Source organism: Niveispirillum fermenti (assembly GCF_048066175.1).
Lineage (GTDB): Bacteria > Pseudomonadota > Alphaproteobacteria > Azospirillales > Azospirillaceae > Niveispirillum > Niveispirillum fermenti.
In genome coordinates this window covers 114,584-172,254 of sequence record NZ_JBLTXA010000010.1, presented here as the reverse complement: position 1 = coordinate 172,254, position 57,671 = coordinate 114,584, and the positions used below count along the sequence as shown (strand labels likewise).

Here is a 57,671-nt window from a genome sequence, read left to right as displayed (position 1 = left end):
CCATCGCCGAGGAACTGGCTGCACAGGGCGCCAAGGTGGTGATCTCCAGCCGCAAGCAGGATGCCTGTGAAGAGGTGGCGGCGGCGATCAATGCCCGCCACGGTGCGGGCACCGCCATTGCGCTGGCCGCCAGCATCTCGTCCAAATCGGCGCTGGAGGAGATGTTCGTCAGCGCGCGTGAACAGCTTGGCCCCATCGACATCCTGGTCTGCAATGCGGCCAGCAATCCCTATTACGGGTCGATGGACGGCATTTCGGACGAACAGTTCCGGAAGATCCTGGACAATAACGTCCTGGCCAACCATTGGCTGATCCAGTTGGCCCTGCCCGACATGCGCGCAAAGAAGGATGGGGCGATTGTCGTCATCTCCTCCATCGGCGGGCTGAAGGGATCGGACACGATCGGCGGCTACAACATCTCCAAGGCCGCGGATTTCCAGCTGGTGCGCAATTACGCGGTGGAGAATGGCAAGCATAATATCCGCGTCAACGCCATCGCCCCCGGCGTGGTGAAGACCGATTTCGCCCGCGCCCTGTGGGAGGATCAGCGTGTGCATGACGCCACCGCCAGCCGCACGCCGATGCGCCGTCTTGGTGAACCGCGCGACATTGCCGGGGCGGCCGTGTTCCTGTCATCGCCGGCCGCCACATGGATGACCGGGCAGATGGTGATCGTCGATGGCGGGGTGACGATATGAGCGGCCAACTGGACGGCAAGGTCGCCATCGTCACCGGTGCCGCATCCGGCATCGGCCCTGCGTTTCGCTCGCGCCGGGGCGAAGATCGTCGCCTTCGACCGCGCTGACGCCGTGAATGATACCGCGCAGGCCATCCGCACTGAGGGGGGCGAAGCGCTGGCGGTGACGGGGGATGCCGGGTCGGAACCCGACATGCTGGCCCTGCTGGACCGGGCCGAGGGCGCGTTCGGCCGCCTGGACATTTTCCATGCCAATGCCGGCATCACCGGCGGGGCCGCTGGCGGCTTCTTCGACGCCACGCCCGATATCTGGCTGGAGACATTGCGCGTGAACCTGATCGGCCCATTCCTGGCCGTCAAACACGCCGCACCACGCATCGCCCGGACCGGCGGAGGTGCCATTCTTTGCACCGCGTCGGTGGCCGGACTGCGTTCCGGTGCAGGACCGGCGCATTATTCCGCCTCCAAGGCCGGCGTCATCAATCTGGTGCAGACCGCCGCCCAGCAGCTGGCGGGAACCGGCGTGCGGATCAATGCCGTCTGCCCCGGCCTGATCGAAACGGGCATGACCAAGCCCGCCTATGACCGCGCGCGTGCCAGTGGCAAGCTCGACAGGATCGGCCAGTTGAACCCGCTGCTGCGCGGCGGCGAGGCCGGGGAGGTGGCCGAGGCCGCCCTATTCCTGGTGTCCGATGCCGCCAGCTATATCCATGGCCAGGCCATCGCCGTCGATGGCGGCTTGTCGACATCGCACCCCACGGTCAGGCGGCCCGGCGAGAACCGCACTGGGGTCGTCTGGTAACGCATACCGCTGCCGCGCCAGTCGGCGCGGACACCAGCGGTCATTATGCATGACCGCTGGTGTCACTCCGGATCGAACAGCGCGCGCAGCTGCTTTTTCAATATCTTGCCATTGGCATTGCGTGGCAGCGGATCGGCGGCGAAACGGACCTGCACCGGCACCTTAAACGGGGCCAGGCGGGTCCGTACCCAATCCAGGATCTGGACCTCGTCCGCCTCATGGCCGGGCCCCAGATGCACGATGGCAGCCGGTACTTCCCCCAGGGTGCGGTGGGGCACCCCGACCACGGCAGCATCGGTGACGGCGGGATGGGCGAACAGGGCGTTCTCCACCTCGATGCAATAGATATTCTCGCCGCCACGGATGACGATATCCTTGGCCCGGTCCACGATATAGCAGAAGCCCTCATCATCGATGCGGGCCAGATCGCCGGTACGCACCCAGCCATCAATGAAGGTGGCCTGCGTCGCCTGCGGATCGCGCCAATAGCCCTTGGCGATCTGGGGTCCGAAGGCCCACAATTCCCCCACCTCCCCCACCGGCATCTCCATCTGGCCGTCGGGGGCCATGATGCGTATCTCCGACACCGGCAGGGGCGGGCCGCAGCTGTCGGGCCGGTTGACATAGTCCTCCGCCGCATGGGTGGTGACCGTGGCCGAGGTTTCGGTCATGCCCCAGCCGCTGCTGGGCTGGGCGCGCAGATCGCTGTCGATCAGCCGCACCAGTTCCGGTGCCGCCGGCGCCCCGCCATAGGCCATGGATTCGATGGAGGACAGGTCGTATCGGTGCCGGTCGGGATGTTCCAGCAATTGCCAGGCGATGGTCGGCACGCCGCCGGCCACCGACACTTTCTCCCGCTCGATCAGGCGCATGGCCTCCACCGCGTCCCATTTGCGCATCATCACCATCTTCCCGCCGGTCATCAGCATGCTCATCATCGAGGCGTTGCAGGCCGTGACATGGAACAGCGGAATGACAGTCAGGGAGATGCGCGGCCGCGATGGCGGCGGCGTCTCCCCGCGGCGCAGGCTGGACCGGTGGGAGCTGAAAGCATTGGCCAGGCAGCAGGTCAGCGTGCTGCGATGCGTGCCCAGCGCCCCCTTGGGCAGGCCGCTGGTGCCGCTGGTATAGAAGATTGTCGCCTCATCGTCGGGCACCATGGGCACATCTGGCAGATCCCTGTCCGGCAGCAGCGCATAATCGCGCGCCGGCCCGATCAACCCGTCCAGCGCCTCCGCCCCCGCCAGGGGCGCAGACGGCCGTGCCACCCAGACGGTACGAAGGTCCGCAAGCTGGCCACGCAAGGGTTCCACGACACGAAACCGCTGTTCATCGCAGATCAGCAGACAGGCACCGGAATTTTCCAGCCCGTAGCGCAGTTCCTCCCCCTGCCACCAGGCGTTCAGCGGCACGGCAATCGCGCCGATGCTGGTGATGGCGAAGAAGGCGACGGGCCATTCCGGCAGGTTGCGCATGGCAATCGCCACCTGGTCTCCGCGTCCCACCCCGGCCGCCAGCAGCCGCGCCGCCAGCGCCGCCACCGCCCGGAACCAGGCGCCATAGCGGATGCGCTCCTCCTCATAAATGATGAACTCATTATCCGCGAACAGGCTGGCCGCCCGCCGTGCCATGGCGGCCAATGTCGGCGGCTGGTTCTTCCAGGTGCGCATGGGCACGCCCCGCACCTGGATTGTTTCCATCTCAAACAGCATGCCCGGCGCGCACAGACGTTCGGTCGCCGCACGCAGCGACATTGCGGGCCAGGGGCGCGGAGCCTCCCGCTCCGGGCCCGACTGGCCAAAATCCTTCGCATCCATTTATTTTCTTACTTCTGGTTTGTTTTTTGAAGGTCGGCGATGGGAAGCGTATGGCAATTTTTTACGGTTTTCAATCGGATTGTTAGAATTAACTTGATCTCCAATTCCTATTTCTGAAAATAGGGTATGTAAATGGTCGACGACGCGCGCAGGCGCTGTCCGCCGTCCGAACAAAGAGGATGGGAGAGAAAATGGCGCCCGTATCGACAAGGCTTGATGGGAATATCCTGGTCGTGACGGCCGACAATCCACCGGTCAACGCGCTGTCCGCCGCCGTGCGTGGCGGTCTGGCCGATGCCATCGCCCAGGCGCGGGCGGATGCCGGCATCAAGGCGGTGGTGATCCGCGCCGCCGGACGTACCTTCTTCGCCGGTGCCGACATCACCGAATTCGGCAAGCCGCCGGTGGAACCGGGCCTGCCGGAAGTGATCGACCTGATCGAACAATGCGGCAAACCGGTCGTTGCTGCCATCCACGGTACGGCGCTGGGCGGCGGGCTGGAGGTGGCGCTGGGGTGCCACTACCGCATCGCGACCGCAACCGCTTCCATGGGCCTGCCGGAAGTGAAGCTTGGCATCCTGCCCGGAGCCGGTGGCACACAGCGGCTGCCCCGCGTCATCGGTGTGGCCGACGCCTTGCCCATGATCGTCACCGGCGCCCCCATCCCGGCTGGCAAGGCCTTGGCCAAGGGTCTGGTCGATCGACTGACGGAAGACGCCAGTTTGGAAGCCGATGCTATTGCCTTCGCGAACGAGGTGGCAGGCTGCACGGACTATCCAATATCCAGCCGCCGCAGTGACAAGACCGCAGCGACGCCCGCCGGCGTCTTTGAAGATTACCGCGCCGCCAATGCCGCGCGATTGCGCGGCCAGGATGCGCCGCAGGCCTGCATCGAAGCGGTGGAAGCGGCCGTGTCCCTGCCCTTTGCGGAGGGCGCAGCGAAGGAGCGGACCCTGTTCTTGAAGCTGGTTGCGGGGGCCCAGTCCAAGGCCCTGCGCCATGTCTTTTTTGCCGAGCGGGCTGCCGCGAAGATCGATGGCCTGCCGCCGGACCTGAAGCCCCTGGCCATTGCCAAGGTCGGGATCATCGGTGCCGGCACCATGGGCGGCGGCATCGCCATGAATTTCCTGTCCGCCGGTATTCCGGTGGTGATGCTGGAACGTGACCAGCCTGCCCTGGACCGGGGCGTTTCCATCATCCGGAAAAACTATGACGCCACCGCCGCCAAGGGGCGGATGAGTGCTGGGCAGGTAGGCACCGCCATGGGCTTGCTGACCACCAGCCTGGACTATGCCGCCCTTGCCGATTGCGACCTGATCATCGAGGCGGTGTTCGAGACCATGGAGATCAAGCGGGAGGTCTTCGCCCGGCTGGACAAGGTGGCGCGCCCCGGCGCCATCCTGGCCACCAATACCTCCTATCTGAATGTCGATGAGATCGCGGCGGCGACGTCACGGCCCGACTGGGTCATCGGCCTGCATTTCTTCTCCCCCGCCAATGTGATGAAGCTGCTGGAAGTGGTGCGGGGAGCAAAGACGTCACCGCTCGTGCTGGCAACCGGCATGGCGCTCGCCCGCAGGATCGGCAAGATCGCGGTGATGTCCGGCGTCTGCCATGGCTTCATCGGCAACCGCATCCTGGCCGCCCGCACGCGCGAGGCCAATGCCCTGCTGATGGAAGGCGCGCGCCCCGCCGATATCGACCGGGTGCTGACCACATTCGGTCTGCCCATGGGACCGTTCCAGATGGCCGATCTGGCGGGCCTGGACCTGGGCTGGGACCCGGCGAAATCATCGGGCTCCACCATCCGCGAGGTGCTGTGCGAACGCGGCCGGCGCGGACAGAAGACGGGCAAGGGCTTCTATGATTATGACGAAAAGCGCAACCGCACCGCCTCGGCAGAGGTCGATGCCATCATCGCCGAGTTCGCCGCCCGGTCGGGCAAGGAACAGCGGGTGATCGACGATCAGGAAATCCGCGAGCGCCTGCTCTATCCGATGGTCAATGAGGGGGCGTTGATCCTGGAGGAAGGGATCGCGCAGCGCGCATCGGATATCGATATCGTCTGGCTGAACGGCTATGGCTGGCCGGCCTGGCGGGGCGGGCCGATGTTCTGGGCCGACAATATCGGCCTGGATGTGGTCCTGAAGGGGCTGGAAAAGCATGCGCCCCACCTGACCGATTTCCGCCTCTCCGGGCTGTTGCGCGACAAGGCCGCAGCGGGAGGGCGTTTCAATGGTTGATCCACGCACCATCGCCCGGACCAGCCTGGGCTTCTTCAAGCTGGTGGTGCCGGATGCCGAAACGTCGGAGCGGTTCTATGCCGGGACCTTCGGCATGGTGCGGCGCTGGCAGGTGGAGGGGCCGACCTTCCGGGAGATCATGCTGGCCTCGCAGGACAGCGACTTCACCCTGGTCCTGTTCCAATGGCGCGATGGCCGCGCGCTGGAACAGGGCACCGCCCACGGGCCAGTCGGATTCCGCACGCCTGATCTCGACACGCTGCTGCAAGCTGCGCTCGACCATGGTGCCCGATTGAAGCATGGGCCGATCGAAGGCAGCGGCATGAAGGCCGCCTTCCTGATCAGCCCCGACGGGCATGAGATCGAGCTTTTGCAGCGCGTGCAGGCGGAGGCAGCGTGATGTCAGATGATCCGACCGCGTTCCGCGCCGAAACACGCGCCTGGCTGATCGCCAATTGCCCGCCGGAGATGCGCCAGCCGGTGCGGACGGAAGCCGATATCTGCTGGGGCGGGCGCAAGGCAACATTCACCTGCGACGCCCAGAAACAATGGCTGGATGTCATGGGCGCCCGGGGCTGGACCGTACCTGACTGGCCGCGCGCCTATGGCGGCGGTGGCCTTTCCCCGGCGCAGGCGAAAATCCTGCGTCAGGAGATGGCCGGGCTGGGCTGCCGCAACCCGCTGCAATCCTTCGGCATTTCCATGCTGGGCCCGGCCCTGCTTAGATATGGCAGCGAGGACCAGAAGCTGGAGCATCTGCCCCGGATCGCGCGGGGTGAGATCCGCTGGTGCCAGGGCTATTCGGAACCCAATGCCGGGTCCGACCTGGCCAGCCTGGCCACCCGCGCCGAAGATCTGGGCGACCATTTCCTGATCAATGGCCAGAAGGTCTGGACCAGCTATGCCGACAAGGCCGACTGGATCTTCTGTCTGGTCCGCACCGACACGGGTGCCAAGCAGGCCGGCATCTCCTTCCTGCTGTTCGATATGCAGTCCGCGGGGGTGACGACCCGGCCCATTCTGCTGATCTCCGGCTATTCCCCCTTCTGCGAGACCTTCTTCGACAATGTGAAGGTACCCAAGGCCAATCTGGTCGGGCAGCTGAACCGGGGCTGGGACGTCGCCAAGTATCTGCTGGGCCATGAGCGGGAGATGATTTCCGGCATGGGCTCGCGCGGCGGGGAAATCTCCCTGTCGAAGATCGCGCTGGCCGCCCTGGGGGCCGAGGCCGATGGCCGTCTGGCCGATCCCATCCTGCGCGCCCGCATCGCGCAGTTCGACCTGCGGGCTGAGGCGTTCCGCGCCGCGTCCGAACGGTTCATGGATGAGCTGAAGGAAGGCAAGGCCCATCCGGCCCAGCCATCGATGATGAAATATGTCGGCACGGAACTGAACAAGCAGCGCCATGAACTGGCCATGGCGGCCGGCGGATCGCCGTCCCTGGAATGGGAGAGCGACGCCTCCCGCCACGGAGCCGCCGCCCGCGCCTGGCTGCGCACCAAGGCCAATTCGATCGAAGGCGGCACGTCGGAGATCCAGCTCAACATCATCGCCAAGCGCATCCTGGCGCTTCCGGGAGCCTGACAATGCCCCTTTATCTGAGCGACGAGCAGGTGATGCTCGCCGATACCGCGCGCCCGTTCCTGGCCAATCTGGCCCCGGTCGGCCACATGCGCCGGTTGCGCGACAGTGCCGACCCGGCAGGGTATTCCCCCACCTTGTGGAAGCAATTCGCGGAAATGGGCTTCACCGGCATCCTGGCCGATGAAGCCGATGGCGGTCTTGGCCTGGGCCATGTCGAGGCCGGCATCGTGCTGGAGGAAATCGGCCGCAACCTCACGCCTTCGCCCTTCCTGTCGAGCGCCGTGGGCGCCGTCACGGCCCTGAAGGGTGCAACAGCGGAACAGCGCGCCCGCTTTCTGCCCGGCATCCTGGCCGGCGACAGCGTGGCGGCCATCGCCATTGATGAGAGGGCACGTCATAAACCGCAACATATCGCCCTGCGCGCCACCCGCTCCGGCAACGGCTTCCGGCTGGACGGCACCAAGAATTTCGTCCCCTTCGCCCATGTCGCCGACCTGCTGATCATCGCCACGCGCACGAGCGGTAATGATGACGACACGGACGGCATCACCCTGTTCGCGCTGGAGCGGGAACAGGCCGGGATGGCGATGGAGGTGGCGCGGCTTGCCGATGCCAGTTTCGCCTCCCGCCTCAGCTTCCAAGGTGTCCAGGTCGGTGGCGATGCGGTGATCGGCACCGTGGAGGGTGGCCGTCCGCTGCTGGACGCGACACTGTCCGCCTTGCGTACCGGCACTGCCTCGGAAATGCTGGGCGTGGCCGGCGGGGCCACGGACATGACCATGGCTTACCTGCGCGACCGCATGCAGTTCGGGCAGGTCATCGGCAGTTTCCAGGCCCTGCAGCACCGCGCCGCCCATCTCTATTGCGAGTTGGAACTGGCGCGGGCCGCGACCTTGAAGGCGCAGCAATTGCTGGATGAGGGGGCAGACGGCACCGATCGTGCCGCCTGCGTAGCCAAAGGCATGGCCGGCATGGCCAGCCTGCTTGCCGTACAGGAAGGTGTGCAGATGCATGGCGGCATCGGCATGACCGACGAATATGATGTCGGCTTCTTCATGAAGCGCCAGCGTGTGCTGGCCGAACTTTATGGCGACACCGATTTCCACGCCGACCGCATCGCGCGGATGACGGGATATTGAGCGGACCGGTCTCCGAATGAATGGCCCCTCATCATCCCGGCGGCAACCGGGGTGATGAGGGGCCAATGATTGCCCTCAGGCCGCAGCGCTCTCACGCCCCAGCGCGATGAACCGTTCCAGGTGATGATCCTCGTCACCCAGTTGATGGCCGATCATCACCAGCCGCTTGGCATAGTGCGACAGGGGCAGTTCCCAGGTCATGCCGATGCCGCCATGTAGCTGGATGGCCTCCTCTGCCGCCAGGGTGCCGACGCGCCCGATCGTGTATTTGGCGGCGGAGACCGCCTTCTCACGGGTGATCCGCCCCTCCTGGAAGCGCGCTGCGGCATTGATGGCGGCCGAGCGGGCCTGTTCGATCTCCAGCGCAAGGGTGGCCATGCGGTGCTGAAGCGCCTGGAACTTGCCGATGGCGATGCCGAACTGCTTGCGGGTGCGCAGATATTCCAGCGTCTGGTCCTTGACCACATCCATGATGGACACGGCTTCCCAGCACAGCCCCACCAGAGCCACTGCATTCACCGCCTCGATAATCGGCGCTGCCTGACCCGCCTCGCCCAGCAAGGTCGCCGGAACCCCGTCGAGGCGCAGTTCGCCAGCGGCCCCGCCATCGACCAGCGGATAGGATTGGATGGAAAGCCCGCTCGCCCCCTTGTCCACCAGGAACAGGGATGGTCCCTGCGCCGTGGTCGCCGCCACAACGATGTGATCGGCGCTGGCCGCAAAGGGCACAACGGCCTGACTGCCGGACAGCGACCAGCCATCGCCAGCGACAACTGCCCGCAGCGTGGCGGCCTCCAGGGCAGCGGACAGGATCACCTCTCCCGCGATCACCCGTTCAAGCAGGTCGGCCCGTCCCGTGGCGGCCAGGACGCGACCAGCCATCAGCGTACCCAGGAACGGCCCCACCGCCAGTGCCCGCCCCACCTCACCGAACACCACCCCGACATCGAAAGGCGATCCGGCATAGCCGCCGCTTTCCTCGTCAAACAGAGCGCCGATGACACCCAGATCGGCCAGTTGCCGCCAGAGGTCGCGCGACCAGCCCTCGCTTGAGGCGATCACCTGCTCACGGGTTTTCCAGTCGAAATTCCCGGCCAGGAAGCGGCCGAGAGAGTTGACCAGCATCTGCCGGTCTTCGCCCAGTGAGAAATCCATGGCTCACAGCTCCAGAATGGCTTTGCTGATGATTTCGCGCTGCACCTCGTTGGAGCCGCCGAAGATCGAAAGCTTGCGATAGTTGAAATATTGCGACGCGGTCGGGGCGGCGAAATCGGGCCCCACCGGCTGGCCGTTGAACCCTTCCTCCAGTGCCTCACTGACATAGGCCTGGGCATGCACGCCGGCCGCCCGGCGCATCAGGTCGGTGACCTGCTGACGGATCTCCGTACCCCGGATCTTCAGCATGGAGCTTTCCGCCGTCGGCGCATGGCCGGCACCGGCCGCCGCCAGGACGCGCAGATTTGTGGTCTTCATGTTCTCCAGCTCGATCTCCAGCCGCGCCAGGCGGATGGCGAACTGCGGATCATCGGCCAGCTTCCTGCCATTCTTCATCTGCGTGGCCGCCACCTCCTTCAGTCGCTCAAACGCGGCCATGGAGGCGCCGACCCCGGCGATGTTGGTGCGCTCATAGGTCAGCAGGTACTTGGCATAGGTCCAGCCCTTGTCCTGCTCGCCCACCAGATTGGCCACCGGCACGCGGACATCGGTGAAGAAGACCTCATTCACCTCGTAATCGCCGTCCAGCAGCTTGATCGGCCGCACCTCGATCCCCGGCGTCTTCATGTCGATCAGCAGGAAGGAGATGCCCTCCTGCTTGCGCCCGGTATTGGACGTGCGGACCAGACAGAAGATCATGTCGGCATATTGGCCCAGGGTCGTCCAGGTCTTCTGCCCGTTGACGATATAATGGTCGCCGTCGCGCACGGCGCTGGTCTTCAGGCTAGCCAGATCGGACCCCGCCCCCGGTTCCGAATAGCCCTGGCACCACCAGTCGGTGCCGTCCAGGATACGCGGCAGCCAGTATTTCTTCTGCGCCTCGGACCCGTACTTGATCAGCACCGGGGCCAGCATCGACAGGCCGAAGGGCACGATGCGCGGTGCATGGGCCAGTGCAATCTCCGTCTCGAAGATGAAGCGCTGCATGACGTTCCAGCCGGTGCCGCCCCATTCAACCGGCCAGTGATTGGCCAGCCAGCCGCGCCCGTTGAGGATGGCATGCCATTCCTCCATATCGGCCTTGGACAGGCGTTGCCCCTTGCACACCTTGTCGGACAGGCGCGCAGGCAGTTTCTCCTGGAGGAAGGCCCGCACCTCGGCGCGGAAGGCCTCGTCCTCGCTGGTAAAGCTCAGATCCATATCGATAGTCCCCAGGATCAAATGATCTCGAACAGGCCGGCAGCACCCATGCCGCCCGCCACACACATCGACACAACGACATAGCGAACGCCACGGCGCCGTCCCTCGATCAGGGCGTGGCCGACCAGACGGCTGCCGGTCATGCCGAACGGATGGCCGATAGCGATGGCCCCGCCATTGACGTTCAGCCTTTCCGGATCGATGCCCAGCTTGTCACGGCAATAGAGCGCCTGACTGGCAAAGGCCTCGTTGACCTCCCAAAGGCCGATATCCTCCACCTTCAGGCGGGCGCGGGCCAGCAGTTTGGGAATGGCGAAGACCGGGCCGATGCCCATTTCGTCGGGGCCGCAGCCCGCCGTCTGGAATCCCCGGAACACGCCCAGGATGGGTCGTCCCTCGGCTTCCGCCGTGGCCCGGTCCATCAGGATCTGCGCCGACGCCCCGTCGGAAAGCTGGCTGGCATTGCCGGCTGTCACATGCCTTCCTTCCTTGACCTTGATGCCGTCCTTCCAGACAGGCTTCAGCGCTGACAGCCCCTCATAGGTCGTGTCGGCGCGCACGCCCTCGTCATTGGAAAGGGTGACCGTCTCGCGACCAGCCTCGGTCCCATCCTTGTTCCAATTGATCTTCTCTGCCGTCAGCGGCACAGTTTCGGTATCGAAACGGCCTTCGGCAATGCCGGCGGCAGCGCGGCGCTGGCTTTCGGCAGCGAAACGATCCTGATATTCCCGTGACACGCCATAGCGGTCGGCCACGATTTCCGCCGTCTCAATCATCGCCATATAGGCGTCGGGTTCGGCTTCCAGCACGGTTTGCGACCGCCAATCGGGCTTCACCAGGCCTGGCCGCATGGTGAAGGAGACGGACTCCCCACCGCCGGCCAGGGCCACGTCAATGTCGTCGCACATGATCGACCGGGCCGCCAGGGCAACCGTCGTCAGGCCCGACGCGCATTTGCGGTCCAGCGTGAAGCCGGCAACCGATTGCGGCAGCTTGCCCGCAAAGACCGACAGGCGGCCAATGTTGAAGAATTGCTGCCCATACTGGTTGCCGGTGCCATAGAAGATGTCGTCGATACGGGCGGGGTCGATGCCGGCCCGTTCGATGGCGGCATTCATCACATGGGCGGCCAGCACAGCCGGTTCGGTATTGTTGAACGCCCCCCGATTGGCCCGGCCGATTGGCGTGCGGGCGGTGGAGACGATGACGGCTTCACGGCTCATTCTGTTTCCATCCCTTTCTGGCGATCAAGATCAGTGCGCCGCTGCGGGCCGCACTTTCAGATCGGCATATTTGCTGAATTCACTGCGGGCGATGGCGCGGGCATGCACCTCGTCCGGGCCATCGGCAAAGCGCAGGGTGCGGATGCCGGCCCAGGCATGGGCCAGGAAGAAATCCTGCGATACACCGCCGCCGCCATGCGCCTGGATGGCATCATCCAGGATGCGCAGCGCCATGGTCGGTGCCTGCACCTTGATCATGGCGATCTCGGTCTGCGCCGCCTTGTTGCCCGCCTTGTCCATCATGTCGGCGGCCTTCAGGCAAAGCAGGCGGCTCATTTCGATATCGATGCGGGCCTGGGCGACGCGCATCTCCCAGACACTGTGATCGGAAATGCGCTTGCCGAAGGCGACACGGCTGGTCAGCCGGCGCGCCATGGCGGCCAGCGCCTCCTCCGCCACACCGATGGTGCGCATGCAATGATGGATGCGTCCGGGTCCCAGGCGGCCCTGCGCGATCTCGAACCCCCGCCCCTCGCCCAGCAGCATGTTGGAGGCCGGCACCCGGACATTGTCGAGCGAGACCTCGCCATGGCCATGCGGGGAATGATCATAGCCGAACACGGTCAGCATGCGCTCGATCCGCACGCCGGGCGCGTCCAGCGGCACCAGGATCATGCTCTGGCTGCCATGGCGCGAGCCTTCCGGGTCCGACTTGCCCATGACGATGGCCACCTGGCAGCGCGGATCGCCCACGCCCGACGACCACCATTTGCGGCCATTGATCACATAATTATCACCGTCGCGCAGGATCGAACATTCAATGTTGGTCGCGTCGGACGAGGCGACCGTCGGCTCCGTCATCAGGAAGGCCGAGCGGATGTCGCCCGCCATCAGCGGCGCCAGCCAGCGATCCTTCTGTGCCCGCGTGCCATAGCGCAGCTGCACCTCCATATTGCCCGTATCGGGGGCGGAGCAGTTAAAGACCTCGCTGGCCCAGTTGACCCGGCCCATCTCCTCCGCACACAGCGCATACTCAAGGTTCGAAAGCTGCTCACCCTCGAAGGCGAAGCTGTCATCGACATGGGCGCGGCCCGATCGCGGCGGCATGAACAGGTTCCACAGGCCGGCGGCACGCGCCCTGGGCTTCAGCGCCTCTATGACCGGAACCACCTGCCAGCGCTCCGCGCCATGGGCCTGCGCCTCATATTCCGCTGCCCGGGGCCGGATTTCCGCTTCGATGAAATCACGCACCCGGTCGCGGAAATGCCGCTGCCTCTCGCTCAGCTCGAAATCCACGATCCCGCCTCCCGATCTTGTCTGTTGGGCGCCGCACGCGGGCGCCATCCCCTTGTGGCGCCGGCCCGCCCCTTCTTGCAAGTCAAAAACATACGCTATTTTCAAATTTTGTCATCTTGTTGTTTCTTTTTGCGCTTGGAAAGCGTTCCGCATTTAGTAATCTGTGGCGAACAAGCCTGGGAGAGAAACGTGAAAGCTGCCATTCTGCGCGCCGTGGGAAGCCCCCTATCCATCGAGGATGTGGCCATTTCCAAGCCCGGCCCGCGCGAAGTGCTGATCCGCACCGTCGCGACGGGCGTCTGCCATTCGGACCTGCATTTCTATGAAGGCCATTACCCGACGCGCCTGCCCACCATCCTGGGCCATGAAAGTGCGGGCGTGGTGGAGGCGGTGGGCAGCGATGTGCGCACGGTCCGGCCCGGCGACCATGTCGTCACCTGCCTGTCGGCCTTCTGCGCCATTGCGAACATTGCGTCTCCGGCCATATCAGCCGTTGCGTCAGCCCGGAAACCCAGCGCGGCAAGGAGGATGAGCCGCGCCTGGGCGGTGGCGACACCCCCATGGCGCAGTTCCTGCACCTGTCGGCCTTTGCCGAACAGATGCTGATCCATGAGAATGCCTGTGTGCGCATCCGCCCCGACATGCCCATGGACCGGGCGGCCCTGCTGGGCTGTGCCGTGGTCACCGGTTATGGCGCCGTGGCCCATACCGCCAATGTCCGGCCGGGCGAAACGGTGGCGATAATCGGCTGCGGCGGTGTCGGGCTGTGCGCCATCAATGCCGCCGCCATTGCCGGTGCCGGCCGGATCATCGCCATTGACCGCATCGCCGAAAAGGAAGCCCTGGCCCGGCAGTTCGGTGCCACGGATTTCGTGAATGCCGCCGATGGTGAGACGGTGGCCAAGGTGCTGGAAATGACGCGCGGCGGCGTTCATCACGCGATCGAAGCCATCGGCCTGCCCAAGACGGTGGAGGACGCCTTCGCCATGCTGCGCCGGGGCGGCCGGGCCACCGTGGTGGGCATGATCCCGGTCGGGCAGAAGGTCAGCGTCAATGGCTATGAATTCCTGGCAGAAAAGGTGCTGCAGGGTTCCTTCATGGGATCGAACCGCTTTCCGGTGGACATCCCGCGCCTGGTTGATTTCTACATGTCGGGCCGCCTGAAGCTGGACGAACTGATTTCGCGCCGTATCCGGCTGGAACAGATCGACGAGGCTTTCACCGAGATGAAGAGCGGCATGATCGCCCGTTCCATCGTCACCTTCGCCTGACCGCCGGAAAGCCGAGACCATGTCCGACCATAAGCTGCTGATCAACGGCGTGCTGCGCGACGGCGCCCGTCATATCGATGTCGTCAATCCGGCCACCGGGGCGGCCTTCGCCACCTGTCCCGTCGCTGATCTGGCCCTGCTGGACGAGGCGGTGGCCGCGGCGAAGGCCGCCTTCCCCGCCTGGTCCGCCCGTCCGCTGGCCGACCGTGCCGGCCTGCTGACCCGTTTGGCCGATGCGATGCAGGCACGGGCAGCGGAGTTCGGCCGGCTGCTGACCCTGGAACAGGGCAAGCCCCTGGACCAGGCCGGCATGGAGATCATGGGGGCCATCTTCACCCTGCGCGCCTTCGCCGGCATGAAGCTGGACCCCGTGGTGCAGAAGGATGATGCCAAGGGCAAGGTCGTGGAAATCCGCCGGCCGCTGGGCGTGGTGGCCGCCATTACGCCGTGGAACTACCCGGTGATGCTGCTGATGAACAAGCTGGGGCCGGCGCTGCTGGCCGGCAACACGGTGGTGGCCAAGCCTGCGCCGACGACCCCGCTGACCAGTCTGCTGTTCGGGGCGCTCTGCGCGGAAATCCTGCCGCCCGGCGTGGTCAATATCATCTGCGACGAGAATGATCTGGGGCAAGCCCTGACCAGCCATCCCAATGTGGCCAAGGTGTCCTTCACCGGTTCCACGGCCACGGGCCGCAAGGTGATGCAGGCGGCGGCGGCAACGCTGAAGCGCGTGACCCTGGAACTGGGCGGCAATGATGCCGCCATTGTCCTGGACGACGTCGACCCGATCGCCACGGCCCGCAAGATCTTCCAGGGCGCGATGGCCAATGCCGGCCAGGTCTGCGTGGTCATCAAGCGCGCCTATGTCCCGGAAATGATGTACGATATTTTCTGCGACGAGCTGACCCGGCTGGCGCAGGCCGCTGTCGTGGATGATGGCAGCCGACAGGGAACCCAGATCGGGCCCGTGCAGAACCGCGCACAGTTTGAAAAGCTGAAAGCCCTGCTGGCCGACAGCGCCCGCGACGGCAAGATCGCCGCCGGTGGCACCGCTTTGGACCGGGAGGGCTTCTTCATTGCCCCCACCATCGTCCGCGATGTCACCGACGATGCCGCCATCGTGCGCGATGAACAGTTCGGCCCCGTGCTGCCTGTGCTAAAATACACGGATCTGGATGAGGTCGTGGAACGCGCCAACGCATCGGACTATGGGCTGGGCGGGTCAGTCTGGGGAACCGACGAGGAACGGGCGGCGGATGTGGCGGCCCGGCTGCAAAGCGGTACCATCTGGGTCAACCAGCATCTGGCGCTGAGTCCGATGATCGCTTTCCGTGGGGCCAAACAATCAGGCATGGGCGCAGAACTCGGGCTGGATGGGCTTAAGGAGTACACGCAGGCCGCGATCCTCAACATCAAGCGCGGGTGATAGCGCCCTGAACTGCGCGGGGTTTGCCGGGAGGTGTCAATCAGCATTGAAGTTTGACCCTGTATAGGCGTCGAAAGTCTTCATCAAATAGCCCTCCTTCGATCGGAGGACTCTACTTTATCCCGGACACATTTCCAGGGAGCAGGTCATCTTGGTATCATACCAACGTGCGATGAGTAGAACTCATCGCACGTTGGTCCGGCGGCGACTGCCACAGCACCGCTCGTGCGGCGTCGCTCGCGCCAACGAATGTTGGCGCCGGCAATTGAGGGCGGTGACCAGAACCAATAGGTTCTGGTCACCGCAAAATAGTATCAATCCTCTACCGGATAGAAATGTCACCGATGTACCATCAGGTATCCTGGGTGGAAGCGTGATGGTGCCTGGGATGATGAGGGGATGCGGGTTGAGGCTTCGGTGACGGCACGGCCCGAAAGCCCGGGCAATGAGCGTTTCACCGGCAGACGCCGAAGCGACCCATGTCGAGATGGAAATGGTCGCGATGCAGTGCGTTATATTCCGGGCCGAGCGCCGTGCGGAAGATGTCACAGGCCCCCTTATGCGCATCACGCCAGAAAAGAGCGCGGGGACCTGTGCCACCTTTTTCACTCCAATCACGCAGCAGGACGGTTTCCCGTCCATCCGCCAGCGTGATGGCCGCAATGTCGATGGCATTGGCGGTCGCGTGCTGGCTGCGCCGCCCCCCCTCCCCGCGGTCGGTGCGCACAGCCCGGCACGCATAGGTACCGAAATGGCGGACGGAGACGGGTGTTGTGCCCAGATGGCGTTCCGCCGACGGGATCAGCACATGGCGTTCATAAAGGGCCAGTCCGGCCAGCACCGGGCAACTGGCCGTCACACGCCCCTGGTAACGCAAGGCGGATTTCTGCAAGGTGGCAGCTCCGGAAAGGCCACATCCCGGCTCCGGCCCGACCCGGTCGGGTACCGGTGACACCGACACGCCGGCCCGTTCCAGCCAGGCAAGGCAGGCAGGCGTATCCTCCGCCAGTCGCGCCAATTGCCAGCTTGTCAGCCATCCGGGCGGTTCCGCGGGGTCCGGCAGAGCCCATGGATTCCAGCGGGCGGGAATGAGCGAGGTCAAGCCGCCCCCCTGCCGGGCGGCAACCAGTCCCAGCCCGGCCAGCGCCAGCAGGAGAAGGATGAGCAATAGCCGTTTCACAGGCCGGGATATGGGGTTGAAAACGCCATCTGGCCAGCACTGTCACCCGCCCTGCCGCCAATGCGCCCGCCGCTCCCCGCTGGCGGCACCCCGAACGGTCAAGGGTCAGCCGAAACGGAGACGAATGCCCAGCGACGCGGTGCGCCCCACCTCACCTTCCCGCCGATCCAGGTCGATCTGGGCAAAGGCTTCAAGCCAGCCATCCTTGCGCGCGGTCAGGCCGGCGCCTATCACGGCGGCGTCACGGCCCCGTGCGGCACCGGCCTGATGGAAACCTGCGCCGTCCAGCCTGAACAGGCTGCGAGCAGCCACGTCCCTGAAATCATGATCCCAGCGCACATGCAGTTCCGGCTCAACTATAAGGTCCGCCGTGCTGCGATATCGTGCCGCCAGCCGAAGACCCGCCTCGGACCGCAGTGCATGCAGGTCCAGGTTGTCCACTGAAAGGTCCAGCGCACCTGCCCCTGCCTCCCTGAACCCTTCGCCCGACACCTGATCGTAACGCAGCCCCCCGGCCGCTTCGAACAGAAGCCCGGCCACAGTCGCGCGGTAACCGGCCGTAAAGCCGGCCCCGAACTGGCTGCCCTTGCCATCCGACAGCGCCAGCCGGTCGATGCTGCCGAAGCGGATGGGCCGCCGGGCATCATGGTCGCTCATGCCGAAAGCGATATCGGCCGTGCCGAACAGGCGCCCGTGGGTTATGCCACCATAGGCCGCGAGCATGTAGCTGTTCATCGTGCTGTCACCCCCGGCCCCGTCCAGGTCAGTCCGGACATAGCCGATGGCGGCCCCCAGCCGGGAATTGCCGGGCGCCGGCACATCGAACCCCGTGGTCAAGCCCACCTGATCGCGATCCAGGCCACTGCCGTTGCGGGACCCCAGATTGATGCGGGCCCAAAGATTGGCGGCATTCGCCGCGGCGCTGTCGGACAGGCGCACATCATTATCCGTCCCGTCGATCTCTGGCAGCGCCTGCCCCGTGCCGGATACAGCCCCGCGCCGCAACAAGGCCTGCCGGTCAGACAGGATGTCGCTGAACATCCGAGCCGCGTCCAGCCCGCCACGCACCATATCAGGATGAAGTGCGCCGCCCATCGTCGTCAGCGCGGCCGGGATGGCGGCAGGGGCGGTACGGTAGAGCGCTTCGAACAGCACGCCGCGGTCATTCATCTGGCGCGTGCCCGCCGCAGGCCGGAGAGAATCAAGCGACGCCCCAACAGATCGCTGGCCTTCGTCCAACCCACCGATACCGGCATAGGATGAAGGCGTGACCAGTAACGCCACATCCGTCGATCCATACGAGAGATCGAGGCGGGCACCGGCGGGCAGCCCGCCGGCCGGCTGGTTCAATCCTGTAAATCCGCCGGTGATGCCGCCTGCCGCCTGAAGGATCGTGAAGCCCTGGCCCAGGGCTGGCGTGAAAGAGGTGGCATCGGCTTCGGCGAAGCCGCGAAGCACCGCTGTCACTATGCCATCCGCAGCAAAGCCGCCGGACACGACAAGCCGGTCATGTCGCCCTTCGCCTGCGCCCGCCACGGGACCGTCGATCTCGACACGCAGATCCGCTGTGGCAACACTGACCACATCGCCCCGGATGGTCAACACGCCCGGAGAACGACCAGGAGACAGGGTTCCCGCATTCAAGACAGAACCGGTCACGGTTCCTGACCCAGAAAGAGCCGAACCGGTCACAATCGTCAAGGATGTTGTTTCCAGGCTGCCATTGACCTCCAAGGTGCCGGCTGCGACTTGCGTGCCCCCCGTCAGCCGGCTTTCCCCGGACAGGGTCAAGATGCCGACACCTTGCTTCAGCAAGGTGTCGTTGCCCGTCAGGCTGCCTGTGAAATCCAGCGCGTCGCTGCGATCGAACGTCACCACGCCCTTGGGGCCGGGCAGCAGGTCGGCCGCATACCAGGCAACCCCCTCATAGGCATAACCATCGCTGGTGAACCCTTCCGTCAGGGAGGGGCTGTAGAGATGATTGCCGGTATTGGCGGAAAAGAACCGGTGGATGGGAGCCGCCCCCGGGGCCGCATGGCCCATCGCCCTGAACACGACACCTTGATCCTGGTAACCGCTGCCCGGCAGCAGCAGCCGCTCGATTTCCACGGCATCGGCGGTATAGACATGGTCACCGGCCGCGGCGGAATAGAATTCCCGCACCGCAAGGGTGGCCTGGCTGTTGCCGTCATTGGCGAATGGCACGCCTTGCTCGCCATAACCCTGGGCCAGCAACGAAGCCGCCCGGTTGGAACTGGCCGTCAGCACGGTATCGCCCGTACCGGCATGATGCAGGCGAAAGATGACGGGCAGATTGTCATGCCGGTCATAGGCGGCCACCTGCTGTGCTGCGTAGCTGACGGTCGTCAGCCTGTCGAGGCTGTCTGTGATGGCCAGGGTCTGTGTCGCCGCGGGCCTGGTATAGATCGTACCAGTCACGGGTGTCCGACCGGGACCGCCGGGGGTGTAGATGTCGCTGTAGCCGGCCTCCGCCGCGGTGGGGATCTTGACGTTCAGCAGGCTTCTGACCGCCGCGTCATCCCCTGTCAGGATGATGTCGATGTAATTGTCATTGTCGGCCAGATAATAGGGAGCCGGGATGCCGGCCGGGGGAACCCCAAGATCGGCCAGCCCCACCACCTTCACTATCCCAAGCCCCGGCCCCAGGTCATAGGCCACGCCGTCTTGCGTGATGGTGACCAGCCGGCCCTCCGAATCCACGGCCTGAAGCTGGAAGAACCGGGAAAAGTCGCCGGGCCGGATGGCCGAGACACCGTCGGGGGAAAAGCCGCCATTGGTCAGCAGGCGCAGGCGATAGGTGGCTGCCCCCTGATAGAGAGTGGCACCGTCATTGGTCACCCCTCCCATCAGCGAGACGGGGCCGCTGTCCCCCACGGCAGAGAAACGGCTGAGCTTGGCCGCCAGCAGGCTCGGGCCGGTGACATAGGGATTGCCGCTGGCCGCGGTCATCCCCACCGCCGATTGCAATCCATCCGGCCCGACCAGCATCAGGGGCTTGTCATCGGACACAATCTCCACCGATACCGGATGGATGGCCCCCTCGGTCCCCGGGGTCAGCCTGTTGCCGAATTCCCCGAACACCACAACGACGTTGCGCTCGTTATATTCAAGGTTCGGGTTCAAACCGACGGCCTGCGGGGTCACCACTTCTCCGGTATTGAGGCGAATGGCGATGTCGGTCGGGGCCAGTGTGCCCGGCAGGACAGGCAGGCTGAAAACGATGGGCAGGGCATCGCCATGGATCACCTGCGCGCCATAGCCACCCTGGATCAGGCTGGCAACCGGCGTGGCGGCGGTCAGGGCCCGCAAGGGCGGCTGGGGCGTCAGGGTCGCGAAATCCGCGTTCACCCCGGCCCCGGCTGCCACGGCCAGCCCCAGGGTCGACGCTCCCCCCAGGCCCGGAATGCCGATGATCCCCTCAAAGCCGAAATCGGCGGACAATATGCGGGCCGTCGTCGACCAGATGTCCGAATTGATGACGACCTCGCGCTGAAACTCGATATAGGCAGGCGACACTATCGGCGCCGCCGCTTCCATCGCCCCGTCCATTTGACTGACCCACCCCGTTCAGATCAATGCTTCAACCGATGCCCCGTGACAGGCCCCGGATATGTCCCCGTTGCAGCCAATATCATGAAGATCGACATCTGTCAGCGTCCCAGCGCGGGAACAGAAAAGGGGGGTGTCAGAAGCGCGCCGCAACCGGATCAGGCGGCCCGGGGCACGCCGCCGCGGATGCCCCGCCCCGTCATCATGAACAGAAGGCCGGATACCAGGACAATGGCGGCCCCCGCCACGCCCACCAGCCCATAGCCCCCCTTCCGCAGGCAAACCTCCGCCAGCAGCGGCCCCCCGGCAACGCCGAGCAGCAGAAGCGCCGGCCCGCGGGACGGCAGACGGCCCGTCGGGTCCAGGGTGGCCAGGATCGTGAAGACATAGGGGATGATGGCGATCGTCAGGGACTGGATCATTACGGCGCAGATGGCGAAGATCAAACCGTCCTGCGTGCGGACCGCCATGATCAGCACCAGGGCCAGGGCAAGCGGGATCACCATCAACGGACGGACAAGCCCGAAACGCAGCCCCGCCATCTTGGCGGCCACCGCGCCCATCATGCCGCCCATGGTGGCAAGCGCCATCAGTCGGCTCATGGCCGGCGGATCGATGCCCAGCCGGCTGCCGATCGCCACCTGATGCTGATAGAAGGATGCCTGCCCGACGAAGAACAGAATGAAGGCCAGGGCCGTCGCCGGACCACGCCAGCCGATCGCACCATCTGTCGGCGCCCCCGGCGCATCGCGGGGGCTGCGTCCGGACAGGGACAGCCGGTGCATAAGAAGGGCCGCCAGCAAAGCCAGGACCGACAGGATCAGGAAGATGGCCCGCAGGCCGAACAGGTCGATGATGGTCCCCGCCGCGAAGTAGAAGCTGGCGGCAAAGGCCACCTCACAAATCTGGGCCGTGGCGTAATTGCCCTGGACGGCATGGGAACGTGCCAGCAACGCATTGGCGGCGTTCAGCATCAGACCATGCCCGACACCAAGCCCGATGGCACCGGCGGCAAACAGCCAGGGGGCATGGCCCGCCGCCATGAAACCCGCGCAGATCGCCGCGAACAGGGCGGCGGCCCTGGCCAGTTCCTCGCATGAGACACGGCGGAACAGGTAGGGGGCGACCAGGTTCGACATGGCAGCCGCCCCAAGCTGGCAGGCGCCGACCACACTGCCCCACCATGGCTCCACCGGCAGCAGCCCTTGCACCGAGGTGATCCACAGGGCCATTGCCGTGGTGGCGGAGAAGCCGACGCTGTTCACGACGGCAAGGCTCAATACGCGCTGGGTTGGCGACATCGTCTCCGCTTTCCGCATCCGCCCCGCCGGGCGGGGCCACACCCCGCAAAGGCTACGGCCGGCATGCGGAACCGGACAGGACCGATCAGGGTAGCCCGGGCTGAGATAAGGGTGGCGCGGGCAGAAGGCGGGGTAGGATTGCAGAACGCAGAGCGGGACAGCGGCCTATGCCGCCGGCTTGGACATCCGGGACAGCACACTGGACAGGGCGGCGCCCACATCCTCCAGCCGGAAGGGCTTGGGCAGAAAGGCCTGGATACCGGCATCGCGGCATTGCTGCCTGATATCGGCCGTCAGATTGGCGGAAAGGGCCACGATGGGCACGCGACCGCCCGAGCCCGGCAGGCTGCGCAGACGGCGGGCCGTCTCCAGCCCATCCATCTCCGGCATGGACAGGTCCATGACCACGGCGTCCACGGGGCGACGGCGCACGATGGACAGTGCCTCCGCCCCATTGGCGGCCTGCATCACCTCCGCCCCGTACCGCACCAGCAATTCCGTCGTCACCAGACGGTTCATCTCATCATCTTCCACCAGCAGGATGACGGGCCGCTCTCCCAGCCCGGCACCGTACAAATCCGCAACCGGCACCATGGTGGAAGTCATCGCCGCAGGCTCCATCATCCGGGGCGGCGTATCGGGCTGCTGCACGGTCAGGGCCACCAGCGGCAGGCACAGGCTGAACTCGCTGCCCTGTTCGGGGCCGCTATCCACGGTCAGGACACCGCCCAGCATGTCGGTCAGCGATCGGGCGATGGCCAGCCCCAGGCCCGTCCCGCCAAATCGCCGGCTGATGGAATTGTCGGCCTGGTTGAAGACGTTGAATATCTGCTCCAGCTTGTCGGCCGGAATGCCGATGCCGGTGTCCGTCACCTGGAAGCGCACCCAATGCGCGTCCCCCTTTCCCTTGGATGCGCTGGCGTGGCCCCTGGGCGGGGACGCAACCCGGTCCACGGACAGCGTCACCTGCCCCCGCTCGGTGAATTTCACGGCATTGTCCAGCAGACAAAGCAATATCTGGCGCAGACGCTTGCCGTCGGTGACGACACCAGACGGCACGCCATCGCCCGTGCGCAGGCTCAATACCAGGCCCTTGCGTTCCGCGCGCGGCCCGACACTGGCCATCAGGTCGCCCAGCAGCAGGCCCAGATCCACGGGGCCAGACACCATCTCCAGCCGCCCGGCCTCCAGCTTCGCCATGTCCAGCACATCATCGATCAAGGACAGCAGCGTGGCACTGGACCCGCCCATCACCTCCAGCAGGCGAATCTGCGCCGCGTTCAGATTATGCGTTTCCAGGATCTGCAGACAGCCCTGGATGGCGTTGATGGGCGTGCGGATCTCGTGGCTGATGGTAGCCAGGAATTCCGACTTGGCCCGATCGGCGGCCCGCGCCTGCTCGGCCACAGCCTCTGCTGCCCCCCGCTCGGCCGCCAACTGCCGCACCAGCCGTGACAAAGCGGCCGCGACAGCGCCTGTGGCGAAGGTGACGACCAGAACGGGTTGGGCCAGCCAGGCGACCTGATTGCCCAGATTTTCCAATGCATATGTATCGGCCGGGCGCGTGATGACGACATCGGCCAGGAAGAAGGCCATCATCAGCGCCGCCCCCAGGAAGGCGGCAATCATCGTCCATTCCGCCATTCGCCGCGGCCGCACCCGCCAGATGGACAGGACCCCGGCCCCACAGGCCGCCAGCACGAAACTGCCATTCACCAGTTCGCGCAGCACTGCGTCGCCGCGCGCCAGCGTCACTGCCGTGACGACCGCCACCATGGCCCCCATCGAAAACCAGCGCCGCCAGGCAAAACGCTGCCCCGCGTAAAGCGCCGCGCCATGCGCCAGCAGATAGAAGGCAAGATTGTACAATGTGCTGGCCATTGTGGCCAGGAAGCCGGTGACCAGCGTATGCGGCGGCGGGGACGGGCCCATCAGCGGCATGAGCAGCAGGGCCACGGCAAAGCCGGCGCACCAGAACAGTGCATAGCGTTCCTGCCGGCCATGCAGCCAGATGACAGCCAGCAAGGCGCTCGCCCCCAAAAGGGGCGCCGCATTAACCATCATCAAGGCGTGATCGAGAGTCATTTCCGCAAGTCAGCGCAAGTGCATAAACGCTAGATTGATTTGGCTGCCCATCCTGCAACAACGTCACTGATTCCGCAATCACCAGCATAGGCAACCAAAAAGATTCCGTGACTATTGCTTTCGGGGCCAATTTGTTTTTCCGGCCATGAACCCATTAACATGAATTTTCCCCAATTTTCAGCCCGTGACACGGCGTGACCTATCCGATTGCACGCTGGTTACCACACAAGCACCCTGGCAAGACATGATCCTCATCACAAGCGCGCGACCGTGACAGGCTGCCTTGTTTGAATTGTGGCAATCAACCAAGTCTTGTGATTCAAAGGCCTGAGCAGAAGATGTATTCCTTCCGCACAATCCAACGATCCGGGGCCGAGCCATGACCAGATATATCCAAGCGACGCTGTTGGCAGCGGGCCTGCTGCTGGCCACGGCCATGCCTGCCGCCGCCTTCCGCCTGATCCCCATCGAAATGGAATTCGCGCCGTCGGGCCGCGGTGCCACGCAGATATTCCGGATCGAGAACGATACCCCCAACCCCATCGCCGTGGAGATCCACATCACCCCGCGCAGCCAGGGGGCCGACGGGGAGGACCTGCCGGCCGAACGGTCGGAGGATTGGATCATCTTCCCCGAACAACTCGTGCTGGAACCCAACCAGAACCAGTCGGTGCGCGTGCAATGGACGGGTGATGCCAATCCATCCCATGAACTGGCATTCCGGCTGGTGGCCGAACAGTTGGACGTCGATATCGGCCGGCCACCGTCCCAGGGCGGCCAGGTGCGGCTGCTGGTGCAATACAAGGCGTCCCTTTATGTGGTGCCGCCCGATGCGCGACCTGCCATCAATGTCGTGGAAGCCGGCCCCCACCAGTTGTCGGACGGCGTCGTCATGCTGGTTCGGGTCCGCAATGACGGCACGGCACACAGGATCCTGAAGGATCCGACCCTGACGATGGAGGCCGGCGGGCGGTCCGTCTCCATCCCCGCCGAGCGGCTGGGCGGGCTGGCCGGAGAGAACATCCTGCCGGGCGTCACGCGGGACTTCCTGCTGCCCTGGCCCGAGGGATTGCCGGTCGGGCCGCTGAAGGGCCGGCTGTCCCTGCCCTGACCCGTTATGCGCACCGGAAAGCCTCCGTCTGGGGGCCGTCGTCCGGCGGCCCGTATCCTGCCTCTGCTGGCCTTGGCGGCCTGCGGGCCGGTGCTGGCCGCCCATGGTGCGGAACCGGCACCGGCCGCGCAGCAGCCGACAGCGGCAGAGCTGTTCCAGCGGGCGTTCGGGCAGCGCAAACCGGCCCCCCGTACCCAGAAGACCGACCTGCCCGTATTCTTCGACGGGTTCGAGGTGGGACAGGTGCCGGCCATCGTGGCGCTGGACCCGGCGGAAACCCTGGTGGACCTGACCCGGCTGGCGGAATTGCTGCGCCCGCTGGCCCAGGACGCCCCCATCGCCGATCTGCTGGCCCAGGCCGGACCGGACGGGCATGCCTACCCCACCCGCATGGCACGCGCCGGCATCCAGCTTGCCTATGATGGCGGGGAGCAGGTGGTGAGGGTCACCATTCCCGCCGCGGCGCGCAAGCAGCGCGACCTGTCCGTGCTGGAACGCGGCGCGGCGGCGCGGGCCTACACCGTCATTCCGCAGGCGGATTTATCGGCGCAGATAAACATGCGCGCCGCGCTCGACTATCTCTCGACCCCTTCCGGCCTTGGCGACAGCGGGTGGGGGCCGCTGTCGGTCGTGATGGAACCAGCCGTCAACTGGAAGGGCTGGGTGGTGGAGGCAGAGGTCTATTACCGCGAGAACGCCATGCACACCCTGTCGCGCGGACCCGTGCGGCTGGTGCGTGATTTCACGCAGAGCGGCATCCGGGCCCAGCTAGGCGACCTGTCGGTGCCCGTCACGGGCAATCAGGTGGGCCGTGCCATGGCCGGCCTGTCGGTCGCCCGCAATTTCTCCATCCGTCCCTACGACCTCGTGCAGCCGGGCGGTGCCCGTGAATTCATCCTGGAAAACCCATCCATCGTGGAGGTCATCGTCAATGGCCGGCCCACCCGTTCCTTCCGGCTGGAAGCCGGGCCCTACAATCTCAACAATTTTCCCGGGGCATCCGGCACGAATGATGTGCAGATCCGCATCACCGATGCGTTCGGCCGTGAGCAGACGATCGACTTTCCCTTCTTCTTCGACAGCCAGTTGCTGGCCGCGGGTGTGCAGGAGTTCGGCTACAGTCTGGGGGTGCCGTCGCAGGTTGTGGACGACCGCTACCGCTATGCCGAAAGCGACCCCGTCTTCACGGGCTATCACCGCATCGGTGTGACCGACAACCTGACCATGGCCTTGGGCGCACAGGTGGACCGGACCGAAGCGGCCCTGACGGCGGAAGCGCTGCTGGCCACGGGCCTTGGCACGTTCGGGCTGGAACCCGCCGCCTACCTGCGCCGCCGCGATTGGGAGCCCGATGAAACGGCAGCAGCCAGAAAGCAAGGATATGGTGGAACGTTACGATACCGATCCTATACTAACGGCACCTCTATCCTGGACCATCAATCCATCACGGCGCAGGTAAGCTGGTACGATGCGAATTATCGCAGTTTCGGTTCCACCTTCGTCAACGATACCAGGCTGGATGCCTCCATGCGGATCAGTCAGGCCCTGTTCGAGGACCTGACGGCATCGCTGGGGGGCCGTTACCGTCAGACGCGGACAGACAATCAGGAAGACAGCTATAATGTCGACCTGTCCCTGCGCCGGCGCCTGTTCGATACGGGCACTGTCGATCTGACCTTCAGCCACGGGCGCGACAGTTTCGGAGGCAAGGAAACGGGGCTGTACCTGACCACCCGTTTCACCTTCGACAAGGGGCGGCAGAGTGCCGGCCTCAACCTGGATACGATCAGCCGGCAGCAGCGGCTGGACTGGCGTTTCCAGTCGCTTTACACGGTGGACGCCCTGTCGGGCGGGATGGAATTGCTGAACGGACCGGGTTCGGTCGGCGACCGGGTACAGGGCAATGTCAGCTACACCCACCAGCGATTCGAGGCGCAGGCCAGACACGACCTTGTCCGGCGTGGCCTGAACGATATCAAGGGGCTGGAAAACCGCACCCAGTTGACGGCCGCCACAGCCCTGGTTTTCGCAGACGGGTATTATGGCGTGACACGGCCCGTCACCAACAGCTTCGCCATCATCGCCCCCCATCCCCGCCTGGCCGGCATGGATATCGGGGTCGATCCCATAGACGACCGCTATGCAGCGGAAACGGACTGGCTGGGTGGCCCCATCGTGCCCAACATCACGGCCTATCTGGTACGGCCCATCCTGCTGGATGTGCCGGACGCGCCGGCCAACTATGACCTGGGCGAGGATCGGCCCGCCGTCCAGCCGGGGTATCGCTCGGGAACGGTCGTGCCCATCGGCACCAACGCCGTCGTCAGCCTGACCGGCACGCTGACCGGTCCGGACGGTATGCCGGCCGCCCTGCTGTCGGGGGTGCTGATACCGCAGGGCATTGATGGCGCACGGGAAATCGCCTTCTTCACCAACCGCAGCGGCCTGTTCCGCATCGACAGCGTGCGACCCGGCGACTGGCTGTTGTCCATCCACGGGAGCGACAGCCCGCCCACCCCCATCCATGTCGCTGCCGATGCAGAGGGAGAGATCAGGCTGGGGCCCCTGGTGCTGTCCCCGCCCTGACACCTTCTGCCGTCGCGGCAGCCAGCGCCGGCAGGTCGGGTCGGCGGTCCGCCCAGTCCGTGACGCGCTGATAGCCATGCCCCAGCGTGACCAGCATGGCTTCCCGCCAGGGCGTGGACAGAATCTGCAACGATACAGGCAGCCCTTCCGCCGTCTCTCCGCAGGGCAGCGCCAGCGCCGGCAGGTCCAGCCAGTTGGCCATGCGGACATACCGGCTGAAGGGCAGCTTCCCCTCATCCAGATCGGCCAGCCCGGGGGCTGGAACGGGCACGGTCGGCGTCAGCAGCGCATCGAACTCCTGTGCCCAGGCATGGAAAACGGGCTGATCCCGACCACGGGCCTTCAATATCTTGGATATTTCCGCATCCGGAATGTCAGCACCCCCGCGCAATCGGGACAGGACACCCTTATCTATTTCGGTTTCGTAACGATCAACACGATCGCGCCATATCCGCCAGGCGCGGCCGGCCATCAGCAGTCCCGACGGTTCGACACAGGCTTGCGGTGAGAGAGGTGGTGCCGCCTCCACCAGCCGGGCGCCCAGCCCTTCCAGCCGGGCCAGGGCGGCGAAATAGGCGGCCCCCACCACAGCATCGACACCATCCAGATAGCGGTCGGGCAGCACAGCCAGCCGGGTGCCGGCCACCGGCGCGGCCAGGGCGGCGGCGGCATCGAAGACAGCCTGCCGGGCCAGCCGTGGCGAAGGGTTGGCCGGGCCGGCGGCCGGGTCGGCCAGAACGGCCAGCAGGTGCGCCACCTGCTCCACCGTCCGGGCCATGGGGCCGATCGTATCCAGTTCCGGGCAGAGCGGCAGACACCCCGCCATGGGCACACGCCCGCCCGTGGGCTTCAGCCCCGTGACATTGTTGAGGGCGGAGGGAATGCGGATGGACCCGCCCGTGTCGGTGCCCAGCGCGGCATCGGCCAGACCCGCCGCCACGGCCACGGCCGATCCGCTGGAAGACCCGCCGGCCACGCGGACGGTGGCGGCATCCCACGGATTGCGCGGCGTGGCCGTGGCCCGGTTGACGCCCCAGGTACCGAAGGCCAGTTCGACGGTGTTGGCCTTGCCCAGCACCAGCATGCCGGCCCCGGAAAGGGCGGCGACGGCCGCCGCATCCGCCCCCGCGTCCCCTACCACGGGCGTGCGGCATCCCCCGCCGGTGGGCAGGCCCCACACGTCCAGCACATCCTTCACGGCCAGCGTCCGACCCGCCAACGGTCCTCCCATCCGCGGAGCCCGGTCCTGGCCCCACGCCCGTTCGCGCACCCATTCGGGCTCGACCAGCGCGAAGGCGCGAAGATGCGGATCGAAGCGTGCGATCCGGGCCAGCGCCTCTTCTGCCCGCGCGGCGAAATCAGGCATTCCCGTCCCCCTGGCTGTCATGTGAAACCGCCTGATCAATAGCGGCAGACAGCGCGGGCGGCCAGCCCTGCCATGCACCTATGTTGCCATGCCCAAAGCCGCCTTGACCCGGGCCAGCAGTTCCGTCCGCGCCGCGTCGTCCTTTTCGCCCCGGACCTTCTCCGACAGGGCCAGCATGGTGGCGGCATAATCATTGTGCCAGTCGCGGGCGGGCGGGGCTGCCCGGCGGGGAGCCGTGGGATCGGTCCGGCGGGCGCGACGGCCGGTCAGTTCCCATGTGCTGTCCAACTCCGGCACATGGACCTTGGCGCCGTCGATCCCTGTCGCCTCCAGCCCTTTTTTCAGGGCCAGCCGCTCCTGTTCCTCCCCATGCACGACGAAGATGCCGCCCGCCACGGGCAGACGGTCCAGTGTCCAGCGCAGCAGGCCGGACCGGTCGGCATGGCCCGAATAGGTATCCAGCGTGCGGATCTTGGCCCGGACCTGCACCTCCTCCCCATGGATGCGCACACGGGAAACGCCTTCCTGCAGCAGGCGCCCCAGCGTGGCGGGCGCCTGATACCCCACCAGCAGCACCGTGGCCGACTGGCGCCACAGGTTGTTCTTCAGGTGGTGTCGGATACGTCCGGCCTCGCACATGCCGCTGGCGGCGATGATGATGGCCTCGCCCGTGATGCGGTTCAGCCGTTTGCTGGCCTCCACATCCTCCGTCAGGTGCAGGTTGCCGCGGGAAAAGGGCGGTGGCGTCCCCTTTTCGTTGATATCGGGGAGATGGCGGTCGAACACGCCGGTGACGTTGATCGCCAGCGGACTGTCCAGGAAGACGCTGACCGGCCGCAGCGCCCCCTCGTCGAACAGCCGGTCCAGATCGTAAAGCAGTTCCTGGGTGCGTTCCACGGCAAAGGCCGGGATCAGCACCGGCCCCCCGCGGGCAAGCGCCGCCGTCAGTTCGGCCCCCAGCATGGCGCGCCGCTCATCCGCCGTCACGATCGGCCGGTCACGGCCGCCATAGGTGGATTCCACCACCAGCCAGTCAGGCCGCGCCGGGCCATGCGGGTCGGGGTGAAAGGGCTTGTCACCCGGCCCGATATCACCGGAAAACAGCAGGCGCACGGGCCCGTCGGCACCGGGCAATTCCAGCTCGATCGAGCTGGACCCCAGAATATGCCCGGCATCCCAGAACCGGGCGCGCACGCCGTGCTCCACATCGATCCAGACGTCGCGGTCCACAGGCTGGATGCGAGACAGCACTTGTTCGGCATCCGCCCGCGTGTAGATCGGCTGCACCTCCCGGCTGCCGCGCTGGCGGTTGCGGCGGTTCAGGCGCCGCACCTCGGTTTCCTGGATGAACCCGCTGTCGGGCAGCATGAAGGTCAGCAGGTCGGCCGTGCCGCTGGTGGCGATGATGCGGCCGGTGAAGCCATGACGATACAGTTTGGGGATCAGGCCGCTATGGTCGATATGGGCGTGGGTGAGCAACAGGACGGAGATATCCGCCGGATCGAAGGGAAAATCGCGGTAGTTCAGTTCCTGCACGCTCTTGCTGCCCTGGAACATGCCGCAATCGACCAGCAATGCTCCACCCTGATGACGCACCAGGAAACAGGAACCCGTGACGGCACCCGCCGCCCCGTGGAACGTGATGGAAAGGTCTGCACTGCCGTGCTTGTCGACGCTCAATGGATGTCTCCCAGGGCGCTGGCGGAACCGTTGCCGTTATTGCCGTTGACGTGATAGCCCGACGCCTCCGCCGCCAGCCCGCAGGCAAAGCGGAATTCCACCTCCCGCTCGGCATGGATGCGGTAAAGCGGTTCACCGGCCTGGACAGGGTCGCCCACCTTCTTCAGAAGGTCGATGCCGGCACCGGGGTCAAAGGGGGCACCGGCCAGCCGGGCGATGCGGGCCAGCCGGTAGCAGTCGATGGTTGCGACGCGGCCATCATGATCGGCCACCACCTCCCGCTGGAGCGCCCCCAGCGTGGCGATGCGCGGCGGCGGCCCCTGCAATTCCATGATCCGGCGCATGGCCTTCATCGCGGCGCCGCTTTCCAGCAGGTCGCGCGCCCGCGCCATCCCGGCCCCGCCGCGCAGCGCCGGATCGAATTCCAGGATGCGCCCGGCCAGTGACAGGGACCGTTCGCGCAGGTCTTCCGGGGCCGTGGGGCTGTTTTCCAGCACGGCCATGACGTCGCGCGCCTCCAGCACGGGACCGATCCCGCGGCCCACGGGCTGCGACCCGTCCGACAGGGTCACGCGCAGGTTAAGCCCGATGGCATCCCCCACATGTTCGAACAGCTTGCGCAGCCTTGCCGCGTCGGCAGCGCTGCGCAGCTTGGCGCTGGGACCCACGGGCATGTCGATGACCAGATGCGTGGAACCGGCTGCCTTCTTCTTGGACAGGATGGAGGCGACCATCTGTTCGCGTGTATCGATGTTCAACGGCCGTTCCACGGCGATCAGCACATCGTCGGCGGGCGACAGCTTCACGTGCCCGCCCCAGACCAGGCATCCCTTCACCGCGGCCACGATCTCCCGCATATGGTCCAGGCCCACCTCCACATTGGCCAGCACCTCCATCGTGTCGGCCGTGCCGGCCGGCGAGGTGATGGCCCGCGACGAGGTCTTGGGCATGGGCAGGCCATGGGCAGCCACGATGGGCACCACGATCATGGAGGTGCGGTTGCCCGGAATACCACCGATGCAGTGCTTGTCCACCACCAGCGGCGCGCCTGGCCATTCCAGCCTCTCCCCCACATCGGCCATGGCACGGGTCAGGGCCAGCGTCTCCGCCGTGGTCATGAAGGCACCGCAGCCCACCAGGAAGGCCGCCACCTCCACCTTGCCATAGCGATGATGGGCGATGTCGTCGATGATGGCGCGATAGCCATCACCATCCAGTTCCCGCCCCTCGATCTTCGCCTGCAGCGCGTCACGGCTGCGCGGCGGATGCGGATGGTCCAGGCGGACGATCGTCCCCTCCGGCAGGCCGAAACGGGAGAACGCCTCCTGCGACAGGCCCAGACAGTCCGGGGGCAGGATGGCGGGATCATCCACAAGGTTGAGTGCGGCCACCAGCCGCCGCCCCCCGGCCACCACCTCCACCTTCTCCTGCCCCTCGAACGCCGCGGCGCGGTATGGCGTGCAGGCCCGCGAGAGGAAGGCGACATTCTCCCGGCTGGTGCCTATTGCGATCCTTTTCAACCCAAGCATTCCGGTCCCTTCGTCAGGTGCTTGATATCGCGCCTGCTTTCCATTTCCCGACCGAACCATGATAGCAACGCACCAAGTGCCGGCCATGACATGGATCAAGCTTTTCAATGTTAACGACCCACAACCCGCTGTTGCTTTTCTTTCCCCCTTCGTCGCGCGTCTTCATGTTTTGAAATGCAACCGTCGATATGGCGCATCAGCAATCCAACCTGTCCTTGTTATTTATGCAGAAAGTTGAGATAGGATGGTCGGACAGCATGAAGCGCGGGGTATGCAGACGTGCCTTGGTGGGGCCAGGACAAGGGAAGCGTTTTGGACGGCAACGGGCCGTCTCCTTTCCTTCGGCTGATAGCCATCCTGACATTTCTTGTCGCCTTCTTGCTTGCCGGCCCGGCGACCCTGGCCGCGAACCCGTCCATGGTGCTGATGGACCGGGCGGAAGTGGGGTTCGACAACCTGTCCACAACCGACGGCCTGTCCAACAACACCGTCATGGCCCTGGCCCAGGATGAGACGGGGTTCATCTGGATCGGCACGCTGGGCGGCCTGAATCGCTTCGACGGGTACAGTCTGCGCACCTTCGACCATGACCCTGCCGATCCCGGCACGCTGCCCAACGGCTTCGTGCGGGCCCTGCAGCCGGCGCCCGGCGGCGGTATGTGGCTGGGCACCCATACCGCCGGTGTCGCCTTCTACGATCCGCGGACGGACCGGTTCACGACACTGGGCGCCGGGCCCGACGGGCTTGGCCATGTGCAGGTCTATGGCCTGGCATCGGACGGGGCCGGTGGGGTATGGGTGGCGACCATCGCCGGACTGGACCGCGTGCGGGCCGACATCACGGTGGCAGAGCGGGTCCGGGCGGGACAGGATGGCTTCCCCCCGGGCTATGTGTTCGCCGTTTTCCGGGACAGGGGCGGCACATTGTGGGCCGGCACGGAAAAGGGCATGGCGCGGCGCGCGGCCGGCAGCCGGCACTGGCAGGTGCTGAAGGGGGAGGACGAGCCCGCTGCCCATGCCCTGGAAACCGGGGTCTGGAGCTTCTACCAGGACACGACCGGCCAGGTATGGATCGGCACCAATGGCGGCGGCATCGTCACCGTGCCGGCCGGAGGCGATGCGGCACAGTCGCACCCGCGCCTGACGGGACCCGACACGGGCCTGGGTCGCCACACCGTGCGCGGCATCGTGGAAGAGCGGCCCGGCGTGCTTTGGATCTCGCTGTTCGGCGGCGGTGTGGCCGAATATGATACCGGCCTGGACCGGCTCAGCCTGATACGCGCCGATCCCAATGTCCCGCGGGCGCTGAAGGGGAATTTCACCCGCGCCATCATGAAGGATCGTGGCGACGTCGTCTGGGTCGCCACCAACATGGGGGTGGCCCGCCACAACGCCGTGCCGTCGGGCATCGCCAGCATCGCGACGGGCCGGTCGCGCGGCTTTTCCGGCCGCGACGTCTGGAGCCTGTGGGCGGATGCCCGCAACGGCCTGTGGATCGGGCAGGACGATGGCGGGCTGGACAGGCTGGACCTGTCCAACGGTCGCATCACGCCCTTTGGTCGGTCCGAAAGCGGCGGATTGCCGGCAAGTACCCCCATCTATGGCCTTGTCGGCAATGGCAGCGGGGACCTGTGGATCGGTGCGGCCGGCCTTTACCGGCTGGCTCCGGCCGACGGGGCCGACAGCATCACGGGCATGCCGCTGCCGGGCCCGGTCAATCGCGACGTGACGACCCTGGCATCCACGGGGGACGATCTCTGGATCGGCACCTATTACGGTCTGGCGCGGCAACCGCTGGCCGGTGGCGGTGGACGGCTCTACACGACCGACCCGGCCGATCCGCAAAGCCTGTCCAACAACGAGGTCTGGGCCATCCTGCCCGAGCGCGACGGCGCCTTGTGGGTTGGCACGGCCAATGGCCTGAACCTGATGACCAGGGACGGCAAGTTCAGGCGTATCCACCGCGTGCCCGGCCGCACCGACGGGCTGCCCCACGATTTCGTCAGCGCATTGGTGCATGACAGTCGCGGCCGGCTGTGGGTGGGAACCGTGGGCGGCGGCGTGGCGGTCATGCTGGACGGCCCCACCCAGACCGTCCAGCGATTCCAGACGGTCTCCAAGGCGCATGGATTGCCGAGCAATACCATCGCCAGCCTGGCCCTGGGCGGTGACGGACGCATCTGGGCCGGCACCGACAACGGTCTGGCCGCCATCGACACGGTCGATTTCAGCGTGACGCGCGTCAACCCCGCTTCTATCGGCAATGTTTTCTCCTATCTGCCCGGGTCGGTGACCACGATCAGCGATGGGGGGCTGGTCTTCGGCGGCACGAACGGCCTGACCCTTGTCCAGCCCTCGCTGATCCAGCCGCCCCGCTTCCTGGATGCGCTGGCCGTGACTGCGGTGACGGCCGGCAACCGGGCTGTGAACGCCAGCGCCCTGAACCTGCCCGGCCGCACCCGCGCCATCCGGGTGCCGGCCGACAACCGGCGGCTGGAGGTGGCATTCAGCCTGCTGGACTATGCCAATGCCAGCCAGGTGCATTATGCCTACAGGCTGGAAGGTTTCGACATGGATTGGGTACAGGCGGGGATCGGCCGGCGGGTCGCCTCCTACACCAACCTGCCGCCCGGCAGCTACCGGCTGTATCTGCGGGCGCTGGACGCGGATACGGCCATCGTGTCCGAGCGTGTCGTCACCGTCATCGTCCCCCATGTCTGGCACGAGCGGAGCTGGATCCGGTTCCTCAGCCTGATCGTGCTGCTGTCGGCGGGGGCCGGCATGGTCATGCTGCTGGAACGCAGCCGCATCGCGAAGCTGAGTGAAGCCAAGAGCATGCTGGAGGCACGGGTCGCCGAACGCACGCAAAGCCTGCGCGAAGCCAATGACCGGCTGGCCGAACTGGCCACCCGCGACGCACTGACCGGCATCCACAACCGCCGCGCCTTCATGGAAAGGCTGGACCAGGAATGGAGTGCCAACCTGCGCCATCAACAGCCCTTCTGCGTGCTGATGCTGGACCTGGATCATTTCAAGGAGATCAACGACAATTTCGGCCATCTGGTCGGCGACACGGTCCTGCGTGAGGTGGCACAGCGTATTGCCGGCGCGCTGCGCGAAACCGACCTGCTGGCCCGGTATGGCGGAGAGGAGTTCGCCGTGCTGATGTCGCACACCGATGCCGCCGCCGCCCGCATCGCCGCCGATCGCATCCATGAGGCCGTCGGCGGCGCACCCTTCCGGCTGGAGGGCCTGTCCCTGTCCGTCACGATCAGCATTGGTGTGGCCCAGGCGGACCCCGCACGGGAGACGCAGACACGGATGTTCAACCGCGCCGACGCGGCCCTTTACGAGGCGAAGTCGGCCGGCCGCAACCAGGCGGCGGTGGCCGCCGATCCCTGATCGGATCCGTCATCCGCAGCCATGATCGGCCGCTGATACCAACGGGCATTGTCCATGCCCTTGTATTACCCGACATGGCGGCACCTTACCCAATGCCACGCGCGGCACCACAACCCGCCACCTGTACCCTGGCCCTTCAATAAAAACACCAGGAGGGTTGCATGCGCCATCGATCGATCATCCCCGCCATTCTTTTCCTGCTCCATGCGGGTATCGCCGTACCGGTCCATGCGGCCGGGGAGGCCAGGGAAGCCGAAATTGCGGAACTGGCCCGCAAACCTGACGCCTGGTTCCTGGATCAGGTGGGCGGCAAGCGCGCGGTACGGGACGGCGAGCCCCTGGATGTCCGGGTGCAGTATCTGTTCAAGCAGGAATACGGCGCCGAAGCGGAAGCCGAACAGACCGATGAGCCGGCGGCCGACCCCGGCGCCACGGCGGAGGAGCTGGCCGCCATGCGCCACGATGCCAACCTGCGCTGGATGCAGCATACCCTGCCCGGCCCCGCCATGGACTGGGTCCGGGATGCGGCGGTGCCGGCACGCCATGGCGGACAGATACCGGTCCGCATCTATCGGCCCAAGGCCGGGGGGACGCTGCCGCTGCTGGTCTATTACCACGGCGGTGGCTGGCTTTTCGGTGATGTCGGGGCCGTGGATCGCGCCATCAGCCGGCTTGCGGATGAGGCGCAGGTCGTCATCGTTTCCGTCGATTACCGCCTCGCACCTGAACACCCCTATCCCGCCGCATGGGAGGATGCGGAGGACGCCTATGCCTGGGCCAGCGCCAATGCCGGGACCTGGGACAGCGACCCGTCCCGCATCTGTGTCGGCGGCGATAGCGCCGGGGGTAACCTGTCCGTGGCCGTGACGACCCGGCGTCAGGCATCCGGCAAGCCCGCCCCCGCCTGCCAGTTGCTGTATTATCCGGCCGTCGACAACCGGTCGGTGGAAACCATGGTGGAGACCTACGCTTCTTTCCGGCTGTTCGGGGAGGGGTTCGGCCTGGATTACGCCTTCACCGAATATGTGCTGTCGCGGGTGTTCCCCGGCCGGGATCTGGCCTTGCCCGAAATCTCCCCGCTGCTGGCGGCCGATGTCAGCCGGATGCCACCGACGCTGCTGGCGGCATCCGGCTTCGACACGCTGCGCGACAGCAACCGGGCCTATGCCCAACGGTTGGAAAAGGCGGGCGTCCGCGTGCTTTACCGGGAATTTCCCACCCTGCCCCACGGCTTTCTGCAATTGACGGCGATCACGCCGGCCGCCGGGAAGGCGGCATCGCAGACGGCGCAGGAATTCGGCCGGCTGATCCGGGAGGCACCCGCCATCCCGCAATGATGCCCTGGCCGGACGCGCCGGCATCGCACTGACTGTTTGACGTGCCAACCGTAGAAGGGGCGCCGCTGCAAGGTCCGGTCGTGCGCCAGGACGAGACACTGAAATCCGTGCCGGCAGGGGTGGGCGCATCGCTTTGCCCCTCCCGCACCCCATGCACACAGGATAGGGTATGGCCGGTCTGATACCGGAACGGCATGGGGTGGCATGTGAACCTGCGGCAGCTTTCCTATTTCGTGCGCATCATCGAACTGCAAAGCCTGTCGAAGGCCGCCGCCGTCCTGCGCGTGGCCCAACCGGCGCTTTCGCGGCAGATGCGGGCGCTGGAACTGGATCTGGGCACGGATCTGCTGGTGCGCCATGGATGGGGCGTGACGCCGACGCCAGCCGGACAGGTGCTGGCCGACCATGCGAGGCGGCTGCTGCGGGAAACCCAGGTCGCGCGCGATGCCGTCACGGCCCTGTCGGCCGAACCCGCCGGCAGCCTGAGCTTCGGCGTGTCCAGTTCCCTGGCCCTGCCCCTGCTGCCACGCCTGTCGGCCTGGTTCCTGGAACATCACCCCAAGGTCAGCCTGCAATTGCTGGACGGGTTCAGCGCCTCCATCCATGGCTGGGTCCTGTCGGGCCGGCTGGACGTGGCCGTGCTGTACGAGGACCGGTCGCCCGGCCCGCTGGTGACCACGCCGTTGCTGCGCGAACCGATCCTGGTGGTCGGGGCGGCCGGACGGCTGACGGCACCCGTACCGGTCAGCGCCGGCGATCTTGGGGCGCTGCCCATGATCCTGCCGGCGCGGCCAAACCGGCTGCGCCTGCTGCTGGACCAGTTGCGCATCGATCACGGGCTGGAACTGAATGTGCGGGTCGATGTGGACAGCCTGCCGGCCCTGCTGGAGATGGTGCGGTCGGGCCAGGGCTATACGCTGCTGCCCTATTCGGCCGTGCAGGGCATGGTGACGGACGGACGACTGACCGCCGCCCCGCTGGACCCGCCCGTGCTGAACCGCACCCTTGTCATGGTCCGGCCGCTGGACCGCGTGCCGACGGCCGCCACCGACATTCTTGAGCGTGCAATCCGCCGCATCGTCGTGGAAACAGCCCCTGCCTTGCGCTGGGAGCCGTTGGTCTGATCGCGTGCCCGCCGGATATACCCAATGCCCGTGTCCCGTCGAGGCGTGCTGACCAAGAACTGGTATCAGTCCGGGGGGCCGCGTTTGGCACCGGAGGGTAAGCCGGAAGCCGTGTCCGACGCTCTCTTGTTCCAGTCGATGGGGGGCGGTCGCTTGGTACGACGGCGTGTATAGACATAAATCATGACGATGGCGAACAGGATGGGCGCCCCTACAAGAAGGACAAGATAGGCCCAGTCGGCAGCATTGGTTCCACTCATGATCTACACTCCGTTCCTTCATGCTTTGCAGGAATGGGACTGGGGGATGGGGCCGAGACACGGGACGGCACCCCTTTCCTCTCCCGCCGCCAAACGGTTGGCGACCCAGACGGTTGGCGGCCCAAGCGGTTGGTGACCCAAGCGGTTGGTGACCCAAGCGGTTGGTGACATTGTGTGCGTCTGGTAAGCGGCAGGAGAAAATGCAGGCCGATGCGCCATTTTCCCACCTTTTCACCAGCAACGGCGGGCTGGAAGCCGGGACCGTCGAACCCGGCACATCGGCCAGCCCGACGGTCCCGGCCAGGGCATCACGCCGCCTTGGCGTTGACGCGGGCCGTAGCCAGCTTGCTCAGAGCGGAGTCCGTGCGCTTCTCCTCCGCCAGTGTTTCCTCCAGCAGGGAAGCAGCGTCGGTCAGGCCCAACTGACCCGCCCAGGCGATCAGCGTGCCATAACGGCTGATCTCGTAATGCTCCACCGCCTGCGCCGCGGACAGGATTCCGGCGTCCAGCGCTTCGCTGTCGGCGAAATCCTCCATCACCTCCTTGCTTTCGTCGATGATGCCGACGATGGCGTCGCAGGTCTTGCCGCGCGGTGCCTTGCCGATCATTTCGAACACCTGCTCCAGCCGTTCGATCTGGCCTTCGGTCTCCGTGCGGTGCTGCTCGAAAGCCTGGCGGAGCTTCTCGGCGTTGGCCTTGCGCGCCATCTTTGGCAGGGCGCGCAGGATCTGCTTCTCGGCAAAGTAGATATCCTTCAGCGTTTCATAGAACAAGTCGTTCAGGTCCTTAGGCTGCTTGGTCATTGGACTGCTCCTGATTGTATAGGGTTCTATGAGGATTGCCTGGGGTCCGGGGCCGGATTTACCGCCATGCAGACCGGTCAAAACCGGACGCCCTCGCCCACGGCGCTGGTGTGGGACCTTTCAGCTTACTCTGCACAAGACTGCTTCCATTCCGCCACCCATGACGATGGCCGGGGTCCCGTTGGAAGGACAGAGCGCCCGCCATTCTTGACCCCGGCTTTCGTCGGGGTGACGGCGACATTCAAGGACAAGAAGTGTAACTTGTCGAAACCGTTTGAAACTCACAGACCGGCGATAACGCCGTCACGACACCGGAAGTTCCGTCCGACACTTATACCGGCGGCCGAAAATCTTGACCGATGGCCAAGATTTTCGGCACCTCAAGCGCCGGGCCGGCAGTCACCGGCCTATACCCAGTCCCGGTGATCCCAACCGATCACCGGTATGTCAATCGCCGGTGCCCACATTCGTGGGCATGGCGACGCCGCATGTGCGGTGCGGCGGTGGTCGCCGCCGTACCGGATCCCGGTGAGTTGCACCCACCGGGATCCGGCATTCCACAGAAAGGCAAGTTTCCTTTCGAAACACGCAGGGCGTGATCCGTCATGCGCAGACCGGCGGATCACCGCTTGTTGCCGGTCATGAGATATTCGCCCAGGATGGTGGGCAAGTTGTCCTGCATCCATTCCGCCATTCGCCGTTCCTCGTCCAGGATGCGTTCCAGCGTTGCGGCGATCCCTGTTTCCCCGGCGGCTTCCGCCGCCATGACAAGGATCTTGTAGTTGATGATCTCGTAATATTCGAAAGCCGCGCCGAACACTGCACCCTTCACGACCTCGTCTGAAGCAAAGACGCCGGAGAAGGCCTGTGCCGTTCCGGTGATGGCACCGATACCCGTCTTCAGCATGGACGTGTCGGCATTGAGCTGATGCAGGCACTGCTCCACCAGCACCGCCTGGTTGCGCGTCTCCGCCACATGCTGCAGCAGACGTGCCTTCAGCACTGGATAATCCTCCAGGCGGTCGGCCATGTTCGACAGCATCTTCTCGGCCTGCACTTCCATGGCGTAGGCATCGCGCAGCCAATCGACGAGATGCTCATGCGTGGTCTGCATGACATTGTCTCCTGTTCGACAGATGGATCACAGACGGGCTCCGGGATAACGGCCGGGGATGGTGTGCGTGCCTGCGCACAGCCCCTGCTTTTCGGGGTTACCCGGATCGATATCGCAAGCCCGAAAAAGGGGGTATCACGCCCCCTGGCAGCAGGCTCAACGCGCCCACATTCCTCAGGACAATGGACGGCCGCCGATGTCCAGTTGGGCGCCGCTGCCCAGCTCCGCGCCCGTCAGCGGGTTGCCATCGGCGCGGGAGGCCGTGCGTTCCATCATCCGGTTGAGCGCGCGGGAATCCGATGCGCTCAGCTTCACCGACGCCTCGCCGGAGCCCCCATCCACGGCAGCCATCCGGTCCGGATCGCTGATGAATTCCCAGTCCTCGCCCTGGTTCCAGGGGCCACGGGTATCCCCTTCCCCCTGGCTGGAATTGTAATAGCTGTCGGTGAATTTCGGATCGCCCGGCAGCTTGCCGGGGGGGAAGTTATCCTCAATGGCGTAGAGCGCCTTCTCGAAGGATTTCTGGTGCGCGATCTCCCGGGTCATCAGAAAGGTCAGCGCGTCCTTCACGCCCGCATCGTCGGTGATGTTGATCAGCCGCTCATAGATGATCTTGGCCCGGCTTTCTGCCGCGATGTTGGACCGCAGGTCGCAGGTCGGATCGCCCCGGCTGTCGACATAGGCGGCGGTCCAGGGCACGCCGGCGGAATTCACCAGCGACGGACCGCTGCCATAGAGCACTGAAAGCGTATGGCTCTCGCCACCGGCCGTCAGGCTGGTCAGCAACCCGGCGCCCGCATCCACCCCTTCGGCCAGACGCCCGCGCGTGCCCTTTCCCAGCATGGCGATGATGGAACCGATGACCTCCAGATGGCTCAATTCCTCTGTGGCGATATCGATCAGCATATCCTTGCGGCCGGGGTCGTCATCGCCCAGTCCCTGGGTGAAATAGCGCATCGCCGCGGCCAGTTCCCCGTCGGGGCCACCGAACTGTTCCAGCATCAAGCTCGCCAGCTTCGGATCGGGGGCGCCGACGCGCACCGTATACATCAGCCGTTTATTGTGCATGAACATGGGTTCTGTCCTTCGTGGGATAGGGTGCCGATCAGGAAACACCGGCACTGGCCCCAACAGGAACGGGCTGTAAACGTTCCGGGGTGATCGCGGGCGCCCCCATCATGTTCGCAGGAATATTTTCAAAACCCTCAAGATCAATAGAAAATTACCAATAAAAATAGCTTTTAAAATCAATATATTGCCATTTCTCCACCGCAGTTTCTGTACAAGCTTTATTTACAATATCAGGTGACCGCGCAATTATCTGTTTAGACGCATGTCACAGACGGCCCTCGCGTCAGGACCCGCAGCGCGGCACCCCATCGACGGCGAACAGCAGGAAGTGGCTGCGCTGGCCGGGATGGAAATTATCGTCGGACGCCAGCAGCAGCAGACACTGGCCGGTTGAAGGATCGGCGAACAACGCCATGGCTTCCAGATTGTCAGGCGCGCGGCCCTCCAGCCGGCCGAAATCGAACACAAGGCGTTTCCCAACGGGCCGGGCCGGCGGTGCCCCGGCCAGCGATACGACCTGGCCGACATCCCCGGCGCTGGCAAGATCGGCCAGATAGAGCCGGACATCGAACGCAAAATGGCCATCCGCCGCCTGGATGCCGGCCCGTTCCAGGATCAGCAGCCTTTCATCGTCCAGCAATGCGATCTCCGATATGCCATTATCGGCGAACTTGCCCGCCGGGCGTGCCGGAATAGGGTCCAACCGGTAGGCATATTGCCGGCGCAAGGTGCCATCACGCGACAGGCGGCTGATCCGTGTCCATCCCCCTTGCTCGGGCGTGGGGATGGGACCGTCCTGGATCAGTGGCGCCTCCATGGCCAGGAAAAGATCGCCGTCACGGGCCAGGGCCAGCCCCTCCAGGGTCATGTTGGGGCGCGGCCCCTGTCCGCCGGCCGTATCGAACCGCCAGGCCGGCGGCAGCGGCAGGGTGCGAACGAACCCGCCATCCGTCCGGCTTTGCGTCAACTGCGGGTCGCCTCCGGCCGCCGGATCGCCCTCGCTGGTCCAGAACAGGTCACCGGTGAAAGGGTCCAGGCGCAGCGTCTCGGCATCCATGGCCGGCCGGCCCCCACCCGGCGGCGGAAAGACCGCCCCGTCCCCATCACGCAGGGCAATGGCCGACAGCAGGTCGACCGCGTGGATACCGTTCGCATCGACATCGATGCGCGCCGTCAGGAAACGGGCAGGACCCCGTTGCGACCGGTCGTCGCTGATCAGGTACCAAAGGCCCGTGCGTGGATCGCGATCGATCCCGGAAATCCCGCCATAGGGCACACCCGGCATGCCCTGGCCGCCCAGATCCAGACCATGCGGGATATCATAATGCCCGATATAGCGCAGATGCGGGCCGGATGGCATGAAAGCACAGCCGGACAGCAGCCACAGCAGGGCCGCCAGGGCCACCCAGGCCGACAGGGGGAACCGGCACCTCATGGCTTGCGCACCAGACCGGTGGAACCGCGCGCCACCAGGGCGACGTTGAACACGACGCGCCGCCGCGTCTCCCCGCGCTGGGCGATGCGGTTCAAAAGAATGTCCACCGCTTCCACGGCCATTTCCTCCACCGGCATGTCGATGGTGGACAATGGCGGATTGTGCAGGGGTGCCCAGGGAATGTCATCGAACCCGATGACCGACACATCCCCCGGCACGGACAGGCCCCGGGCCTGCAAATGCCGTATGGCCCCGATGGCGATCAGGTCGGCCCCGGCGATGACGGCCGTGGCTGTGCGTGCGTCCAGGGCTTCCATCACGGATGGCTCCAGATCCAGCGAGAAAGCGTTGTCGACATGCCAGGCCAGCCGCCCGCGCTGCCGGATGACCCCGATGGCCGCATCGGCCCGTGCCCGCGCGCTGGATGCGGCATGCGGACCGGATATGACGCCGATATCGACATGGCCCAGCGACAGCAGATGGTCGGCCGCCAGCCGGCCACCCTCGGCATAGTCGGCCTGGATCACGTCATAGCCCGGCAGCGCCCGGTCCAGAACCACAGCCGGGATGCCCTCGGCCAGCATGGGCAGCGCCCCGTCATCGGCGATGGGAAACCAGACAAGCCCATCGACCCCGCGCCCGGCCAGAAGATCGATGGCATGACGTTCGGCCTCCGGCTCGCCTTCCGTGTCGGTCAGCAGCACGCTGTAACCATGGCCGCGGGCCGCCTGGATCACGGCCTGGGCCAGGGCCGGAAAGAAGGGATTGGTCAGGTCGGGCAGCACCAGGCCGATGGTGCCGGTGCGACCCGTCTTCATGGCCTTGGCATTCTGGTTGGGCCGATAGCCCAGCCGCGCCGCCACGGCCAGCACATGCTCGCGCGTCTGGTCCCCCACCGACCCGGTACCGTTGATGGCATAGGACGCGCTGGCCAGGGACACGCCCGCCGCCTTCGCCACCTCTTTCAACGTCGCCCGGCGGCCGGGCGCCTGCTTCGACATGGGGTTGCACCCGCGCTTGTGAAAGACCACGGCACCGGGCGGGGGTATCCCCGCCCGGTGCCGAGACCAGGATAACGGAGCCCGCCGCCGGCTTCGATCAGAATTGCGCGCGGATGGAGAAGGTCAGCGTCCGCGGCGCACCGATGAAGTAACGGTCCAGCGTGCGGATGCCGGGCCCGCTGCTGAGCCCGTATTCGGGCTGCGTCGCCGTGGCACCGGAGACAGAGGCGATATAGTGCCGGTCGAACAGATTGTCGGCGTTGAATTGCAGGCGCACATCGGGCAGGCCCAGTGCCTCAAGCTCATACTGCGCCGTCACGCCGAACAGCGCATAGCCGCCCAGATATTCCACCCCGGCTTCCTGGAAGGTGCCGGGCCAGACGATATGGCCACCCAAGCGGCGCCCGACATAGCGGCCGTTGGCCTCCAGCCGCAATCCGTCCAGCGGGGTCCAGCCGGCCTGCGCGAACAGCGAATGGCGGGGAATGTCGCGCACCGCAGCACCGCCGATGATGGCCAGCGAGGCCAGCGCCCGCCGTTCCGCGCTGCCCGCCGCCGGATCATCGTGGCGCGCCCGCTGATAGGAATAGGAGGCGTAGAGATCGACATCCCCGAAATCGTGATAGCCCGTGACCTCCACGCCTTGCGTCTTCTGGCCTGCCGTGTTGGCCGCGCGGGTGGCGACATTGCCGCGGATCACCTCGTCCACATCCAGCGGCACGCCCGGATCGCGCGGCACAATGCCAATATTGTTCTTCAGCTTCACCTGATAGGCCTGGATGGAGAAAGCGCTGTCGCCCTGGACATAGCGCAGGCCGATATCGAGATTCTCCGTTTCCACCGGCGACAGGTCGCCGGGATTGATGGCGGCCGTTGACCCCAGGAAGGCATCCTCCGGAATGCCCGCGAAATTCTGGGCATAGCCGCCGAACAGTTCCACCGCATCGTCCAGCCGGTAGGAGGCGCCGAACTTGGGATTGATGTCGGAATCCTGCGAGAATTTCAGGCGTGCCTGATATTCCAGGGGCGAGCGGGCATCATAGGTGATGTCGTAATAGGTGAAACCCACATCCAGCTTCAGCCTGTCATCCAGGAACCGCATCTGGTCCTGAACATAGAGCATCAGCGTCTCTACCGAGGCATAGCGGTCATATTCGACATAGTTCAACCGTGCCCGGTCATAATCGATGGAACCGGCGGGGTTGGTGATGGGATGGAAATTTCGCGTCTCCGAGCTGTCGCCGCCTTCCCACCACAAACCGATGCGCGGCGAATGGCCGGGGAACAGGTCACGCGCCTTCAGTTCACTGGTCACGCCATACCGTTCACGGTCGCGCGGGGTGACCCGCATGTCGGCCGGCCCGCCCACGGCATTGCTGTCGCGCAGGGTGGTCAGGGCCGGGCGGACAGCACCGCCATTGGCATTATAGCCCGTGACGGCCCGCGGATCCCCGCCCGCCAGGATGCGGGACCGGTCCTGATAGCGGAAGCTTTCGCCGTCCAGCGTCTGGTAATAGGGATTGATCGACAGGGTCAGGCTGTCGGTCAGCACCAGCCGGGCATTGACATAGGCCAGCCAATCCTCCCGCGTGCCGCCCAGCGCGCCGCCGAAATCCACATCGCGGGCCGGGATGCCCGTCAAGGCGTCACTGGCCCGGTCGTTGCGGCGGTCCGCCAGATATTCGGTCCTGGTGACGATGTTGAAATCATTGTCGGTCTGGTCGTTGTAGGAGACGCGGGCGCTGATGGACGACCCCTGCTCGAACTGCTTGACGGCCTTGAATTCGACATGCTGCCGTTCCGACCCGCGGCTGTTGCGGCCGGCCCAGATGTCATTGCGCTGGTCGGATACCGACAGGTAGGCCGACAGGCCGGGCGCCACCTCGCCCGTATCCACACGGCCATAGATCCGGCGGAAATCGAAGGAGCCGAGGCCCGCCTCCACCGTCGCCCCCGCCTCACGCCGGGGGTTGTCGGTGATGAAATCGATGAAGCCACCCAGGGCGAAACGCGACGGCGCGCCGATGTCGCCAGCACTCTGCGATACGTCGATGCGGGCGACATTGCTGCTTTCGATGAAACGCTGCGGCGGCGACCCGCCGTTGAAACGGCTGTCTCCGGTAGGGATGCCGTCCAGCGTCAGGCCGATCTGCTCGTCGGTCAGACCGCGCAGATAGATCTCGAACGAGAAGCTGCCGCCGCGCGCATCCCCGGTGGACACCTGGATGCCCGGCACCTTGACCAGGCTTTGCGTGATGTCGGCACCCAGCGGCCGGGTGGCGATGTCATCAGCCCCCAGCGCAAAGGCCGCACGGGTCAGGCCGGAGCCGAAGCGCGTGGCCGTCACCACGATCTCCTCCAGCGGGCCGCCGGCCGCCTCCTGCGCCTGCACATCCCCATGGGCGATGGTTGAACCGGCCAACGCGCACAGGGCCACCGACAGCGATCGGACCATCCGTTTCGTCATCTCAAAACACCCTTCCCCTCGATCATTCCCGGGCCGCTTTGGCCGGATGAAAAGTGAAACGTTTCATAACTGATTTCAATGACGAATTTTTTACACTCATCCAGATTTTCTGCCCTGTGTCCTTCCTGCCCGTTCATTCCTCTCCTGGGCGCAACCCGCCGGAGGCGGCCCGATGGGTCACGGAAAGGAACCGTTCGGCCCTGATCATTCACCCTATCTCCTTATCAGGAAAAGGATTTTTACATATCCGCTTGGCATCGTCACGTATGCAGTTTACATGAAACGTTTAAGTGCGGTAGCCTTCGACAATCCCCTGCGACATGGTGAGGCATGATGGAAGAGAGCGTGCGCGCGCTGGCCGGCATGGCTGGGTTCATTGCCCTGTGCTGGCTGATCTCCGAGGCGCGGCGGCAATTCCCCTGGCGGGCCGTGCTGGTGGGCCTGTCGGTGCAGGTGGGGCTGGCCCTGCTGCTGACCCAGGTGCCGGCCGTGACGGCGTTCTTCGCCGGCATCGCGCATGTGGTGGATGCCGTGCAGTCGGCCACCCAGGCCGGCACCATGTTCATGTTCGGCTATCTGGGCGGCGGCGAGCAGCCGTTCCGGGTAGAGCCGGGGGCCTCCACCTTCATCTTCGCCCTGCAGGCCCTGCCGGCCATCCTGCTGGTCGGGGCGCTGGCCGCCCTGCTCTGGCACTGGCGTATTCTGATATGGGTGGTGCGGGGGGCCGCCTGGCTGTTCGGGCGGGTGTTCGGGGTCAGCGGCCCCGTGGGGGTCTCCACGTCCGCCTGCATCTTCCTGGGCATGGTGGAAGCACCGATGCTGGTGCGCCCCTATCTGTCGCGCCTGTCGCGCGGGGAATTGTTCATCATCATGGTGGACGGGCTGTCGGTGATCGGCGGGTCGATGATGATCCTGCTGGGCACGCTTCTGGAATCAAAGGTTCCCAATGCCTTCAGCCATCTGCTGATCGGGTCGCTGATCGCCACCCCCATGGCCATCACGCTGGCCCGCGTGATCATCCCCGCCACGGGCGACGGGCCGCCGCCGGAACCCATGGCCCTGGACACCCATTACCGGTCCAGCCTGGAAGCGCTGACCATGGGCACGTTGCAGGCCGTGAAGATGGCCGTCAACATCACGGCCCTGCTGATCGTCTTCGTGTCGCTGATCGCGCTGGTGAACAAGGGGCTGGCACTGCTGTCGCCGGGCGACGTGCCGCTGACCCTGTCGCTGATCCTGGGCAAGCTGCTGGCGCCGGTGGCCTGGGCCATGGGCGTGCCTTTGGCGGATGTGGAACCGGCGGCGGCCCTGCTGGGCACCAAGCTGATCACCAACGAGGTCGTGGCCTATAGCGACATGATGGCCCTGCCGCCCGATGCGCTCCAGCCCAAGACCGTGCTGATGATGACCTATGCGCTCTGCAGCTTCGGCAATATCGGCTCGGTCGCCATCCTGATCGGCACCTTGTCCTCCATGGCCCCGGACAAGGTCGGGGAGGTGGTGCAGCTAGGGTTCAAGGCGCTGCTGGCCGCCTTCCTCACCACCTGCATGACCGGTGCGCTCATGGGGTTGCTGCTGGGCTGATCCGGGTGGCCAGCAGGGCGGCGGCGGCCTGCATGCCCGCCTGGGCGGCGGCGGCCGGCGATGCCCCATACAGCAGCGCTGCCAGCGTCGCGCCGGCGAAGCTGTCACCGGCGCCCGTGGCGTCGGTGACGGCCAGGGTCCGTGTGGTGGGAAGCGTCACCCCGTCGCCGTCCACCCCGACCATAACCCGCACCCCCTCGCCGCCGTGCGTTTCAAACAGGGTCTGGCCGGACGGGGGCCGGCTGCCGCCGCACCCATCGCGGGCGGCTTCCAGCCAGGCGCGTTCGCCTGCGTTGCAGAACAGCCAGTCGGCACGGGCTGCCAGCGCGCCGGCCAGGTCTGGCGGGAAACAGACCGGATCGGGTTTCACGATCCAGGCCAGCCGCGCATCGGCTGGAAGATCGGCCAGTATGGCCCGGTTGACCGACGCCGGCCCCGCCGTCAGCACCAGCAATGCCGCGCCATGCAGCAACCCGCGTTGCATATCGGACAAAGCGGCCGCCCCCGCCTGCAGCAGACAGCCATGGCTGCCATCGGCATGATAAACTAGAAGGCAGCGCGTCGTCGGGCCATCCGTGTCGGCGATCCCATCCGGCCCCAGCCCGGCCTGCGCCGCGGCCTGGCGGTAAAAGGCGCCGTCGGCGTCGCCCCCCACCCAGGTCAGCGCCCGGACCCCGTGCCCCGCCCTGGCCAGTTGCCGCCCGGCATAAAGCACGGCACCCCCTGCCCGCGGCCAGGCCCCATCCGGGGCGGCGCGCATGGCCATGGTGCCCTGCCCGTCGAACCGGCCCTGGGCATGCACGACATAATCCACCGTGGCATAGCCGCTGATCACCACCTGCGCCACCGCACCCTCCCTGCACCAACCCCCCATACGGCACGCGCCGACACCGATGGGCATAGCATTGATGAAAGTTGACTTAAACGTTTCATTTGTCCATTCTGCGCCAATCCCGTCCCTTTCGGAACCCCTCCATGCCCAAGCCCCTCTTCATCGCCTTCACCGGTGCGGACGATGCCGCCCTGCTGCCCGGCATGCAGGACCTGTCGGCACGCTACCCGATCGAATGGGGCATTCTGGTCGACAGGGACAGGCACGGCGTGCCGCTGTTTCCGGCCAGCGAGGTGCGGGCCGCCTTCCTGGCAGCGGATGGGCTGCGGCTGACGGCCCATGTCTGTGGCACCTGGGCGCGGGAGATCGTGACCGACCCCGATACGGCTGGCTTCGATCCCGCCGGGTTCCGGCGGGTTCAGGTCAATCACGGGTTCCAGGGCAGTGACGCCCCGCAGGTGGACCGCACGGGCCGGTTCGCCCGGCGCCACGGGATGCGCGCCGTGCTTCAGTGCGGCGGCGCGTTCCCGGCCGATGCGCAGGTGGACTGGCTCTACGACGTGTCATTCGGCACAGGCCGCCGGCCCACGCACTGGCCGCCGCTGCCGGCCTCCAATGCGCCTTTCTGCGGCTTTTCCGGCGGCATCGGCCCGGACAATGTGGCCGGCCTGCTGGCGGGACTGGAGGTGCCGGCGGGTGCGGATTTCTGGATCGACATGGAATCGGGCGTGCGCCGGGACGGCCGGTTCGACCTTGCCCATTGTGCCGCGGTCTGTCGTGCCGTCTATGGCTGAGGCCCCCGCCATGTCCCCGGCCGTCAAGATCATCCTGGATACCGATCCCGGCATCGATGATGCCATGGCCATGGCCATGCTGGCCGGCCTGCCGGAAATCGAACTGCTGGCCATCACGACGGTGTTCGGCAATGCCGACATCGCCATGACGACGCGCAACGCCCTGTTCCTGCGCCGGCATCTGGGCCTGAAAGCACCCGTCCACCAGGGGGCCGCGGGGCCGCTGGCCCGTCCGCGGGGGCCCGGGGCGCTGCATATCCACGGGGACAATGCGCTGGGCGGTATTGCCCTGCCGCCGGATACGGGGGAGCGGCCCGACGGGCTGGACGCGCCTGCCCATATCGCCAGCCTGCTGCGCCGCCATCCGGGCGAGGTCACGATCCTGGCCATCGGACCGCTGACCAACCTGGCGCTGGCGCTGCGCCGTGACCCGGCCATCGCGGGGCTGGCCCGGCAGGTGGTGGTCATGGGCGGGGCTTTCGGCACCGATGGCCGCTGGGGCAACGTGACCCCCACGGCCGAAGCCAATATCCACAATGACCCGGAGGCCGCGGGCGCGGTGCTGGCGGCCGGCTGGCCCGTCACGCTTGTGGGGCTGGATGTCACCGCGCGCTGCGTCCTGACCACGGGCCGGGCCGCGGCACTGCGCAACCGGGGCGCGACTGCCGCCATGCTATGGCAGGTCTCACGCTTCTATGCCGCGGCCTATGCCCGGTATGACGGGCTGGACGGATGCTGCCTGCATGATGTGGCGGCCGTGGCGCTGCTGGCTGCGCCGGAGCTGTTCACCTGCCAGACGGGCCGGGCACATGTCGTGCTGGACGGGCCGGAAACCGGGCGCACCCTGCTGGACCCGGCGCCGGACGGCCGGCACAGCGCCTGCATCGGCGTGGACGCGCCACGGCTGGTCGATCTGTTCATGGCGACCGTGATGGGGCCGGCGGGGACATGATGGCGCACATGCTTTAATCCCCCGGCGGGATTGTTGTATGGTGCGCGCCAAATGACCACCGCCGACGACTGGTTCCTGCAATCGAAGCTGAGGCCGCCCCGGATTCCGGGCGATACGGTCGACAGGCCCCGTCTGTCCGCGCTGGCCCTTGGCCCGGCGACGCCGCGGGCCGTCCTGGTCAGTGCGCCGGCCGGCTTCGGCAAGTCGACGCTGCTGACACAGGTCCATGCCCGTTTCACGGCCGACGGGGTCACGTCGGGCTGGGTGCAGCTTGACGAGCACGACCGCCATCCGCAACGCCTGGCCGCCGCCATGCTGATGGCCCTGCGTGAGGCGGGGGCCGATTTCGTCCCGGCCCATGCCTATGCCAGCGACCCCACGGCCGATGCCGACGACCTGCTGCGCCGGCTGATCGCCGGCATCACGGAACGCGGCCAGCCCGTTGCCCTGTTCCTGGACGATATCCATCGTTGCCAGTCAACCGGCACCGCCCGGCTTCTGCAGGCCCTGCTGGACCGGCAGCCGGAAAACCTGTCGCTGTTCCTGTCCAGCCGCGTGCGGCCCGGCCTGCGGCTGGCCCAGCACCATGCCACGGGACGACTGGTGAACGTGGACCACCATGCCCTGCGTTTTTCCTGCCAGGAGGCCGGGTCGCTGTTCGGCAATGTGCTGGACGGGCAGGAACTGGGCCTGCTGGTGCAGCGGACCGAAGGGTGGGCCGTGTCGCTGCGGCTGGCCCGGCTGTGGATGAGCCGCGCGGCCGCGCCCGATGGCGGCTCCGTCACCCGCTTCACGGGCCGAAGCAGCAACATGGCAGAATATTTCGCGGAGGAGATCCTGCAGGACCTGCCACCCGAGCGTCAGGATTTCCTGATGCGGACCAGCATCCTGGAACGGATCGGTGGCGAGGTGGCCGCCGAATTGACGGGCATGCCCGACAGTTGGGCCATCCTGGACGAGCTGGAGCGCCACGACCTGCTGTTGGTCCCCCTGGATGCCGATCGCAACTGGTATCGATATCACAATGTCCTGTCGGACTTCCTGCGCGACCGGCTTCGGCGCCTGCAAGGGGCAGCGGCGGTCAAGGCGCTGCACCGCAAGGCGGCATGCTGGTTCGCGGCCAGCGGGGTGATGGCCGATGCCGTGCATCATGCCCGCGCCGCCGGGGATGAGGAACTGGCACTGGATCTGGTGGAGCGGGCCGGCGGCTGGCGCCTGGCCCTGCGCGGCGGCATGCACGGGCTGCGCAGCCTGGAAGGCCTGGGCGCCGGGCGGCTGGCCGAGTTCCCGCGCGTGCGGCTGGGCCAGATCTATCTGCTGGCCCAGGACGGGCATGTCGCCCAGGCCCGCGCCGCCTTTGGCGAACTGGACCGTGCCACGGGCGGCTTCCGCAACGGGCCCGACGCGGCCCGCCTGTTCGCGGAAAGCCGGGCCGTGGAAAGCATCCTGCGCATCTATGAGGACCGGCAGGTCTCGCTTGCCGACGTCCTCATGCTGGATGACATCGTCCGGCGCGAGGGGCCGGGACCGGGCGATCTGCACCTGCAGGTCACGCTGACCAGCCTGCGCATCATCGCCCTGTTCGATGCGGGTGATTATCGCGCCGTCACCCGCGACGGGGAACAGGCGGCACTGGGTCAGCGGCAGCAGGGCGCCCCCTATGCCGAAATCTACCTCTATGCCTATATCGGGCTGGCCTATCTGTTCACGGGTGCCGTGCTGCAGGCGCGGACGGCCTTCCGCACCATGCTGGACCGGGCCAGCAGCGTCTATGGCCCCGACAGCAATCAGGCAACCACGGCCCGGCTGCTGCTGGGGGCCGCACTCTATGACGCGGGGGAGGCGACCGACGCCGCCGCCATGTGCCTGCCGGCGTTGCAAGGCGCGGACCGGCTGGACGCCTGGTTCGAGGTCTATGCCGCCGGCTATCTGACGGCTGCCGGACTGGCCGCCGATGCCGGCGATGCGGCCGGCGGGCTGGATATCCTGGGCCAGGGGCTGGTGACGGCCAGACGGCGCGGATTGGGCCGGCTGGAAGCGCTCCTGTCCATCGCCCGCATCGACCTGCTGACGGCCGCCGGGGAACTGGCGGCTGCCCGCGCCGCGCACGAGGCCATCCGGCCGCATCTGGTGTTTGAAGGGACGCCGCTGCGCCTGACCGCGCCCCGCATCTTCGCCCATGCCCGGCTGCTGCTGGCGGAAGGCCAGGCCGTCCCGGCCCTGGCAGAGGTGGAGGCCCTGCTGCCGCTGCTGCACCATGCCGGCCTGATGCAGTGGGAGGTACGGGCCCGTCTGCTGCGCGCGTCGGTGCTGGATGCCCTGGACCGCCCGGCAGAGGCGAAGGAGGAACGCGCGGCAGCCGAGGCCCTGGCCGGGGGCCAGCCGCTGCGCGGCTTGGCACGGTCCCGCGCAGGGGTGACCACCGCCGTCCTGCCCGCACCCGCAACCACCAACCCGCCGCCGGGCGGCCTGTCGGCACGGGAATGGGAAGTGGTGGTGGAGCTGTCGGGCGGCTGCTCCAACAAGGAGATTGCCCGCCATCTGGGCATTACCGAAGGCACGGTGAAGAACCACCGCAAGAATATCTATCGCAAGCTGGGCACCAGCAGCCGGTCCCGCATCGTGGCGCTGGTCCAGGGCGGCGGGGCGCCCCTGCCGTAACCCCAGCCGCGGAGATGCAGCGGAGATGCCACGGCACACATCGCCGCGCGCCCGCTCCTGTTCCTGCCACCATCCCCTGTGGGGACATCCCCCACTAGCCCCGGCGGTGACCTGATTGCTGTCCCCACAGGGGACATGGCCGGTGCTGCCTCACCCTCATTACTCTGCCCGCCAAAGCATGCGGCAGAACAACGGTGAGGCGACAATGTCGGACCTGGACAGGCTTTACGATCGGATCAATGAGGAAAACCGGCCTCATCTGGAAGGAGCATTCCCGCGCGAGCAGTCGATCGACCGCCGGCGGCAAGGCCGCGGGGTGATCTTCGAAGGGGATGACGGCGTCTTCACCCAAAGCTGGTTCCCCATCTGCCGGTCCAGCGAACTGCCGGCCGGCAAGGTGCTGGGCAGCAATTTCCTGGACGGGCAGGTGGTGGCGTTCCGCGATGCGGACGGCATCGCCAATGTCGTCAGCGCCTATTGCCCGCACAATGGCGCCAATCTGGCCCAGGGCGACCTGGTAGGGGGGGAGTTGCGCTGCGCCTTCCACCACTGGTGCTTCGACGGCAAGGGAAGCTGCACCCGCACGGGCAGCGGCGACCCCGTGCCGCCCCGGGCCAAGCTGTTCAAATATCCGACCGTGGAGCGCTACGGCCTGGTCTGGGCCTTCAATGGCGAGGAACCGCTGTGGCACCTGCCCGACCTGGGCCTGCCGGACGAGGAACTGACCTTCCATGCCGACATCCCGCATATCGACCTGCTGGCCGATCCCTGGGTGTTCATGTGCAACACGCTGGATTTCAACCATGTGAAATGCCTGCACGGCATTGATATCGATGGGGATGACCCGGCCGAGGACATCGTCTGGGCGCCGCATTCCGTCTCCTACGACCTGACGGGCATCTTCCGGGAGACCGGGGCGCGCATCAGCTACAGCCTGGCTATCCACGGGTCGAACATCTTCCTGCAGACGGGCGAGGCCAACGGGCGCTGGTTCGCGTTCCTGTTCCCGCTGGGGCTTCTGCGGCCTGGGACACAGCGCTGCTATTTCATCATCGCCACGCGCAAGAGCGATGGCACGCCCGAGGATGATGCCAAGGTCCAGGAGACGCTGGATTTCGCCATGAAACTGGAACGGTTCGTGGTCAGCCAGGATATCGGCGTGCTGAACTCCATCCGCTTCACGCGCGGACAATTCACGCGCTCCGACAAGGCGCTGAGCAAGTTCCTGGACCATATCGCCCGCTTCCCGCGGGCCCATCCGGGCGCCGCCCATATCCGCTGACGCCCCCGGACCCCACCGGTCCGGTCACAAGAATGGCCGCCGCAAGGGCGGCCGCGTTACAGGAAGAGGCCTCATAAGATGAAGAAGAATTGCGCACGCGGGCTGCTGCCCGCGCTGGCCATCCTCGCCCTCGCCCCGCCGGCCACGGCGCAGGGCGCCATGGGTAGAGAGCCGCGAAGCGCCACGGCTTTCGAGCTTGAGGAGATCGTCGTGACGGCACGCAAGCGCGTGGAGCGCCTGCAGGATGTGCCCGACAGCATCACCGCCCTGTCGGCCTCGGCCCTGGAGGAGCGCGGCGTGGAAGGCATCGGCGATGTGCTGGATTTCGTGCCGGGCCTGTCCATGGCCCAAGGGCAGAATCCCGGCACGGTCACAATCTCCGCCCGCGGCATCAGCCAGGTGCGCAACGGCGAGGCGCCGGTGGCCATCGTCATCGACGGCGTGCAGCTTTCCAGCCCCAACCAGATCACGCAGGAACTGTATGATCTGGAGCGGGTGGAGGTGCTGAAGGGACCGCAAGGGGCGCTTTACGGTCGCAACGCCATTGCCGGCGCCATCAATATCGTCACGCGCGAGCCCGGCAACGATCCGGAATTCACCGCCCGCGCCGAACTGGCCAACGGTGGCGACCGCAAGTTGCGCCTGGCCGGGTCCGGCGCGCTGGTGGAGGACAAGGTGCTGGTCCGTGCCTCTCTGGGCTGGCGCAATTTCGACGGGCTGATCCGCAACCGCACGCTGGATCGCAAGGCGGACTTCCAGGAGGAATGGACGGGACGGGCGCGCGTCATCGTGAAACCCACGGATGATGTCTCCATCGACCTGCGCGGCTCCTTCTCCAACCTGGAGGCAGGCGCCGCCTATTACGTGGCCCTGCCTGACGGTATGCCCAACAATACCAGCATTCCCGTTCTGGCCGATGTGCTGGGCGACGGTTTCCGCCGGCTGCGGGATGTTTCGGCCAAGCTGGATTACGAGGTGGGCGGCGGCACGATCACGGCCGTCACCGCCTATTCCTCCACCCATGAATTCTTTCACGAGGATCTGGACTGGCTGCCGCAATCCATCCTGGAAGCGTCGCAGGATCTGCGGGTCGAGGCGGTCAGCCAGGAATTGCGCTTCACCTCCGACGCCACGGGCCCGCTGCGCTATGTGGTGGGCGCCTATTGGCTGGACACCGACCGCGAGGTGCGCACCGAGGTGTTCGCCAATGTCGGTGGCAGCATGCTGAGCGTGGCCGACACGCCGGAGGCCAACCGCAACCGCGCGCTGGCCGGGTTCGGCCAGTTGAATTACGATATCGCGGAAGGCACCGAACTGACGTTGGCCATGCGCTACGACACGGATCGCCGTCGCCAGACGGACCCGCGAACAGGCATCACCCGGCAGAAAAGCTTCGATGCCTGGCAGCCAAAGGCATCCATTTCATACCGGCTGGATGCGGACATGATGGCCTATGCCACCTGGGCCAAGGGCTTCCGATCCGGCGGTTTCAACGCGCCCAGCGGCGTGTTCGCACCCGTGTTCCGGGCAGAAGATGCCAATTCCTATGAACTGGGCCTGAAATCGGAGATGCTGGACCGCCGGGTCGTCCTGAACCTGTCGGCCTACAGCACGAAATATGATAACCAGCAGACCTTCCTGCTGGACGCCACGACCGGGGCGCAGGGCATCGTCAATATCGCCAGGGCCACGGCGCGCGGACTGGAGGCGGAACTGACCGCCCGCCTGGCACGCGGGCTGGACGCCAACGCCTCCGTCAGCCTGATCGATAGCGGGATCGACGATTTCGACGGCACCGGCCTCTACAAGGGCAATCAGGTGCCCTATGTCAACGGCTGGTCCTATGCGCTGGGGCTCAGCTACACCACCGACCTGCCGGGCGGCAGTTCGCTGACCAGCCGCGTCGATTACACGGCCAATGGCGACCTTTCCTTCCATGTCGACAATGACGACAAGCGGTCGCCCGTGCATCTGGTCGATCTGCGCCTGTCCTGGGAAACCGGGCCACTGACCCTGACCGGCTATGTGAAGAACCTGTTCGACGAACGCTATTCGGTGGAGTTCTTCGCACGGGAATTCATCGGCACCGCGCAGGATATCCGCTGGCCGAACGAGCCGCGCCGCCTGGGCCTGGAAGCCGTCTGGCGCTTCTGATCCCCCCCCTCCGGAAACCACCAACAGAGGCCCCCCGCCATGTCGGGCAAGGGGGGCCGGGAGAGATGATCCATGTCGCCCAAGAACATCCTGATGCTCGTCGGGGATTTCGTCGAGGATTACGAAGCCATGGTGCCCTTTCAGGCGCTGACCATGGTGGGCCATCATGTCCAGGCCGTCTGCCCCGGCAAGCGGGCCGGCGACTGGGTGGAAACCGCCGTGCATGATTTCGAGGGATTTCAGACCTATACCGAGAAGCGGGGCCACCGTTTCCTGCTGAACGGCGATTTTTCCGGCGCCCGGCCGGAGGATTTCGACGCGCTGTATCTGCCCGGCGGGCGGGCGCCGGAATATCTGCGCATGAAGGAGGAGGTGCAGGCCCTGATCCGTTCCTTCTTCCAGGCCGGCAAGCCCGTGGCCTGCATCTGCCATGGCGGGCAGTTCCTGTCGGCGGCGGGCGTGCTGGCAGGACGGCAGGTCACCTTCTATCCCGACATCCGGCCGGAAGTGGAACTGGCCGGGGCCACCTGGATGGACGTGCCCATGGATACGGCCGTGGTCGATGGCAACCTGGTCACGGGCGGCGCCTGGCCCACCCATCCCGACTTCCTGGCCAAGTTCCTGGCCGTGCTGGACGGGGGCCGGTGACATGCGGGTGGAGATCGACATTGCCCGCCGCATGGAGGCCCCGGCCGACACGGTCTGGGCCCTGGTCGGTGCCTTCGGGTCCGACGCGCTGACCCATGGCTATGTGAAGCGGGTGGAGGTGGAAGGCGAGGGCCTGGGGGCCGTGCGTACCTATCACACCGTGGAACGGCTGGGTGGGGCGCCCGTGCGCCAGCGGCTGGACATCCTGGACCCGGTGGACCGCGTCATCGGCTATCGCATGATCGACAATGGCAATGTGCCCTGGACGGATTATGCCGGCACGATCCGCGTCACACTCTGCGGCCCCGAAGCCTGCGCGGTGTCGATGCACCTGCATTACATCCCGTTCGGCGCGGACGAACAGACCTGCCGCGCGCTGTCGCGGCAGAATGTGGATGCCTATTTTGCCAACCTGGACCGGGCCCTGGGCCTGGATGCCTGACCGCCGCCTTCCGGAGCCATGCCGATGCCGACCGTGACCGTCACCAC

General features: G+C 66.0%; 43 protein-coding genes (2 of these 43 running past the window's edge). 23 read left to right on the top strand and 20 right to left on the bottom strand.

Annotation, left to right across the window (positions count from 1 at the left end; translation table 11 throughout):
- Together ACM9LZ_RS12880 and ACM9LZ_RS12875 are read left to right on the top strand one after the other, a co-directional pair.
- Positions 1–698 carry the 3' portion of an SDR family NAD(P)-dependent oxidoreductase gene (locus tag ACM9LZ_RS12880; protein ID WP_416619878.1) on the top strand. It extends 67 nt beyond the left edge of the window, so the window shows 698 of its 765 coding nt (coding positions 68–765); its start codon lies beyond the left edge, outside the window; it ends in the stop codon at positions 696–698.
- A 36-nt stretch (positions 699–734) separates the two neighbouring features.
- Entirely contained in the window at positions 735–1,499 is a 765-nt protein-coding gene (locus ACM9LZ_RS12875; protein WP_416619877.1) for an SDR family NAD(P)-dependent oxidoreductase, read from the top strand.
- Positions 1,500–1,561: 62 nt separating this feature from the next.
- On the opposite strand, the gene ACM9LZ_RS12870 is transcribed toward ACM9LZ_RS12875, so the two are convergent.
- On the bottom strand, positions 1,562–3,316 hold the full coding sequence (locus ACM9LZ_RS12870) for a class I adenylate-forming enzyme family protein (RefSeq protein ID WP_416619876.1): 1,755 nt from the start codon (positions 3,314–3,316) through the stop codon (positions 1,562–1,564).
- 191 nt (positions 3,317–3,507) lie between these two features.
- Here ACM9LZ_RS12870 and ACM9LZ_RS12865 point away from each other — a divergent pair, with 191 nt between their 5' ends.
- The 4 genes from ACM9LZ_RS12865 to ACM9LZ_RS12850 are packed head-to-tail and all read left to right on the top strand — an operon-like array spanning position 3,508 to position 8,282.
- Complete coding sequence (locus ACM9LZ_RS12865) at positions 3,508–5,559, top strand: 3-hydroxyacyl-CoA dehydrogenase NAD-binding domain-containing protein (RefSeq protein WP_416619875.1); 2,052 nt, start codon at positions 3,508–3,510, stop codon at positions 5,557–5,559.
- Positions 5,552–5,959 (top strand): VOC family protein, encoded by a 408-nt coding sequence (locus ACM9LZ_RS12860; protein ID WP_416619874.1) that lies wholly within the window; start codon positions 5,552–5,554, stop codon positions 5,957–5,959. Before ACM9LZ_RS12865 ends, ACM9LZ_RS12860 begins: the two co-directional genes overlap by 8 nt.
- Positions 5,959–7,143 (top strand): acyl-CoA dehydrogenase family protein, encoded by a 1,185-nt coding sequence (locus ACM9LZ_RS12855; protein ID WP_416619873.1) that lies wholly within the window; start codon positions 5,959–5,961, stop codon positions 7,141–7,143. Before ACM9LZ_RS12860 ends, ACM9LZ_RS12855 begins: the two co-directional genes overlap by 1 nt.
- Before the next feature lie 2 nt (positions 7,144–7,145).
- A complete protein-coding gene (locus ACM9LZ_RS12850) occupies positions 7,146–8,282 on the top strand; it encodes an acyl-CoA dehydrogenase family protein (RefSeq protein WP_416619872.1) in 1,137 nt (378 codons plus the stop codon).
- A gap of 75 nt (positions 8,283–8,357) precedes the next feature.
- Here the strand turns inward: ACM9LZ_RS12850 and ACM9LZ_RS12845 are convergent, their stop codons facing one another.
- The 4 genes from ACM9LZ_RS12845 to ACM9LZ_RS12830 are packed head-to-tail and all read right to left on the bottom strand — an operon-like array spanning position 8,358 to position 13,156.
- Entirely contained in the window at positions 8,358–9,437 is a 1,080-nt protein-coding gene (locus ACM9LZ_RS12845) for an acyl-CoA dehydrogenase family protein (RefSeq protein ID WP_416619871.1), read from the bottom strand.
- A gap of 3 nt (positions 9,438–9,440) precedes the next feature.
- Positions 9,441–10,637, bottom strand: coding sequence for an acyl-CoA dehydrogenase family protein (locus ACM9LZ_RS12840; protein ID WP_416619870.1), 1,197 nt, complete (start codon positions 10,635–10,637; stop codon positions 9,441–9,443).
- 17 nt (positions 10,638–10,654) lie between these two features.
- On the bottom strand, positions 10,655–11,860 hold the full coding sequence (locus tag ACM9LZ_RS12835) for a thiolase family protein (RefSeq protein ID WP_416619869.1): 1,206 nt from the start codon (positions 11,858–11,860) through the stop codon (positions 10,655–10,657).
- A gap of 30 nt (positions 11,861–11,890) precedes the next feature.
- A complete protein-coding gene (locus ACM9LZ_RS12830; protein WP_416619868.1) occupies positions 11,891–13,156 on the bottom strand; it encodes an acyl-CoA dehydrogenase family protein in 1,266 nt (421 codons plus the stop codon).
- Positions 13,157–13,345: 189 nt separating this feature from the next.
- Here ACM9LZ_RS12830 and ACM9LZ_RS12825 point away from each other — a divergent pair, with 189 nt between their 5' ends.
- The 3 genes from ACM9LZ_RS12825 to ACM9LZ_RS12815 are packed head-to-tail and all read left to right on the top strand — an operon-like array spanning position 13,346 to position 15,853.
- Positions 13,346–13,762, top strand: coding sequence for an alcohol dehydrogenase catalytic domain-containing protein (locus ACM9LZ_RS12825; RefSeq protein ID WP_416619867.1), 417 nt, complete (start codon positions 13,346–13,348; stop codon positions 13,760–13,762).
- Entirely contained in the window at positions 13,717–14,427 is a 711-nt protein-coding gene (locus tag ACM9LZ_RS12820) for a zinc-binding dehydrogenase (protein ID WP_416619866.1), read from the top strand. Before ACM9LZ_RS12825 ends, ACM9LZ_RS12820 begins: the two co-directional genes overlap by 46 nt.
- 19 nt (positions 14,428–14,446) lie before the next feature.
- Positions 14,447–15,853, top strand: a complete 1,407-nt coding sequence (locus tag ACM9LZ_RS12815; RefSeq protein WP_416619865.1) for an aldehyde dehydrogenase family protein — start codon at positions 14,447–14,449, stop codon at positions 15,851–15,853.
- Between the two features lie 454 nt (positions 15,854–16,307).
- Here ACM9LZ_RS12815 and ACM9LZ_RS12810 read toward each other — a convergent pair whose 3' ends face one another.
- The 4 genes from ACM9LZ_RS12810 to ACM9LZ_RS12795 form a co-directional block, all read right to left on the bottom strand.
- Entirely contained in the window at positions 16,308–17,021 is a 714-nt protein-coding gene (locus ACM9LZ_RS12810; protein WP_416619864.1) for an extensin-like domain-containing protein, read from the bottom strand.
- A 117-nt stretch (positions 17,022–17,138) separates the two neighbouring features.
- The gene (locus ACM9LZ_RS12805; protein WP_416619863.1) at positions 17,139–20,603 is read right to left on the bottom strand and encodes an autotransporter outer membrane beta-barrel domain-containing protein; all 3,465 of its coding nucleotides are present in this window, start codon (positions 20,601–20,603) and stop codon (positions 17,139–17,141) included.
- Between the two features lie 158 nt (positions 20,604–20,761).
- On the bottom strand, positions 20,762–21,904 hold the full coding sequence (locus tag ACM9LZ_RS12800) for a hypothetical protein (protein ID WP_416619862.1): 1,143 nt from the start codon (positions 21,902–21,904) through the stop codon (positions 20,762–20,764).
- 165 nt (positions 21,905–22,069) lie between these two features.
- Positions 22,070–23,929, bottom strand: a complete 1,860-nt coding sequence (locus ACM9LZ_RS12795; RefSeq protein WP_416619861.1) for an ATP-binding protein — start codon at positions 23,927–23,929, stop codon at positions 22,070–22,072.
- 439 nt (positions 23,930–24,368) lie between these two features.
- Here ACM9LZ_RS12795 and ACM9LZ_RS12790 point away from each other — a divergent pair, with 439 nt between their 5' ends.
- Both ACM9LZ_RS12790 and ACM9LZ_RS12785 read left to right on the top strand, forming a co-directional pair.
- Positions 24,369–25,100 (top strand): fimbrial biogenesis chaperone, encoded by a 732-nt coding sequence (locus tag ACM9LZ_RS12790; protein ID WP_416619860.1) that lies wholly within the window; start codon positions 24,369–24,371, stop codon positions 25,098–25,100.
- Positions 25,101–25,106: 6 nt separating this feature from the next.
- Positions 25,107–27,686, top strand: a complete 2,580-nt coding sequence (locus tag ACM9LZ_RS12785) for a fimbria/pilus outer membrane usher protein (RefSeq protein WP_416619859.1) — start codon at positions 25,107–25,109, stop codon at positions 27,684–27,686.
- Here the strand turns inward: ACM9LZ_RS12785 and ACM9LZ_RS12780 are convergent.
- The 3 genes from ACM9LZ_RS12780 to ACM9LZ_RS12770 all read right to left on the bottom strand — a co-directional run bounded on the left by ACM9LZ_RS12780 (position 27,652) and on the right by ACM9LZ_RS12770 (position 32,261).
- Complete coding sequence (locus tag ACM9LZ_RS12780) at positions 27,652–29,052, bottom strand: amidase (RefSeq protein WP_416619858.1); 1,401 nt, start codon at positions 29,050–29,052, stop codon at positions 27,652–27,654. The two genes, ACM9LZ_RS12785 and ACM9LZ_RS12780, sit on opposite strands and share 35 nt — an antisense overlap.
- 78 nt (positions 29,053–29,130) lie before the next feature.
- Positions 29,131–30,732, bottom strand: a complete 1,602-nt coding sequence (locus ACM9LZ_RS12775; protein ID WP_416619857.1) for an MBL fold metallo-hydrolase — start codon at positions 30,730–30,732, stop codon at positions 29,131–29,133.
- The gene (locus ACM9LZ_RS12770; RefSeq protein ID WP_416619856.1) at positions 30,729–32,261 is read right to left on the bottom strand and encodes a thymidine phosphorylase family protein; all 1,533 of its coding nucleotides are present in this window, start codon (positions 32,259–32,261) and stop codon (positions 30,729–30,731) included. Before ACM9LZ_RS12770 ends, ACM9LZ_RS12775 begins: the two co-directional genes overlap by 4 nt.
- A 378-nt stretch (positions 32,262–32,639) precedes the next feature.
- Here ACM9LZ_RS12770 and ACM9LZ_RS12765 point away from each other — a divergent pair, with 378 nt between their 5' ends.
- From ACM9LZ_RS12765 to ACM9LZ_RS12755, 3 genes are all read left to right on the top strand, one after another.
- The gene (locus ACM9LZ_RS12765; RefSeq protein ID WP_416619855.1) at positions 32,640–35,663 is read left to right on the top strand and encodes a ligand-binding sensor domain-containing diguanylate cyclase; all 3,024 of its coding nucleotides are present in this window, start codon (positions 32,640–32,642) and stop codon (positions 35,661–35,663) included.
- A 161-nt stretch (positions 35,664–35,824) separates the two neighbouring features.
- Positions 35,825–37,000 carry an alpha/beta hydrolase gene (locus tag ACM9LZ_RS12760; RefSeq protein ID WP_416619854.1) on the top strand — a complete coding sequence of 392 codons (1,176 nt, stop codon included), beginning with the start codon at positions 35,825–35,827 and terminating at the stop codon, positions 36,998–37,000.
- A gap of 194 nt (positions 37,001–37,194) precedes the next feature.
- Positions 37,195–38,124 carry a LysR family transcriptional regulator gene (locus ACM9LZ_RS12755; protein ID WP_416619853.1) on the top strand — a complete coding sequence of 310 codons (930 nt, stop codon included), beginning with the start codon at positions 37,195–37,197 and terminating at the stop codon, positions 38,122–38,124.
- Positions 38,125–38,189: 65 nt separating this feature from the next.
- On the opposite strand, the gene ACM9LZ_RS12750 is transcribed toward ACM9LZ_RS12755, so the two are convergent.
- The 7 genes from ACM9LZ_RS12750 to ACM9LZ_RS12720 form a co-directional block, all read right to left on the bottom strand.
- Positions 38,190–38,384: a hypothetical protein gene (locus ACM9LZ_RS12750; RefSeq protein WP_416619852.1), complete on the bottom strand. Its 195-nt coding sequence runs from the start codon at positions 38,382–38,384 to the stop codon at positions 38,190–38,192.
- A 308-nt stretch (positions 38,385–38,692) separates the two neighbouring features.
- A complete protein-coding gene (locus ACM9LZ_RS12745; protein ID WP_416619851.1) occupies positions 38,693–39,187 on the bottom strand; it encodes a YciE/YciF ferroxidase family protein in 495 nt (164 codons plus the stop codon).
- A gap of 622 nt (positions 39,188–39,809) precedes the next feature.
- Positions 39,810–40,301, bottom strand: a complete 492-nt coding sequence (locus ACM9LZ_RS12740) for a ferritin-like domain-containing protein (protein WP_416619850.1) — start codon at positions 40,299–40,301, stop codon at positions 39,810–39,812.
- Between the two features lie 174 nt (positions 40,302–40,475).
- Positions 40,476–41,375: a manganese catalase family protein gene (locus ACM9LZ_RS12735; protein ID WP_416619849.1), complete on the bottom strand. Its 900-nt coding sequence runs from the start codon at positions 41,373–41,375 to the stop codon at positions 40,476–40,478.
- 280 nt (positions 41,376–41,655) lie between these two features.
- A complete protein-coding gene (locus ACM9LZ_RS12730; protein ID WP_416619848.1) occupies positions 41,656–42,807 on the bottom strand; it encodes an esterase-like activity of phytase family protein in 1,152 nt (383 codons plus the stop codon).
- Entirely contained in the window at positions 42,804–43,808 is a 1,005-nt protein-coding gene (locus ACM9LZ_RS12725; RefSeq protein ID WP_416619847.1) for a LacI family DNA-binding transcriptional regulator, read from the bottom strand. Before ACM9LZ_RS12725 ends, ACM9LZ_RS12730 begins: the two co-directional genes overlap by 4 nt.
- 97 nt (positions 43,809–43,905) lie before the next feature.
- Entirely contained in the window at positions 43,906–46,275 is a 2,370-nt protein-coding gene (locus ACM9LZ_RS12720) for a TonB-dependent receptor (RefSeq protein WP_416619846.1), read from the bottom strand.
- 330 nt (positions 46,276–46,605) lie between these two features.
- Here ACM9LZ_RS12720 and ACM9LZ_RS12715 point away from each other — a divergent pair, with 330 nt between their 5' ends.
- Complete coding sequence (locus tag ACM9LZ_RS12715) at positions 46,606–47,859, top strand: NupC/NupG family nucleoside CNT transporter (RefSeq protein WP_416619845.1); 1,254 nt, start codon at positions 46,606–46,608, stop codon at positions 47,857–47,859.
- Here ACM9LZ_RS12715 and ACM9LZ_RS12710 read toward each other — a convergent pair.
- Positions 47,837–48,706, bottom strand: a complete 870-nt coding sequence (locus tag ACM9LZ_RS12710; protein WP_416619844.1) for a carbohydrate kinase family protein — start codon at positions 48,704–48,706, stop codon at positions 47,837–47,839. The two genes, ACM9LZ_RS12715 and ACM9LZ_RS12710, sit on opposite strands and share 23 nt — an antisense overlap.
- 128 nt (positions 48,707–48,834) lie before the next feature.
- On the opposite strand from ACM9LZ_RS12710, the gene ACM9LZ_RS12705 reads away from it, so the two are divergent.
- From ACM9LZ_RS12705 to ACM9LZ_RS12670, 8 genes are all read left to right on the top strand, one after another.
- On the top strand, positions 48,835–49,485 hold the full coding sequence (locus ACM9LZ_RS12705) for a beta/alpha barrel domain-containing protein (protein ID WP_416619843.1): 651 nt from the start codon (positions 48,835–48,837) through the stop codon (positions 49,483–49,485).
- A gap of 10 nt (positions 49,486–49,495) precedes the next feature.
- Positions 49,496–50,437, top strand: coding sequence for a nucleoside hydrolase (locus ACM9LZ_RS12700; protein WP_416619842.1), 942 nt, complete (start codon positions 49,496–49,498; stop codon positions 50,435–50,437).
- Between the two features lie 51 nt (positions 50,438–50,488).
- Positions 50,489–53,098: a winged helix-turn-helix domain-containing protein gene (locus tag ACM9LZ_RS12695; protein ID WP_416619841.1), complete on the top strand. Its 2,610-nt coding sequence runs from the start codon at positions 50,489–50,491 to the stop codon at positions 53,096–53,098.
- 205 nt (positions 53,099–53,303) lie between these two features.
- Positions 53,304–54,380 (top strand): Rieske 2Fe-2S domain-containing protein, encoded by a 1,077-nt coding sequence (locus ACM9LZ_RS12690; RefSeq protein ID WP_416619840.1) that lies wholly within the window; start codon positions 53,304–53,306, stop codon positions 54,378–54,380.
- 78 nt (positions 54,381–54,458) lie between these two features.
- Positions 54,459–56,534 carry a TonB-dependent receptor gene (locus ACM9LZ_RS12685; protein WP_416619839.1) on the top strand — a complete coding sequence of 692 codons (2,076 nt, stop codon included), beginning with the start codon at positions 54,459–54,461 and terminating at the stop codon, positions 56,532–56,534.
- A gap of 72 nt (positions 56,535–56,606) precedes the next feature.
- Positions 56,607–57,182: a DJ-1/PfpI family protein gene (locus tag ACM9LZ_RS12680; protein ID WP_416619838.1), complete on the top strand. Its 576-nt coding sequence runs from the start codon at positions 56,607–56,609 to the stop codon at positions 57,180–57,182.
- A gap of 1 nt (position 57,183) precedes the next feature.
- Complete coding sequence (locus ACM9LZ_RS12675; protein ID WP_416619837.1) at positions 57,184–57,624, top strand: SRPBCC family protein; 441 nt, start codon at positions 57,184–57,186, stop codon at positions 57,622–57,624.
- 24 nt (positions 57,625–57,648) lie between these two features.
- Positions 57,649–57,671: the 5' portion of a 2Fe-2S iron-sulfur cluster-binding protein gene (locus tag ACM9LZ_RS12670; protein WP_416619836.1), read on the top strand. The gene runs 289 nt beyond the window's last position; the window shows 23 of its 312 coding nt (coding positions 1–23); the start codon lies at positions 57,649–57,651; its stop codon lies off the right edge, out of view.

Bases quoted from the DNA above. Each gene is read 5' to 3' on its own strand.
- ACM9LZ_RS12870 (WP_416619876.1), bottom strand. From the start codon at position 3,316: ATGGATGCGAAGGATTTTGGCCAGTCGGGCCCGGAGCGGGAGGCTCCG.
- ACM9LZ_RS12865 (WP_416619875.1), top strand. From the start codon at position 3,508: ATGGCGCCCGTATCGACAAGGCTTGATGGGAATATCCTGGTCGTGACG.
- ACM9LZ_RS12860 (WP_416619874.1), top strand. From the start codon at position 5,552: ATGGTTGATCCACGCACCATCGCCCGGACCAGCCTGGGCTTCTTCAAG.
- ACM9LZ_RS12855 (WP_416619873.1), top strand. From the start codon at position 5,959: ATGTCAGATGATCCGACCGCGTTCCGCGCCGAAACACGCGCCTGGCTG.
- ACM9LZ_RS12850 (WP_416619872.1), top strand. From the start codon at position 7,146: ATGCCCCTTTATCTGAGCGACGAGCAGGTGATGCTCGCCGATACCGCG.
- ACM9LZ_RS12845 (WP_416619871.1), bottom strand. From the start codon at position 9,437: ATGGATTTCTCACTGGGCGAAGACCGGCAGATGCTGGTCAACTCTCTC.
- ACM9LZ_RS12840 (WP_416619870.1), bottom strand. From the start codon at position 10,637: ATGGATCTGAGCTTTACCAGCGAGGACGAGGCCTTCCGCGCCGAGGTG.
- ACM9LZ_RS12835 (WP_416619869.1), bottom strand. From the start codon at position 11,860: ATGAGCCGTGAAGCCGTCATCGTCTCCACCGCCCGCACGCCAATCGGC.
- ACM9LZ_RS12820 (WP_416619866.1), top strand. From the start codon at position 13,717: ATGGCGCAGTTCCTGCACCTGTCGGCCTTTGCCGAACAGATGCTGATC.
- ACM9LZ_RS12815 (WP_416619865.1), top strand. From the start codon at position 14,447: ATGTCCGACCATAAGCTGCTGATCAACGGCGTGCTGCGCGACGGCGCC.
- ACM9LZ_RS12805 (WP_416619863.1), bottom strand. From the start codon at position 20,603: ATGGACGGGGCGATGGAAGCGGCGGCGCCGATAGTGTCGCCTGCCTAT.
- ACM9LZ_RS12800 (WP_416619862.1), bottom strand. From the start codon at position 21,904: ATGTCGCCAACCCAGCGCGTATTGAGCCTTGCCGTCGTGAACAGCGTC.
- ACM9LZ_RS12790 (WP_416619860.1), top strand. From the start codon at position 24,369: ATGACCAGATATATCCAAGCGACGCTGTTGGCAGCGGGCCTGCTGCTG.
- ACM9LZ_RS12785 (WP_416619859.1), top strand. From the start codon at position 25,107: ATGCGCACCGGAAAGCCTCCGTCTGGGGGCCGTCGTCCGGCGGCCCGT.
- ACM9LZ_RS12780 (WP_416619858.1), bottom strand. From the start codon at position 29,052: ATGCCTGATTTCGCCGCGCGGGCAGAAGAGGCGCTGGCCCGGATCGCA.
- ACM9LZ_RS12770 (WP_416619856.1), bottom strand. From the start codon at position 32,261: ATGCTTGGGTTGAAAAGGATCGCAATAGGCACCAGCCGGGAGAATGTC.
- ACM9LZ_RS12760 (WP_416619854.1), top strand. From the start codon at position 35,825: ATGCGCCATCGATCGATCATCCCCGCCATTCTTTTCCTGCTCCATGCG.
- ACM9LZ_RS12755 (WP_416619853.1), top strand. From the start codon at position 37,195: ATGGGGTGGCATGTGAACCTGCGGCAGCTTTCCTATTTCGTGCGCATC.
- ACM9LZ_RS12750 (WP_416619852.1), bottom strand. From the start codon at position 38,384: ATGAGTGGAACCAATGCTGCCGACTGGGCCTATCTTGTCCTTCTTGTA.
- ACM9LZ_RS12745 (WP_416619851.1), bottom strand. From the start codon at position 39,187: ATGACCAAGCAGCCTAAGGACCTGAACGACTTGTTCTATGAAACGCTG.
- ACM9LZ_RS12740 (WP_416619850.1), bottom strand. From the start codon at position 40,301: ATGCAGACCACGCATGAGCATCTCGTCGATTGGCTGCGCGATGCCTAC.
- ACM9LZ_RS12735 (WP_416619849.1), bottom strand. From the start codon at position 41,375: ATGTTCATGCACAATAAACGGCTGATGTATACGGTGCGCGTCGGCGCC.
- ACM9LZ_RS12730 (WP_416619848.1), bottom strand. From the start codon at position 42,807: ATGAGGTGCCGGTTCCCCCTGTCGGCCTGGGTGGCCCTGGCGGCCCTG.
- ACM9LZ_RS12725 (WP_416619847.1), bottom strand. From the start codon at position 43,808: ATGTCGAAGCAGGCGCCCGGCCGCCGGGCGACGTTGAAAGAGGTGGCG.
- ACM9LZ_RS12720 (WP_416619846.1), bottom strand. From the start codon at position 46,275: ATGACGAAACGGATGGTCCGATCGCTGTCGGTGGCCCTGTGCGCGTTG.
- ACM9LZ_RS12715 (WP_416619845.1), top strand. From the start codon at position 46,606: ATGATGGAAGAGAGCGTGCGCGCGCTGGCCGGCATGGCTGGGTTCATT.
- ACM9LZ_RS12705 (WP_416619843.1), top strand. From the start codon at position 48,835: ATGCCCAAGCCCCTCTTCATCGCCTTCACCGGTGCGGACGATGCCGCC.
- ACM9LZ_RS12700 (WP_416619842.1), top strand. From the start codon at position 49,496: ATGTCCCCGGCCGTCAAGATCATCCTGGATACCGATCCCGGCATCGAT.
- ACM9LZ_RS12695 (WP_416619841.1), top strand. From the start codon at position 50,489: ATGACCACCGCCGACGACTGGTTCCTGCAATCGAAGCTGAGGCCGCCC.
- ACM9LZ_RS12690 (WP_416619840.1), top strand. From the start codon at position 53,304: ATGTCGGACCTGGACAGGCTTTACGATCGGATCAATGAGGAAAACCGG.
- ACM9LZ_RS12685 (WP_416619839.1), top strand. From the start codon at position 54,459: ATGAAGAAGAATTGCGCACGCGGGCTGCTGCCCGCGCTGGCCATCCTC.
- ACM9LZ_RS12680 (WP_416619838.1), top strand. From the start codon at position 56,607: ATGTCGCCCAAGAACATCCTGATGCTCGTCGGGGATTTCGTCGAGGAT.
- ACM9LZ_RS12675 (WP_416619837.1), top strand. From the start codon at position 57,184: ATGCGGGTGGAGATCGACATTGCCCGCCGCATGGAGGCCCCGGCCGAC.